At 68.9% G+C, this 55,804-nt stretch carries 51 protein-coding genes and 3 pseudogenes (1 of these 54 cut by a window edge); 20 read left to right on the top strand and 34 right to left on the bottom strand.

Going from position 1 to position 55,804, the window contains the following annotated elements; genetic code table 11:
* Both ACGFJ2_RS53970 and ACGFJ2_RS53965 read right to left on the bottom strand, forming a co-directional pair.
* Window positions 1-319: the 5' portion of a PadR family transcriptional regulator gene (locus tag ACGFJ2_RS53970; RefSeq protein WP_358184956.1), read on the bottom strand. The gene continues 17 nt to the left of window position 1, outside the view; only the first 319 of its 336 coding nucleotides appear in the window; it begins with the start codon at window positions 317-319; its stop codon lies beyond the left edge, outside the window.
* A gap of 74 nt (window positions 320-393) precedes the next feature.
* On the bottom strand, window positions 394-1,539 hold the full coding sequence (locus ACGFJ2_RS53965) for an ROK family protein (protein ID WP_358184953.1): 1,146 nt from the start codon (window positions 1,537-1,539) through the stop codon (window positions 394-396).
* A gap of 97 nt (window positions 1,540-1,636) precedes the next feature.
* Between ACGFJ2_RS53965 and ACGFJ2_RS53960 the strand changes: the two genes are divergently transcribed.
* Genes ACGFJ2_RS53960 through ACGFJ2_RS53945 form a run of 4 tightly spaced genes read left to right on the top strand, consistent with a single transcriptional unit; the run spans window position 1,637 to window position 5,998 of the window.
* Complete coding sequence (locus ACGFJ2_RS53960) at window positions 1,637-2,911, top strand: sugar ABC transporter substrate-binding protein (RefSeq protein ID WP_358184950.1); 1,275 nt, start codon at window positions 1,637-1,639, stop codon at window positions 2,909-2,911.
* 8 nt (window positions 2,912-2,919) lie between these two features.
* Window positions 2,920-3,846: a sugar ABC transporter permease gene (locus tag ACGFJ2_RS53955; RefSeq protein WP_357955114.1), complete on the top strand. Its 927-nt coding sequence runs from the start codon at window positions 2,920-2,922 to the stop codon at window positions 3,844-3,846.
* Window positions 3,839-4,678 carry a carbohydrate ABC transporter permease gene (locus ACGFJ2_RS53950; RefSeq protein WP_357955111.1) on the top strand — a complete coding sequence of 280 codons (840 nt, stop codon included), beginning with the start codon at window positions 3,839-3,841 and terminating at the stop codon, window positions 4,676-4,678. The genes ACGFJ2_RS53955 and ACGFJ2_RS53950 overlap by 8 nt, the downstream gene beginning before the upstream one ends.
* A gap of 54 nt (window positions 4,679-4,732) precedes the next feature.
* Window positions 4,733-5,998, top strand: coding sequence for an alpha-L-fucosidase (locus ACGFJ2_RS53945; protein WP_393482290.1), 1,266 nt, complete (start codon window positions 4,733-4,735; stop codon window positions 5,996-5,998).
* Between the two features lie 69 nt (window positions 5,999-6,067).
* Here the strand turns inward: ACGFJ2_RS53945 and ACGFJ2_RS53940 are convergent, their stop codons facing one another.
* Window positions 6,068-8,149 (bottom strand): S8 family serine peptidase, encoded by a 2,082-nt coding sequence (locus tag ACGFJ2_RS53940; RefSeq protein ID WP_393482287.1) that lies wholly within the window; start codon window positions 8,147-8,149, stop codon window positions 6,068-6,070.
* Window positions 8,150-8,294: 145 nt separating this feature from the next.
* A complete protein-coding gene (locus ACGFJ2_RS53935; RefSeq protein ID WP_393482284.1) occupies window positions 8,295-9,890 on the bottom strand; it encodes a phospholipase A2 in 1,596 nt (531 codons plus the stop codon).
* 558 nt (window positions 9,891-10,448) lie between these two features.
* On the opposite strand from ACGFJ2_RS53935, the gene ACGFJ2_RS53930 reads away from it, so the two are divergent.
* The 3 genes from ACGFJ2_RS53930 (at window position 10,449) to sigJ (ending at window position 13,214) form a co-directional block, all read left to right on the top strand.
* Window positions 10,449-10,988 carry a DUF1062 domain-containing protein gene (locus ACGFJ2_RS53930; RefSeq protein ID WP_393482281.1) on the top strand — a complete coding sequence of 180 codons (540 nt, stop codon included), beginning with the start codon at window positions 10,449-10,451 and terminating at the stop codon, window positions 10,986-10,988.
* A gap of 148 nt (window positions 10,989-11,136) precedes the next feature.
* Window positions 11,137-12,327: an NAD(P)/FAD-dependent oxidoreductase gene (locus ACGFJ2_RS53925; protein ID WP_393482278.1), complete on the top strand. Its 1,191-nt coding sequence runs from the start codon at window positions 11,137-11,139 to the stop codon at window positions 12,325-12,327.
* Complete coding sequence (sigJ, locus tag ACGFJ2_RS53920) at window positions 12,324-13,214, top strand: RNA polymerase sigma factor SigJ (protein ID WP_393482275.1); 891 nt, start codon at window positions 12,324-12,326, stop codon at window positions 13,212-13,214. Before ACGFJ2_RS53925 ends, sigJ begins: the two co-directional genes overlap by 4 nt.
* Window positions 13,215-13,350: 136 nt before the next feature.
* Here sigJ and ACGFJ2_RS53915 read toward each other — a convergent pair whose 3' ends face one another.
* Window positions 13,351-13,926, bottom strand: a complete 576-nt coding sequence (locus tag ACGFJ2_RS53915; protein WP_393482272.1) for a TetR family transcriptional regulator — start codon at window positions 13,924-13,926, stop codon at window positions 13,351-13,353.
* A gap of 63 nt (window positions 13,927-13,989) precedes the next feature.
* Between ACGFJ2_RS53915 and ACGFJ2_RS53910 the strand changes: the two genes are divergently transcribed.
* On the top strand, window positions 13,990-14,961 hold the full coding sequence (locus tag ACGFJ2_RS53910) for an SDR family NAD(P)-dependent oxidoreductase (protein WP_393482269.1): 972 nt from the start codon (window positions 13,990-13,992) through the stop codon (window positions 14,959-14,961).
* A gap of 26 nt (window positions 14,962-14,987) precedes the next feature.
* Here the strand turns inward: ACGFJ2_RS53910 and ACGFJ2_RS53905 are convergent, their stop codons facing one another.
* The 3 genes from ACGFJ2_RS53905 to ACGFJ2_RS53895 form a co-directional block, all read right to left on the bottom strand.
* Entirely contained in the window at window positions 14,988-16,259 is a 1,272-nt protein-coding gene (locus ACGFJ2_RS53905) for an MFS transporter (protein ID WP_393482266.1), read from the bottom strand.
* A gap of 134 nt (window positions 16,260-16,393) precedes the next feature.
* Window positions 16,394-16,804: a VOC family protein gene (locus tag ACGFJ2_RS53900; protein ID WP_357955090.1), complete on the bottom strand. Its 411-nt coding sequence runs from the start codon at window positions 16,802-16,804 to the stop codon at window positions 16,394-16,396.
* A 5-nt stretch (window positions 16,805-16,809) separates the two neighbouring features.
* Window positions 16,810-17,304, bottom strand: coding sequence for a DUF4253 domain-containing protein (locus ACGFJ2_RS53895; RefSeq protein WP_393482263.1), 495 nt, complete (start codon window positions 17,302-17,304; stop codon window positions 16,810-16,812).
* A gap of 290 nt (window positions 17,305-17,594) precedes the next feature.
* On the opposite strand from ACGFJ2_RS53895, the gene ACGFJ2_RS53890 reads away from it, so the two are divergent.
* Window positions 17,595-18,320, top strand: a complete 726-nt coding sequence (locus ACGFJ2_RS53890) for an ABC transporter ATP-binding protein (protein WP_393482260.1) — start codon at window positions 17,595-17,597, stop codon at window positions 18,318-18,320.
* The gene (locus ACGFJ2_RS53885; RefSeq protein WP_393482257.1) at window positions 18,317-19,630 is read left to right on the top strand and encodes an FtsX-like permease family protein; all 1,314 of its coding nucleotides are present in this window, start codon (window positions 18,317-18,319) and stop codon (window positions 19,628-19,630) included. The genes ACGFJ2_RS53890 and ACGFJ2_RS53885 overlap by 4 nt, the downstream gene beginning before the upstream one ends.
* A gap of 29 nt (window positions 19,631-19,659) precedes the next feature.
* Here the strand turns inward: ACGFJ2_RS53885 and ACGFJ2_RS53880 are convergent, their stop codons facing one another.
* From ACGFJ2_RS53880 to ACGFJ2_RS53865, 4 genes are all read right to left on the bottom strand, one after another.
* Entirely contained in the window at window positions 19,660-20,202 is a 543-nt protein-coding gene (locus ACGFJ2_RS53880) for an SMI1/KNR4 family protein (RefSeq protein ID WP_393482254.1), read from the bottom strand.
* A 43-nt stretch (window positions 20,203-20,245) separates the two neighbouring features.
* On the bottom strand, window positions 20,246-21,028 hold the full coding sequence (locus tag ACGFJ2_RS53875; protein WP_393482251.1) for a class I SAM-dependent methyltransferase: 783 nt from the start codon (window positions 21,026-21,028) through the stop codon (window positions 20,246-20,248).
* Between the two features lie 35 nt (window positions 21,029-21,063).
* On the bottom strand, window positions 21,064-21,546 hold the full coding sequence (locus ACGFJ2_RS53870) for a GbsR/MarR family transcriptional regulator (protein ID WP_393482248.1): 483 nt from the start codon (window positions 21,544-21,546) through the stop codon (window positions 21,064-21,066).
* An 87-nt stretch (window positions 21,547-21,633) separates the two neighbouring features.
* Window positions 21,634-22,464 (bottom strand): helix-turn-helix domain-containing protein, encoded by an 831-nt coding sequence (locus ACGFJ2_RS53865; RefSeq protein ID WP_393482246.1) that lies wholly within the window; start codon window positions 22,462-22,464, stop codon window positions 21,634-21,636.
* Window positions 22,465-22,617: 153 nt separating this feature from the next.
* Between ACGFJ2_RS53865 and ACGFJ2_RS53860 the strand changes: the two genes are divergently transcribed.
* Entirely contained in the window at window positions 22,618-23,364 is a 747-nt protein-coding gene (locus tag ACGFJ2_RS53860; RefSeq protein ID WP_393482243.1) for an NADPH-dependent F420 reductase, read from the top strand.
* Window positions 23,365-23,438: 74 nt separating this feature from the next.
* Here ACGFJ2_RS53860 and ACGFJ2_RS53855 read toward each other — a convergent pair whose 3' ends face one another.
* From ACGFJ2_RS53855 to ACGFJ2_RS53840, 4 genes are all read right to left on the bottom strand, one after another.
* The gene (locus tag ACGFJ2_RS53855; RefSeq protein ID WP_357955072.1) at window positions 23,439-23,774 is read right to left on the bottom strand and encodes a hypothetical protein; all 336 of its coding nucleotides are present in this window, start codon (window positions 23,772-23,774) and stop codon (window positions 23,439-23,441) included.
* A 110-nt stretch (window positions 23,775-23,884) separates the two neighbouring features.
* Window positions 23,885-24,376 carry a hypothetical protein gene (locus ACGFJ2_RS53850; RefSeq protein WP_393482240.1) on the bottom strand — a complete coding sequence of 164 codons (492 nt, stop codon included), beginning with the start codon at window positions 24,374-24,376 and terminating at the stop codon, window positions 23,885-23,887.
* Between the two features lie 560 nt (window positions 24,377-24,936).
* A complete protein-coding gene (locus tag ACGFJ2_RS53845; protein WP_357955068.1) occupies window positions 24,937-25,878 on the bottom strand; it encodes a site-specific integrase in 942 nt (313 codons plus the stop codon).
* 181 nt (window positions 25,879-26,059) lie between these two features.
* Window positions 26,060-26,905 (bottom strand): oxidoreductase, encoded by an 846-nt coding sequence (locus tag ACGFJ2_RS53840; RefSeq protein ID WP_393482237.1) that lies wholly within the window; start codon window positions 26,903-26,905, stop codon window positions 26,060-26,062.
* 266 nt (window positions 26,906-27,171) lie between these two features.
* Here ACGFJ2_RS53840 and ACGFJ2_RS53835 point away from each other — a divergent pair, with 266 nt between their 5' ends.
* The 3 genes from ACGFJ2_RS53835 to ACGFJ2_RS53825 are packed head-to-tail and all read left to right on the top strand — an operon-like array spanning window position 27,172 to window position 29,939.
* Window positions 27,172-28,116, top strand: a complete 945-nt coding sequence (locus ACGFJ2_RS53835; protein ID WP_357955064.1) for a helix-turn-helix transcriptional regulator — start codon at window positions 27,172-27,174, stop codon at window positions 28,114-28,116.
* Entirely contained in the window at window positions 28,113-28,970 is an 858-nt protein-coding gene (locus ACGFJ2_RS53830) for an SDR family NAD(P)-dependent oxidoreductase (protein ID WP_357955062.1), read from the top strand. The genes ACGFJ2_RS53835 and ACGFJ2_RS53830 overlap by 4 nt, the downstream gene beginning before the upstream one ends.
* A gap of 45 nt (window positions 28,971-29,015) precedes the next feature.
* Complete coding sequence (locus ACGFJ2_RS53825) at window positions 29,016-29,939, top strand: alpha/beta fold hydrolase (protein WP_393482233.1); 924 nt, start codon at window positions 29,016-29,018, stop codon at window positions 29,937-29,939.
* A 240-nt stretch (window positions 29,940-30,179) separates the two neighbouring features.
* On the opposite strand, the gene ACGFJ2_RS53820 is transcribed toward ACGFJ2_RS53825, so the two are convergent.
* The 4 genes and pseudogenes from ACGFJ2_RS53820 to ACGFJ2_RS53805 form a co-directional block, all read right to left on the bottom strand.
* Window positions 30,180-30,392 (bottom strand): hypothetical protein, encoded by a 213-nt coding sequence (locus ACGFJ2_RS53820; RefSeq protein ID WP_393482230.1) that lies wholly within the window; start codon window positions 30,390-30,392, stop codon window positions 30,180-30,182.
* A gap of 70 nt (window positions 30,393-30,462) precedes the next feature.
* Window positions 30,463-30,738: pseudogene (locus ACGFJ2_RS53815) on the bottom strand (DUF4158 domain-containing protein); the annotation flags it as partial.
* 28 nt (window positions 30,739-30,766) lie between these two features.
* Window positions 30,767-30,967 (bottom strand): annotated as a pseudogene (locus ACGFJ2_RS53810) (DUF4158 domain-containing protein); the annotation flags it as partial.
* A 197-nt stretch (window positions 30,968-31,164) separates the two neighbouring features.
* Window positions 31,165-32,454: an FAD-binding oxidoreductase gene (locus tag ACGFJ2_RS53805; protein WP_393482227.1), complete on the bottom strand. Its 1,290-nt coding sequence runs from the start codon at window positions 32,452-32,454 to the stop codon at window positions 31,165-31,167.
* Window positions 32,455-32,528: 74 nt separating this feature from the next.
* Here ACGFJ2_RS53805 and ACGFJ2_RS53800 point away from each other — a divergent pair, with 74 nt between their 5' ends.
* Window positions 32,529-33,944: a PLP-dependent aminotransferase family protein gene (locus tag ACGFJ2_RS53800; protein ID WP_357955054.1), complete on the top strand. Its 1,416-nt coding sequence runs from the start codon at window positions 32,529-32,531 to the stop codon at window positions 33,942-33,944.
* A 191-nt stretch (window positions 33,945-34,135) separates the two neighbouring features.
* Here ACGFJ2_RS53800 and rph read toward each other — a convergent pair whose 3' ends face one another.
* The 5 genes and pseudogenes from rph to ACGFJ2_RS53775 form a co-directional block, all read right to left on the bottom strand.
* Entirely contained in the window at window positions 34,136-36,784 is a 2,649-nt protein-coding gene (gene rph / locus ACGFJ2_RS53795) for a rifamycin-inactivating phosphotransferase (RefSeq protein ID WP_393482224.1), read from the bottom strand.
* Entirely contained in the window at window positions 36,781-37,413 is a 633-nt protein-coding gene (locus tag ACGFJ2_RS53790) for a helix-turn-helix domain-containing protein (RefSeq protein ID WP_358184886.1), read from the bottom strand. Before ACGFJ2_RS53790 ends, rph begins: the two co-directional genes overlap by 4 nt.
* Before the next feature lie 7 nt (window positions 37,414-37,420).
* Window positions 37,421-38,674: pseudogene (locus tag ACGFJ2_RS53785) on the bottom strand (Tn3 family transposase).
* Between the two features lie 355 nt (window positions 38,675-39,029).
* Complete coding sequence (locus tag ACGFJ2_RS53780) at window positions 39,030-39,497, bottom strand: DUF4158 domain-containing protein (protein WP_393482220.1); 468 nt, start codon at window positions 39,495-39,497, stop codon at window positions 39,030-39,032.
* A 79-nt stretch (window positions 39,498-39,576) separates the two neighbouring features.
* Window positions 39,577-40,188: a helix-turn-helix domain-containing protein gene (locus ACGFJ2_RS53775; protein WP_393482217.1), complete on the bottom strand. Its 612-nt coding sequence runs from the start codon at window positions 40,186-40,188 to the stop codon at window positions 39,577-39,579.
* A 152-nt stretch (window positions 40,189-40,340) separates the two neighbouring features.
* Between ACGFJ2_RS53775 and ACGFJ2_RS53770 the strand changes: the two genes are divergently transcribed.
* Genes ACGFJ2_RS53770 through ACGFJ2_RS53760 form a run of 3 tightly spaced genes read left to right on the top strand, consistent with a single transcriptional unit; the run spans window position 40,341 to window position 45,557 of the window.
* Window positions 40,341-41,198, top strand: coding sequence for an FG-GAP-like repeat-containing protein (locus ACGFJ2_RS53770; RefSeq protein WP_357955051.1), 858 nt, complete (start codon window positions 40,341-40,343; stop codon window positions 41,196-41,198).
* Between the two features lie 37 nt (window positions 41,199-41,235).
* Window positions 41,236-45,207, top strand: coding sequence for a hypothetical protein (locus tag ACGFJ2_RS53765; protein ID WP_393482213.1), 3,972 nt, complete (start codon window positions 41,236-41,238; stop codon window positions 45,205-45,207).
* A complete protein-coding gene (locus ACGFJ2_RS53760) occupies window positions 45,207-45,557 on the top strand; it encodes a hypothetical protein (protein ID WP_357955047.1) in 351 nt (116 codons plus the stop codon). Before ACGFJ2_RS53765 ends, ACGFJ2_RS53760 begins: the two co-directional genes overlap by 1 nt.
* A gap of 166 nt (window positions 45,558-45,723) precedes the next feature.
* Here the strand turns inward: ACGFJ2_RS53760 and ACGFJ2_RS53755 are convergent, their stop codons facing one another.
* From ACGFJ2_RS53755 to ACGFJ2_RS53730, 6 genes are all read right to left on the bottom strand, one after another.
* Window positions 45,724-46,383 carry a response regulator gene (locus tag ACGFJ2_RS53755; RefSeq protein ID WP_393482211.1) on the bottom strand — a complete coding sequence of 220 codons (660 nt, stop codon included), beginning with the start codon at window positions 46,381-46,383 and terminating at the stop codon, window positions 45,724-45,726.
* On the bottom strand, window positions 46,380-47,666 hold the full coding sequence (locus tag ACGFJ2_RS53750; protein WP_393482208.1) for a sensor histidine kinase: 1,287 nt from the start codon (window positions 47,664-47,666) through the stop codon (window positions 46,380-46,382). The genes ACGFJ2_RS53755 and ACGFJ2_RS53750 overlap by 4 nt, the downstream gene beginning before the upstream one ends.
* A 154-nt stretch (window positions 47,667-47,820) precedes the next feature.
* The gene (locus ACGFJ2_RS53745; protein WP_393482205.1) at window positions 47,821-49,503 is read right to left on the bottom strand and encodes an FAD-dependent oxidoreductase; all 1,683 of its coding nucleotides are present in this window, start codon (window positions 49,501-49,503) and stop codon (window positions 47,821-47,823) included.
* Window positions 49,504-49,844: 341 nt separating this feature from the next.
* Complete coding sequence (locus ACGFJ2_RS53740) at window positions 49,845-50,315, bottom strand: hypothetical protein (protein WP_393482202.1); 471 nt, start codon at window positions 50,313-50,315, stop codon at window positions 49,845-49,847.
* Window positions 50,316-50,370: 55 nt separating this feature from the next.
* Window positions 50,371-50,943, bottom strand: coding sequence for a TIGR03086 family metal-binding protein (locus tag ACGFJ2_RS53735; protein WP_357955036.1), 573 nt, complete (start codon window positions 50,941-50,943; stop codon window positions 50,371-50,373).
* Between the two features lie 27 nt (window positions 50,944-50,970).
* The gene (locus ACGFJ2_RS53730; protein ID WP_393482199.1) at window positions 50,971-51,843 is read right to left on the bottom strand and encodes an alpha/beta hydrolase family protein; all 873 of its coding nucleotides are present in this window, start codon (window positions 51,841-51,843) and stop codon (window positions 50,971-50,973) included.
* Between the two features lie 92 nt (window positions 51,844-51,935).
* Here ACGFJ2_RS53730 and ACGFJ2_RS53725 point away from each other — a divergent pair, with 92 nt between their 5' ends.
* On the top strand, window positions 51,936-52,508 hold the full coding sequence (locus tag ACGFJ2_RS53725; RefSeq protein WP_393482196.1) for a TetR/AcrR family transcriptional regulator: 573 nt from the start codon (window positions 51,936-51,938) through the stop codon (window positions 52,506-52,508).
* Here ACGFJ2_RS53725 and ACGFJ2_RS53720 read toward each other — a convergent pair.
* Together ACGFJ2_RS53720 and ACGFJ2_RS53715 are read right to left on the bottom strand one after the other, a co-directional pair.
* Window positions 52,474-53,415, bottom strand: a complete 942-nt coding sequence (locus ACGFJ2_RS53720; RefSeq protein ID WP_393482193.1) for an MBL fold metallo-hydrolase — start codon at window positions 53,413-53,415, stop codon at window positions 52,474-52,476. The two genes, ACGFJ2_RS53725 and ACGFJ2_RS53720, sit on opposite strands and share 35 nt — an antisense overlap.
* 70 nt (window positions 53,416-53,485) lie before the next feature.
* The gene (locus ACGFJ2_RS53715; protein WP_393482190.1) at window positions 53,486-53,836 is read right to left on the bottom strand and encodes a hypothetical protein; all 351 of its coding nucleotides are present in this window, start codon (window positions 53,834-53,836) and stop codon (window positions 53,486-53,488) included.
* A 277-nt stretch (window positions 53,837-54,113) separates the two neighbouring features.
* On the opposite strand from ACGFJ2_RS53715, the gene ACGFJ2_RS53710 reads away from it, so the two are divergent.
* The gene (locus tag ACGFJ2_RS53710) at window positions 54,114-54,713 is read left to right on the top strand and encodes a TetR/AcrR family transcriptional regulator (RefSeq protein WP_393482187.1); all 600 of its coding nucleotides are present in this window, start codon (window positions 54,114-54,116) and stop codon (window positions 54,711-54,713) included.
* A 15-nt stretch (window positions 54,714-54,728) separates the two neighbouring features.
* Here ACGFJ2_RS53710 and ACGFJ2_RS53705 read toward each other — a convergent pair whose 3' ends face one another.
* Complete coding sequence (locus ACGFJ2_RS53705) at window positions 54,729-55,526, bottom strand: SDR family NAD(P)-dependent oxidoreductase (RefSeq protein WP_393482184.1); 798 nt, start codon at window positions 55,524-55,526, stop codon at window positions 54,729-54,731.
* Window positions 55,527-55,804 lie beyond the last annotated feature (278 nt).

The following is a 55,804-nucleotide window of genomic DNA, read 5'->3' as shown; positions in this document are numbered from 1 at the left end:
CTTCGCGGAGCTGTTCGAGCCGTTCCGTGAGGAAGCTCCAGGTCCTCCAGAACTCTTCGAGGTAGGCCCGTCCCTGGGCGTTGAGGGAGTACACCTTGCGCGGCGGACCCTTCTCGGACGGGACCTTCTCCACGTCGACGAGGCCGCGCTGCTCGATCCTGACCAGCAGCGCGTAGATGGTGCCCTCGGCGATGTCGGAGAAGCCCTGCTCCCGCAGCCACGCCGTGATCTCGTAGCCGTACGCGGACCGGCTGGACAGGATCGCCAGGACGATGCCCTCCAGCGTCCCCTTGAGCATCTCCGTCGCCTGCTTGCCCATGGAACACCCTTCAACTACTCAGCAATGCTGACTACTAGTATATAGTATCGCTGAATAGCTAGGGCGCAAACTCGTCAGATGAAGAGCGTCTCCGGAGCGGCGAGCGCCAGACCGGCGGCGCCGAGCGCGTGCTGGGCGTCGCTCCACGGACGGACGATCACTTGGACGCGGTAGGCCGCGGTGACCTGACTGGTCCGCATCACGACGGAGAACCCGGGCTCCAGGCCCGGCCAGAGCACATGGTTCTCGCCGATGATCGCGATGGTGGGCGTGCCGAGCAGGTTGACGACGCCGGCGACGGCCCGCCCGAGCATGGCGCCGACCTTGGCGAGCACCCGGGCCAGCGACCGCTCACCGGCGACCCACCGTGAGCGGAGCTCCTCGATGGTGGTGGACGCCTCGGCCAGGCCCTCGCGACGAGCGGCGCGCAGGATCCCGTCGTCGCTGGTGAACGTCTCCAGGCAGCCCCGCGCCCCACAGGCGCAGCGCGGGCCGGTGGCGGCGACCGGCGTGTGGCCGAACTCGCCGGACAGCCCGCCCGGGCTGCGGTGCACCCGCCGCCGCAGGACCGCGCCGACCCCCACCCCGTCGCCGATGCCGAGCACCAGGAAGTCGTCGTGCTCAAGCCCCGCCCGATACAGGAGCTCGGCGGTGGTGCTGGCCGTGAGGTCGTTGTCGACGAGCACCGGGATCGGCAGCTCGGCGCGCAGCCGTTCACCAAGGGGAAGGTTGCTCCACCCAAAGCGGGGACAGAACCGGATATAGCCCGCATCAACGGAAGCCGGCACGGCCACGCCCACGGCCTTGAGCCTGGGGCCCATGACAGGGTCGGCCAATCGCCGGCCGATGACGGTGAGTAGCTGGGGGAGTGGGTCTGCGTGACAGTCGAAGGACGATACATCGGATGTGAGCAGTCGTCCATCTAGCCCCGCGACCACCGTGACGAGGTGGTCGGTCGCGACGCGTACGCCGATGGTCGCGGCGGCCTCCGGTACGACCTGCAGGGGGATGCGCGGCCGGCCGACCACCCCGGCCTGTGGGCTCAGAGTTCGCAGATAACCGCAGGCCAGAAGGCGTCGCGTGTGTTCGTGAACGGTCGCGTCGCCGAGCTTGAGCCGGGCCGCGATCTGACGGCGGTCCAGGGCGCCCGCAGTGCCGAGAAGCGCCAGGATCTCGACGCGGGTCAGATCGCCACGACCGGCTGTTCGGCGAGCAGTCATCGGATATTTCCTATCACGAGCTCATTGACATTACGGATTGCTACGCCCTAGTTTCGGATCAATTAACTCGGCCCCGAGCTTATTGAGTGGAGCTGCGATGGGCAGGCAGATGTATAGCGGTCGGAGATCGCTGGCGGTCGCAACAGCGGTGGTCATCGCGGGGGGACTAACGGCCGGATGCGGAGGCGGCGGCCAGGAATCGGCGGGAGGCAACAAGGCGAGCAACGGCGCGGTCACGCTCACCTGGGGGATGTGGGCGTCCGGAACCGAGGACCGAAACGCCTGGCAGAAAGTGGCCGACCAGGTCACCCAGAAGTACCCGAACATCAAGATCACGCTCGAGACCTCGCCCTTCAAGGACTACTTCACCAAGCTCGGCACCCGCCTCGCCGGTGGCAGCGCTCCGTGCGTCGTCTCGATGCAGAGCCTGCGCACGGGCGGCTACGTCAGCGGCATGCGTCCCTTGGACGACCTGATCAAGAAGAACGGCCTGGACACCGCCGACTTCGACACGTCGATCATGGCCGGGCTGGCCTCGGGCGGCAAGCAGTACGCGCTGCCGTACGACGTCGGCTCGCTGATCATCACCTATAACAAGGACATGTTCAAGGCGGCCGGCGTGCCGGAACCGAAGGTCGGCTGGAGCGTGGCCGACTTCGAGGCGGCGGCCAAGAAGCTGACCACCGGCGGCAAGTACGGCTTCGTGGGCTACCCCTCGGCCCTGGGGATGTTCTCGATGATCCTGGCCAAGACCGGCAACGCGGAGCCGATGGACGAGTCCGGCAAGCTCACCCTCACCACTGAGCAGATGAAGACCGGCTTCCAGTGGTACGCGGACCTGACCGCCAAGCAGGGAGTCTCGCCCAAGATTCCCGGCGTGGACAACAACTTCACCGAGACCCAGTTCCTCAACGGCAACGCGGCGATGTCGGTGAACGGCCCCTGGTCCGTTCTGGAGCTCAAGGCCAAGGCCAAGTTCGGTGTCGGCCTGGCCACCATCCCCGCCGGTCCTGACGGGACCAAGAGCTACACGGCCGGGTCCGGCTTCGGCATCTCCCAGTCCTGCCCGTACCCGGATGAGGCGTTCAAGGCGGTCAGCACGATGACCAGCGCCGAGGTGCTCGGGCAGCTCGGCTCGGTCGGGCGCGCCTACCCGGCGCGCAAGTCCGTACAGAACAAGTGGTACGAGAACGCTTTCGAGGGCTCCAAGCCGGTCCTCGACGCCGCCAACGCCTCCGCGAAGCCGTTCCGGACGACCAAGAACTGGGACCCGGTGGAGAAGCTGCTGGCCCAGTACGGCATCCAGGCCTTCAACGGCCAGACCACGGCGGCGGACGCACTCGACCAGGTGCAGCAGCAGTCACCGGCCTAAGGAGCGAAGTGTCCGACGACGCCATAGCCCGCCCCGCGGCGGTAGCGGGCAGACGGCGCCCCCGTCTGCGCCGCGACGGAAGGGCCGCGGCCTTCTTCGCGGCGCCCAGCATGATCGGGTTGACGGTGTTCACCCTCTTCCCGATCGTGCTGTCTCTGGTGATGGCCTTCTTCCAGTGGCCCGCGGTGGGCGAGCGAACCTTCACCGGACTGGAGAACTTCACCACGCTGTTCACCGACCCCGTCTTCCGGCGGGCGCTGTTGAACACGCTGCTGTTCGTGGTGCTCTATTTGCCGCTCAACCTCATCGTGTCGGTGGGGCTGGCGGTGTGGATGGGCCCGCGCATCAAGGGCCGCAAGGCACTGCGGGTGGTGTTCTTCCTGCCCGTGGTCACGCCGATGGTGGCCAACGCGATCGTCTGGCGGATGATCTACCAGCCGAACGGGCTGATCGACGGCTCGCTGTACGCCGCCACCGGCACGCACGCGCCGAACTTCCTCGGTGAGCCGGGCTGGGCCATGTTCGCCGTCGTCGCGATGAGCGTGTGGCAGGGGTTCGGCTACAACATGCTGGTCTTCTCGGCCGCGCTGGACGCCATCCCGCGGCACCTGCTGGAGGCGGCGCAGATCGACGGGGCGGGACCGTGGCGGCAGTTCTTCCGCATCATGCTGCCGATGATCTCCCCGGCGCTGTTCTTCGCCTCGACCATGACGCTCATCACCTCGTTCCAGGTCTTCACCCAGCCGTTCCTGATGACCGGCGGAGGGCCGGGCATGGACACCGAGACCCTCATGATGTTCGTCTTCGACAAGGGGTTCTCGATCTACCAGTACGGACTCGCGTCCGCCGGAGCCTGGATCCTGTTCGTGCTGATCCTGGGCGTGACCGCGGTGCAGTTCGCCGGCCAGCGCAGATGGGTGACCTACGATGTCTGATCACGCCATCCGCCGCGTCCGGCTGGTCATCTCACACGTCGCGCTCTACCTGGTGGCCGCCGCGTTCCTGGCGCCGCTGGTGTACATGCTGGCCACCTCGCTCAAGCCCGCCGACGAGGTGTTCCAGTCGCCACCGAGCCTGTTCGGATCGCTGATCCGGTGGGAGAACTACAAAGAGACGTTCGAGTTCCTGCCGTTCGGGAAGTTCGTCGTCAACGGACTCGCCGTCGCCATCTGCGGCACGGTCGTGGTGCTCGTGGCGTCGGCCATGTCGGCGTACGCCTTCTCGCGGCTGCGCTGGCGCGGTCGCGACGGCTTCTTCCTGGTCTTCCTGGCCACGCTGATGATCCCCCAGGAAGTGCTGGTCGTGCCGATGTTCATGCTGATGAAATGGTTCGGCTGGGTGGACTCCTTCCAGGCGCTGATCTTCCCCTGGGCCTTCACCGCCTTCGGGACGTTCATGCTGCGCCAGTTCTTCCTGACCATCCCCGAAGAGATCTCCGAGAGCGCCCGCATCGACGGCGCGGGATCGGTGCGGATCTTCTCCAGCATCATGCTGCCGCTGATCAGGCCCGCGCTCGCGGTGCTGGCGGTCTTCACGTTCATCAATTACTGGAACAGCTTCATGTGGCCGCTGATCATCATCAACACGGTGGACGAGAAGGCCACTGTCCCGCTGGGCCTGTCGCTCTTCGTCGGCCAGCAGGGCACTCAGTGGAACCTGATCATGGCGGCCTCGGTGATCTCCATGGCGCCGACCGCGGCGCTCCTGATCCTCCTGCAGAAACATCTCATTCGCGGGATCGCCACGAGCGGTCTCGGCGGCCGATGAAATCTCTTTTTCGTGAAATCTCATTTCGCCAAATCTCTTTTCGAAAGGAACGTAGTGGACCACGCCTGGTTCTCCGAATCCCGCTTCGGCATGTTCGTGCACTGGGGGCTGTACTCCCTGGCCGCCCGCCACGAGTGGGTGAAGAACCGCGAGCAGATGACCGACGAGCACTACCAGCGCTACTTCGACCACTTCGACCCCGACCTGTACGACCCCGCGGAGTGGGCACGGCTGGCCAAGGAAGCCGGCATGCGCTACGTCGTCCTCACCACCAAGCACCACGACGGCTTCTGCCTGTGGGACTCCGCGCAGACCGACTACAAGGTGACGCGCACCCCCTGGGGCAAGGACCTGATCGCGCCGCATGTGGAGGCCCTACGCGCCGAAGGGCTGAAGGTCGGCTTCTACCACTCGCTGATCGACTGGCACCACCCCGAGTTCCCCGTCGACTCCCTCCACCCGCAGCGCGAGGATGAGGAGTTCAAGGCCGCCGCCAAGGGCCGCGACATCTCCAAGTACGCCGACTACCTGCACGCCCAGGTACGCGAGCTGCTCACCGACTACGGCCAGATCGACTACCTGTTCTTCGACTTCTCCTACGCCGGCAGAACGGGCTACTGGGGCGGCAAGGGCGCCGACGACTGGCGCTCACCCGAGTTGATGGACATGGTGCGCGAGCTCCAGCCGGGGATCATCGTCAACGACCGGCTCGGCATCCCCGGTGACTTCGTCACCCCCGAGCAGTACCAGCCCGCCGCCCCGATGACCGTCGACGGCCAGGAGGTGCCGTGGGAGGCCTGCCAGACTCTCAACGGCAGCTGGGGATACGACCGGGACAACCTTGACTACAAGACCCCTGACCTGCTCGTACGCATGCTGATCGACAGCGTCGCCAAGGGCGGCAACCTGCTGCTCAACGTCGGCCCGGACGGGCGCGGCCAGATCGATCCGCGCGCCCGCCAGAGCCTCGCCGACATCGGCGAATGGATGCGGCTGAACTCCCGCTCCATCTACGGCGCCGGCCCCAGCGGCTTCACCGCGCCTCCCGACTGCCGCTACACCCAGCGCGGTAACCGGCTCTATCTGCACGTGTTCGGCTGGCCGTTCCGCCACCTGCACCTCCCAGGGCTGGGCGGGCGCGTGAAGTACGCCCAGTTCCTGCACGACGCCTCGGAGATCCGTTCGCGCGTGATCGACCCCAGCCAGACGGCCCAGAACACGGCCATCGGCGCCCTGACCCCCGACACCCTGACCCTCGACCTGCCGGTCCAGCGCCCCGACGTCGTCGTACCGGTCATCGAGCTGTTCCTCAACGACTAGCCGCGGCAGAGTCGAGTCCGGCCAGGAGCGCGTCCGCGTTCCTGGCCGAACCCCGTTCCGCGAGTACCTCTACAGGGTCAGGGTCCATCCGTTGATGAAGCCCTTGTCACCCTTGGCTAAATCCTCCGCCCGGAGTTTCCAGGTGCCGTTGGCCGCTGAGGCGCTGGCGTTCACCCAGTAACTCTCGTTGATGTTGTCGGTGCCGTCCTTGGCATCGGCGGCACGCAATGGGTACACCTTGCCGTCCGGCGCGACCAGGTCGAGCTTCAGGTCACCGCGCCAGGTGTGGTCGATCTCGACGTGGACCCGGGAGCGGGTGGGAGCGTTGCCGTTGATCCAGGCCAGGACGATGCTGGACTCGGCGACACCGGGATCGGGGATGGCGGTGTCGTCCCAGTTGCCGAAGCAGGGCAGCCGGATCGACCAGCCGTCGATGAAGCCGGTGTCGAGATATTCGACGTCCTGCACGCGCAGTTTCCAGGTGCCGCTGGCCGGCGACGCGCTGGCGTTGACCTGGTAGGTCTCGTGCAGGATGTCGGCGCTGTCGTTGGGGTCGTTGGCCTGCAGCGGGTAGACCTTGCCGTCCGGTGCGAGCAGGTCGATCTTCAGCTCGCCACGCCAGGTGTGGTGGATGTCGACGTACACCTCGGTGGTGGCGGGCGCGCTGCCGAGCAGGCCGGCGACCGCGATGGAGGACGTCACGGTGCCGTGGTCGGGGATCGCGGTGTCCTTCATGTTCTCGTAGTACGGGACGGGCCAGGCTCCGGTGTCAGGGGCCTTTCCGAGCACGGCGGCGTCGACCTGGATGCGTGGGGTGGTCACGCCGTTGTAGGCGATGGCCTTGCCGGTGGTCTTCAAGGCGGTTTCGAGCTGGGCCAGCGGGGCGTCGGGCATGGCCTGGCGCAGCACGGCCAGGGCGCCGGTGACGTGCGGGGCGGCCATCGAGGTGCCGTTCAAGGAGGCCCACTTGTTGCCGGGCACCGAGGAGATGATCGACACACCGGGGGCGAACAGGTCCAGCAGCGCGCCGCGGTTGCTGAAGGCGGCCACGCCGTCCTGGTCGGTGGTGGCGCCGACGGTGATGGCCGAGGACACGCAGGCCGGGGCGGCCACGGCGGTGCCGAAGCCGTCGTTGCCGGCCGCGACCACGGTGGCCACGCCGGCGGTGCGCAGGCTGTCGATGATCGCCTTGCGCGGGTCGCCGTCGCAGGCGGCGGTGTACTGGCCGCCGCCCAGGCTGAGGTTGGCGGCCACCAGCGGCACTCCCTCGTCCTTCAGTTCCAGCACTTTCTCCAGGCCGGCGAGCTGAGCGCTGGTGAAACTGAGCACACACGGGGCGGCGCCCGCGCCGCACAGGTCTTCGGAGGAGAACTTGCTGAACACCTGGATCGCGACGAGCTCGGCGCCGGGCGCGACGCCGGCCGGCGGAGCGCCGGTCACGCCCGTGCCGTTGCCGACCGCGATGCCGGCCACGTGGGTGCCGTGGTCGCAGTCCAGCGCCACGTCGGCGCAGGGGCCCTGGTCGGCGTCGGCGGCGCCGGGCCCTTCCTGCTCGGCGGTGCCGTCGGGGCACAGGCTGGTGGAGGAGTAGTCGGCGTCGATGGGGGAGAAGCAGGCCTCTTCCAGCACCCGGTCTTTGAGGAAGGGGTGGTTGACCGCGACGCCGGTGTCCAGCACGGCCACCACGCTGCCGGCGCCCGTCTTGCCCGCGGCCCTGGTCTTGTCGGCGCCGATCAGCGGGACGCTCTCGGCCAGCACCGGTCGCACCGGCTTGTCCTCGGTCACGCTCACCACACTGGGCAGCTTGGTCAGCCGGTCCAGCCCGGCCTGGTCGACGTGCAGGGTGACCACGGGGAAGCGGGTCAGTTGCTGGACGACCTGACCGCTGGAGGCCGCGTCCGGCAGGTCGGCGCGGGTCTTGCTGACGACGTTCACTCGGATCTTGCCCGCGGCCGCCACCCGCGCGCTGAGCTGGGGTTCGACATAGGGGGCCGCCGAAGTGCCCTGCTGAGCGGTCGAAGTGGTCTGCTGTGTGGCCGAAGCGGACGCTGCGGGAGTCGTGGGCGGGGCCTCTGCCGCGTTGGCCGGCCCGGTCGCGAGCGCCGTGGTCGCCAGCGCCGCGATGACACAGGATAAGACTCGCAATTTCATGACGTACCGCGCCTTACATGAAGGAGGTGCAGGGAGACGACGCCGGCATGAGGGGTGGCCGGACGGCGGCCGAGGCCGCCGTCCGGCGGAGGAAGGTCCCCCGGAAAGGTCAGAGCTCAGGTGTCACGTTGAGCTCGGGCGGTTATCAGGGATTGCCGTACCTCTTGACGAACTTGTAGTAGACCCAGGCCCATGCCCGGCAGTCGGGCCGCACCAGGATGAAGTAGCCACCGCACACCTTGTCGCGCATGGTGATGTAGAACCGGTTGTCCACGTCAGCCTTTGAATGGGCGTTGGAGAGGTAGTAGCGGTAATGCTTCCTCTTGTTGGCTATCAGGCCGTACCCGTAGTCGTGGGAGTCACAGGCCGGCCGGAAGTCGAAGTTGTGAGGCTTGTCCGGAGAGCTTGTGCAGTGGTCGTAGTAGATGCCCCTGACCTTGAAGCCGCTGGCGGTGCGCTTCCAGTCGGGCTTGCGCCACTTGCCGCCGTGCCAGGCCCAGGCCGAGCAGCCCGACTTGGTGTACCACATCCAGGTCGCGGCCGTGCTGCACTTCGCCGGGTAGGACTGCGGGGGGTCCACGCCCTCCGGCAGGAAGTCGCCGGCCGGCGGCTCGGTGGCGTTGGGGTCGTCGAGCCCGGCCGCGCCCGTGGTCGTCCCGCCGTTGGCCGGCGTGTCGGTGCCGGTGGCGGTCACCTGGGGAGCCGCGACGCCCGCCGGGAAGGACAGCTGCCAACCGCCGTTGGTGACGGAGTCGATCGACGACAGGCGTCCCACCGGGTCGTAGGAGTAGGTCCCCTGTACTGCGCCGACGCTGGGGTCGGTCACGGTGCGCAGCAGACCGTTCGGGTCGTAGGCGTAGCTCGCCTCGGTCTGCGGTGTCTCGGTCCCGTAGGTGACCGAGACCTCCTTGAGCCGGCCCGCGAAGTCGCCGTTGGAGGTGCTGGTGGCCGTGGTGGCCGTGGCATAGGTGAACTTGGTGACGGACGCGGGGTCTGACACGCCGGCCGGCTCCTTGACGGTGCTGACGCGGCCCTGGGTGTCGTAGGTGATCGTGGACTTGCCGAAAGCGGTGTTGCCCACGTCGGTCACCCGCCAGGGGTCGGCGCTCGGCGCGCCGGCCGGCCGGGCCCAGGTGTAGGTGGGCTGGAGGTCGGTGGCGCTGACGGGGGTGCCGTCGGCGTTGGTGAAGCCGTCGTCGCCCGCCTCCTGGGCGCCCACGTCCGACACGAGCGTCTCGATCGTCGTGGTGCGCATCGCACCGACGACCGCGTCCCACTTGGTGGTTTCGGTGATCTTGGATCCGTTGGCGGCCTGGTAGATCTGGATGCCGCCGCCGTCGGGGGTGGAGACGCTGCTCTTCAGCGGGTAGCTGGTCGACGTCCCGTCGTCGAGTTCCGTGACGACCAGGGTGCCGTTCTGGTTCTCGAGCTTCCGGTTGATCTGACCACCGGCGAACTCGGCCTGCCAGCTCGGCCCGAAGACGCCCAGCTCAGGGCGGGTCGCCGGGGCCGACTGCGGCCGGGCCAGGTCGCCACCGGCCAGAGCCACACCGTGCTTGCGGCTGATCGCGCCCGCGGACACGTCCAGCTCGGTCAGCTTGAAGGTCTGGTTGTCGGCGGAGTACTGGCCGGGGCCGATCTCCTGAACGTCGGCCGGCGGCGGGTCGGCGAGCAGGGCGGCGGAGGCCGTCGAGGTCTGCGTGGCGGCGGAGACCTCGGGGGCGAGGAAGGGGATAAGCATCGCCGTGACGGCGACTGGGAGCGCTAATCGGCGCAAGTGGTGCCTCCAGGAAAACCGAGAAAGAGATTTGATCACCTGGAGGATAAGCATGGATAAATCACTTTGACAAGAGATTGACAATTCCATAGACCGGTGTTAAATCGCCATTGAAGCCACGCCTCAGCTGCGTCTTATTTATGCGTTCACGCAGGTGGTGGGGTTGTATAGCGAAATTATGGCGAATTTATGGCGATCGTGTGGGGCCTCCGGATAATAATGACTCTGCGGCAAGGCCTGGCGGCGTATTCAGCCATTCGCGAGTGCGGAACAGCAGTAAAGCGAGTGCCGCCTGACAGAAGAGCTGTCTGCTGACGGGGTCGCGAAAACGGGTGGATCTTGTAGATGGTGGTCGCCTAGGCTGGGCTCTCACCCCTACGTGAGGACTTCGCGCGTATGACGCCGCCTGCTCTTTAGACCTGACACTTCCCTGCGCATCGGTCGCCGACGGACGCCGTCGGCTCTGTTTTCCGTGCTCTTCGTCAGGTCTTCAGAGAGATCATGTCTTCACATCCTCATATCGTGCTGCCCTGGGCCGTACGACGTACCCGCCTGCCTCTGCTCGCCCTCCGGTGCGTGGCCTGCCCTTCCGGCCGCGCCACCGTCGGCGACGGCAGGTTCCGCGTCAACGCCAACGGCAAACTTCTCGACGTCTGGCTCCTGGTCAACTGCGTTTCCTGTGACCGGACCAGCAAGCTCACCGTCCACGATCGCGTCCCGGTCCGCTCACTGCCCGCCGGCCTTCTGGCCGGTTACTCGGACAACTCGCCGTCCCTGGTCGCCGATACCCTTCTCGATCCGTTGATCGCCCGGCGCAACCGATTCGGGCTCGATTGGGACGGGTGCTGGGAACTCCACGCATCTCCCGTTCCCGAGGATCCGTGGCCCGTTCAGATCACGGTCACCTTCGACGATCCCGTGCCGGTCCGTCCCGGACGGCTCATCGCTCATGGACTGGGCATCAGCCGCAATGAGATCGCTCGCCGGGTCAAGATCGATATCCCGCTGAACCGCAGGACGAAACTGGATTTCTCCTTCGTCCTGGTGTGGCCGGTCCAGTAGGTCCAGGCGTCGGTGCGACGCTCCCGGCCAAGGCAGAACACGGCTGTGCCGTGTTCTGCCTTGGCCGGATCGACGTTCTTGGCGAACGGAGTGACGCGTGTCACGTCGCGTGCTGTCACGTCCCAGTGGCCGGCGGTGTCCTGAGGGCATGACCGAATACAACACACGCCACAAGGTCGTGGTCATCGGCGGTGGTTACGCCGGTACGCTCGCGGCCAACCGTCTGCGGACGCGCGACGACGTCGACATCACCCTGGTCAATCCACGCCCGGAGTTCGTCGAACGCATCCGGCTGCACCAGTTCGTGGCCCGTACCGGCGACGCCACGATCGACTATCGCACGCTGCTCGGCGAGGGCGTTCGCCTGGTCGTCGACAGCGTCACGCGCATCGACGCCGCCACCCGCGCCGTACGGCTGGCGTCGGGCCGTACCCTGGACTACGACTACGTCATCTACGCGGTCGGCAGCACCAGGGCCATACCGTCAGGGGTGCCTGGCGCGGCCGAATTCGCGTTCGACATCGCGGAGTTCGAGTACGCGCAGCGGCTGCGCGCCCGGCTGGAGGAGTTACCCGTCGATGCTCCGATCACCGTGGTCGGCGGCGGGTTGACCGGCATCGAGACGGCCGCCGAGCTGGCCGAGCAAGGACGCAGGGTCACACTGGTGTGCGGCCGGACCCTGGCGCCGACATTCAGCGCGTCTGGTCGCCGATACATCGCCAGATGGCTGTCGCGGCATGGTGTCGTGGTACTCGAAGGCGCCATGGTGAGCGAGGTGCGGCCGGATGCGGTCGTCGTCGCCGACGGTGGGGTGCGTACGAGCGCGCTGACCATCTGGACGGCCGGTTTCGGGGTGCCGGAGCTGGCGGCGGCCAGTGGGCTGCGCACCGACGCGCTCGGCCGGCTGCTCACTGACGAGACGCTGACCAGCCTCGACGACGACCGCGTTGTCGCGGCCGGCGACGCCGCCGCGCCGTCGGGCCGGCCGCTGCGGATGAGCGGCTACTCCGCCGGGCCGCTCGGGGCGCGGGCCGCCGACACCGTGCTGAGCCGCATCGCGGGGACCGCACCGGCGGTGATCGACCTGGCCTTCACCGGGGCGTGCGTCAGCCTCGGCCGGCGCGCCGGCATACGGCAGCTCGCCCGCAAGGACGACACCGCGATCAACGTCTACATCGGCGGCCGCATGGGTGCGGCGATCAAGGAGGTGACCTGCAAGTTCGTGGTGTCGAAGCGGATACGCGGCGAGGCCCGCAAGCCGGGTTCCATGGGCTGGCCCAAGGGCGGCCCGCGTCCCGAGCAACCGGCCTCCGCCGCGCGGGTGGTCACCTCCCCGTGAGCACCGATGAGCATGCCGAGCGGTTCACCCTGTTGCGGCCGCTGCTGTTCACGATCGTCTACGAGATCCTCGGCTCGGCGACCGAATCCGACGACGTGCTGCAGGACAGCTATCTGCGCTGGGCCACCGTGGACCTCTCGACAGTGCGCGACACCAAGTCGTATCTGGCCCAGTTGGTGACCCGTCAGGCGCTCAACGCCTTGCGAGCGAGCGCGCGCCGTCGCGAGGACTACATCGGCCCGTGGCTGCCCGAGCCACTGCTGCTCGACGAGAACGACGCCTCGACCGATGTGGTGCTCGCCGAGTCGGTGTCGATGGCGATGCTCGTACTGCTCGAAACACTCGGTCCCGATGAGCGCGCGGTGTTCGTGCTGCGCGAGGTGTTCGGCTTCGGCTACCACGACATCGCCACGGCGGTGGGCAAGTCCGTGGCGGCGGTGCGGCAGGTGGCGCACCGCGCCCGCGAGCACGTACAGGCACGCCGTCAGCGCTTCGAGCCCGTCGACGCCGCGACCAGCGCGCGGGTCACCGAGCAGTTCATGACCGCGGCGGCCACCGGTGACCTGGAAGGGCTGCTCTGGCTGCTCGCGCCGGACGTCATCTGGACCGCCGACAGCGGCGGCAAGGCCACCGCGGCGCGCCGGCCGGTGGTGGGCGCGCAGAAGGTGGCCGCGGTCCTGATGAGCCTGTTCCGCCAGGAGCGGCTGGGGGACCTGCGGATCGAGATGGTCAACTGCAACCACACGGCCGCACTGGTACTCCGCGGTGAGCGCCTGGAAGGCGTCTTCCTGATCGAGATCGCCGACGGGAAGATCACCAACTTCTACGCCATCCGCAACCCAGACAAGCTTCTCGCGGTGGCGGTTCCGCGTCAGATCAGCCGGTAGATGGACAGGTAATTTCACCAGCTCAAGCCCGCCGGATTGGATCACGTTCGGCGGCTTGAGGTCTCGCACTTCCACCGTCGTATGGCAGGCGGTGACGGGAATCGGGTGGCCCTTCGCGCGGCTTCGGCAAGCGTCTTCAGCGCAGCAGGAGATCGATGGCTACCTCCAGTCGTTCGAGGTAGGCCTCTCGTGATGCGATCTGATGCTTGATGCCGATCGATGCGCTGATCATCGTCTGCGCGACCGGGGAAGCCGCCTCTCGTCCCGACTTTATGGCGATCGCGTCTGTGATCAGTTCCTCGAAACGGCGCCGCGGGGTCTCGATGATCTCTCCGAGGAGGTCGGGATTGTCCTCGATGACCACCGCGACATCGCTCGTCAGCGGGCCGATGTAGCGGCCGGCCCACTGATCGAACGCTTCGACGAGACGCTCCAGAAGGGGTCGGCCGGTGTCGGCCAGGACGCGTTCGACCGCTGTGATGTCGCGATCCAATGCCTGGGCAACTGCGGCACGGAACAGAGTCTCCTTCGCGGAAAAGAGGAAATAGAGCCCAGGCCGGGAGATATGCGCCGCCCGCGCCACCTCCTCCATCGAGGTCTTCCGGTAACCGAATCGCGCGAACGTGACCATGGCGGAGTCCAGAACTATGGACCGACGGTCGGTATTGGCGACTGTCGACGGCGGCGGGTGACCAACCTCGGGACTGCTCATGAAGCGAGCATACGAGCGAGAAGCTAACTATACAAATATTGTCTAGTCTGTATAGTCGCCGCCATGACCACTCCCAAACTCATTTCCACGCCCTTCACCTCTTCCAGCACCGCCGCCGAGGTGCTACGGGGCGTCGATCTCACCGGCGTCCGCGCGATCGTGACCGGAGGTTCCTCTGGAATCGGGACCGAGACGGCTCGTGCGTTGACCTCTGCCGGAGCGGAAGTGACGCTCGCTGTCCGAAACACGACCGCGGGTGACGCCGTCGCCGAGACGATCGCGAAGTCGACCGGCGGGATCCGGCCCCGAGTCGTCCGGCTCGACCTCGCCGATAGGACCACCATCACGCGATTCGTCGACGCGTGGAACGGCCCGCTTCACCTGCTGATCAACAACGCGGGCGTGGTCACCGGTGGTCTCGAACGGACGCCCGAGGGCTGGGAACTGCAATTCGCGACGAACCATCTAGGCCACTTCGCCCTGGCTTCCGGCCTTCACGACGCCCTGGCCATGGGAGCGACCGACCGCGACGGAGCACGGATCGTCTCGGTCAGTTCGACAGCGCACATGCGTTCCGGCATCGACTTCGACGACCTCCACTTCGAGCGTCGCAACTACGACCCGCAGATCGCCTACGCCCAATCGAAGACGGCGAACTCTCTCTTCGCTGTCGAGGCGACCCGCCGTTGGGCATCCGACGGCATCATCACCAATACGGTGAACCCCGGCGGTGTCGCGACGGGACTGCAGCGGAACTTCACCGCGCGGCAGAAGGCGTCGCTAGATGCGGCCGAGGCCGCCGGAGTCTTCACCTACAAAACGGTCGAGCAGGGAGCCGCCACCAGCATCGTCGCGGCCGTCACCCCGGAGTTCGCTCACTCCGGAGGCCACTACCTCGACGACGCGCAGGAGGCCTACACCGTGCCGGACGACGCCGACCTCGCACAGCACCCCCACGGTGTCAAGGAATGGGCGCTCGATCCCACCACCGCCAAGCGCCTCTGGACGGTCTCGACCGATCTGCTCCGCGTCTGACCTCTCGACACTGGTGACAGGTCCGTTTACCGCACCCGATCGCGCGTGGAATGTGCGATCGACCCGGGTGCGCGCCTGAGCACAGCCAATGCCGCGATCGGGAGCAGCAGCAGTGTCAGCCCACCGGACAACACCAGCCCTCCGGTGCTCCCGGCCAGCTCGATCAGTGGTCCGCCGACGATCAGGCCGAGCGGGGCGGCCACCGTGGAGCCGGTCGTCCACAGCGTGACGACCTGCTGTTGCTCGTCGGGCTCGAGCCCCGATTGCAGGAAGCTGTACGCGACAGGCGTGAACGGCGCCCACACCAGGCCGCCCAGGCCAAAGACGATCAGCGCGAGAGTGAGATCGCCGACGAACGCCAGAGCGACCGGGCACATCGCCCACAGGCCGATGATGGCGATCAGCACATGACGCTGTGGAAGGTTGCGCAATTGATTGACGAGAGCGGCGCCGACGAATGCGCCCATGCCCAGCGCGCCCCACATGAGACCCAGAGCGGACGCGTCGGCGTTCAGCGTCCCGCGTACGTACAGGGGAAGCGCCACCTCGATCGGCATGTAGAAGAAGTTGAAGAAGAACTCGACCACCAGCAGCCGCGCGGCGACCGGTCGGCGACGCAGGATCCGCCAGCCCGATTCGCGGACTCCCGCGCGACCAGGCGCGTCACGATCTTTGGTGGCTCGGGGAACGGATATCAGGACGGCGGCCAGCAGGATCAGCGCACCACACGCGTCGAAGAAGAGCGCGACGCCCGCGCCGGTGGACGCCACGATCACTCCGCCCAGCACCGGGCCGACGATGTAGAGCGCGAACGTGGAATTCAGCCCGAGTAAGCCGTTGACCGCGAACCGCCCGCTCTCACCCACGATGGACGTCGCCAGCAGACGCCGGCTGCTGGAGCCGGCCATCCGGAACGTCGCGCCGAACAGGAGACCAACGATGAGCACGGGCAGTGAAAGTCGCTCGGTGACGGCCAAGACGCCGAGGAAGGCGAAGGTCAGCGACCGTAAGACACAGTCGGCGAGCAGGAGGGTTCGCGGCGGCACCCTCACCCGCCCCAGTCCGATGGCCAGGGCGAGGATGGTGGACAGGACGAACGGCGCCGCCTCCACCAGCCCGATGGCGATCGCCTTCGGCACACTGCCGTGGATGGACAGCGTCTGTACGGGCATGGCCACGATGATCATGCCCGTACCGGCGTTGGCCAGGAGGTCGCCCAGCAGGAGCCCGGCCATCTGGCGGTCGCGCAGCACCGCGCGGTAGGACCGGTTGGCCTCAGGGGTCGCTCCGGTGGGCATGTGGGCTGGTCTCCTCCTCAGAGTCTGAGAGTCGTCTCGAACGTCCGGTCAGTGCCGGGTCGATGATCTCACCGTTCCGGTCGGCTCAGCGAACTGCCGTCGCCGGTCGTCAGCCGGCCCGGCCCGGTCGAGGCTCAGCGCGACTCCTGGATGCGGATGAGGTTGCCCGCGGGATCGCGGAAGGCGCAGTCGCGGACGCCGTACGGCTGCTCGGTCGGCTCCTGGACGACCTCGGCGCCGCCGGCCTGCGCCCGCTCGAAGGCACCGTCCAGGTCGGCGGTGGCCAGAAGGATTCCGGCATAGGTGCCCTTGGCCATCATCTCGACGATGGTGCGGCGCTCGTCGTCGGTGACGCCGGGGTCCACGACCGGAGGCTCCAGGACGATGGACGTGCCGGGCTGGTCGGCGGGGCCGACCGTGATCCAGCGCTTCCCGTCGTATCCGACGTCATCGCGCACCTCGAAGCCGAGGATGTCGCGGTAGAAGGCCAGGGAGAGATCGGGGTCGTCGTGCGGCAGGAAGCTCGCGTGAATGGTGATACCCATAGCGGTCAGGCTAGGCACGGCTCGGTTGCCCGTGCTTCTCGATTCCTGACCGGTCCGTTCACCTGTTCCGCCATCGCTTGCCTCTGGAGCTTGAGGGTCACCGGCCGAGATGTAAAGGACCAATCGCCGGAGCCGACCAGCGCTTCGGCATAGTCCTCGAAGTCTCCGCAGCCCTGCCAGATGGTGTCCGGGGCGAACGCCTCATGCTCGGCCGCCACCTGGCGGGCGTGCTCGAGCGTGGTCGGTGGTGCGGCCACGGACAGCTCAAGCGTGCTGTAACCCACGGTCACCACACGAGCCCCGAACCGCTCTTCCCACGAACGGACCACGGCCGAGATCTCCTCCGTTTCGTTGGTGTGGTTGAGCGGCCCGGTCCATCCGCACAGCGTCAGCGTGTCCGCGCCGCGTGTGGCTGGGACCAGGCCGAGCAGCCGAGGGCGGGCCGCGCCGAGGGACTCGGCGAGCAGCGCGGCAGCCGTGTCAGGATCCCGGCCCGGCACGCCCGGCGGCGCCAGTCCGGGCCAAGGGCCGAGCGAGCCATCGGTCCAGAACCCGACCAGTACGTTCTCGGCGGTCAGCGCGTCGATGGCACCGATCGGCGCGGCATTGAGTTCGCCGTCGTGCCACGGTCGTCCGGAGCCGTCTCGGAGCTCGTCCAGCAGCAGCGGGTAAAGGCCGGTCTTGTCGCGACGAACGACGCACCCTCAGGAGGCGTGCGGCGAGCCTCAGGGACCGATCAGGGAGATACCTGATGGGCGATGATCGACGCGCTGCGGCACGCTTGCCGATCATGAGCGATCACGCGGTTCTCCTTGAGGGAGTGACCAGGACATATGGAAAAGGTGCTGCCGAGGTGGCCGCGCTGCGGCAGATCAGTGTCGGGTTCCCGCGCGGCAGTTTCACCGCGGTGATGGGCCCGTCGGGGTCGGGGAAGAGCACGCTGCTGCAGTGCGCGGCCGGGCTGGACCGGCCGGACTCGGGCGCGGTCCTGATCGCCGGGCAGGACATCACCCGCCTGGGGGAGAAGGAGCTGGCGGTGCTCCGCCGCGACCGGGTCGGCGTCATTTTCCAGGCGTTCAACCTGGTGCCCTCGCTGACTGCCTGGCAGAACGTCATCCTGCCCCGCCGCCTGGCCAGGCGGCGGCCCGACCCGTCACGCGTGCGCGAGTTGCTGCACCGGGTCGGCCTGGCCGGGCGGGAGGGGCATCGCCCGGCGCAGCTGTCCGGTGGCCAGCAGCAGCGGGTGGCGATCGCCCGCGCCCTGCTCGGCAGGCCGGAGGTGCTGTTCGCCGACGAGCCGACGGGAGCGCTGGACCGCCGCACCGGGCACGAGGTGCTGGCACTGCTGCGGGAGGCGGTCGACGAATTCGGCCAGACGGTGGTGATGGTCACCCATGATCCGGAGGCGGCGGCCCGGGCGGACCGCGTGCTGTTCCTGACCGACGGGATGATCGTCGACGTCCTGGACCGGCCCTCGGCGGACCAGATCGGCATGCGGTTGAGTGGTCGCCGGTGACACTCGTGCTGGCCTGGAACAACGTACGAACCAATCGGATGGGCTTCGCCGCTTCGTTCACGGCGGTGGCCTTGGCCGTGATGCTGGTGGGCGGTAGCGGCCTAGTGGTCGCCGGCGCGTCCACACATGACGAGTCGAACGGCGTCATGGGGTTGCTGGTGTTGTCGGCCGTGGTGTCGGGGTTCGTGTCGGTCTTCGTGGTCGCGGGCATGCTGAGTCTGCACGTGCTGAGGCAGCGCAGGACCTTGGCACTGCTGCGCTCGGTCGGCATGACGCCGCGGCAGGTGAGCCGGCTGGTCACGGCGGAGGCGCTGATGGTGGCCGTGCTGGCGAGTGCGGCGGGCTGCGCGCTGGCCGTGCCGTACGCCGTGATGATGGCGGCGTTCATGCGGATGACCGGACTGGCGCCCGGAGGCGTACCGGTGAAAGTGACGGCGGGGCCGTTCATCGTGGCGCTGGTGGTCGGGCTGGCGGTGACGCTGCTGGCGGCCCGGATCGCGGCGCGCAAGGCTGTAGGTGTGGGCCCGCTGGAGGTGCTACGGGACAGTGCGGCGCAGCGGCGGCTGCTGCCCTGGACCAGGGCCGTCATCGGAGCGGCGGCGTTGGCCGGCGGCACCGTGCTGTTGTGGCTCGTACCGCACGTCAGGCCGAAGGACGCGGCGCCGACCGCGCTGGGGGCGACGATGGTGCTGTGCGTGGCCGCATCCGCGTTGGGCCCCGTCGCGCTGCGTGGGATGGGGTGGCTGCTCGGAGCCGTGGCGGCCCGGCTCGATCCGGGTGCCGGGATGCTGGCCAGGTCCTCACTGGTCGCTCAGCCGCGCCGGGCGATGTCGGCGGCGTCTCCGGTGATGTTGACCGTGGCGCTGGCGTGCACCTTCCTGTTCGCCGTGGCGACCTCCGACGCGGCGGCGGGTGTCACCCGTACCGGTGCGTCGGCGTGGGCGGCTCCGATGCTGGTGGGGTCCGCGGTGGTCTACACCGTGATCTCGGTGCTCAACGCGACGGCCATGTCGATGGCCGAGCGGACCGAAGAGATCCGGCTGCTGCGCAGCGTGGGGACCAAGCCTCGACAGCTGGTCAGGGCGGTGTGCTGGGAGACGCTGATCGTGACGTGCGCCGGGACGCTGCTCGGAACGGGCATCGCCGCCGCCTCGCTCACCGCGCTCGGCAAGGCCGCGACCGGCGAGGCGTGGTTCGCCTACTCCCTGCCGCAGTACGCCGGGCTGGTGCTGGTCTGCGCTGTGAGCGGCCTGGCCGGAGGACTGGCCGCCACACGGAGAGCACGGCACGGGTCGCTGCTGACCCTTTGACCGGCGAGCTAAGGCCAAGTGAGTCTCACTCAGCGACACATCGCGTCGATGAGATCCGTGAACTGCGGGAACTCGGCTCGGGCGGCAGCGACGATCTGCCTGGGGGTACGGCGGCGGCCGGGTGCGTGTCGCTCGGCGATCGTTTGGAAGGCCTCATTCGGCTCGGTGGGGGAGCCGGGGTCCGTGAAGGCCTCGGCGGGGCCCAGCCCGGCGGCGAACAGCCAGAGGAGATCGCCGAGATCCCGGGCGATCACACCTGACTCACCCTCCGACCCGATGTAGACAACGGGCTGCTCGGTGATCGCGGCATCGGGCCGTACCAGCCAGAAGCCGGTGTAGTCGCCCGACCCGGTCGTGCCGAAGAAGCGGAACTCGCCGCCGTCGACCTCTTGGTTGCCGGTCCACAGGCGGAACCACCACGCCGTCCGGTCAGGCTCCTCGAAGTGATCGTATGGCTCGAAGTCGCAGCCGCGGGTCTCGTCGGTCTCCTCGTCCCACTCCCACTCGAAGCCGACCTCAGCCACCTCGGCCAGGGCAGTGGGCAACGCGAGACCTTCAGGTGTGTCCGTCACCCGGAAAGATTAAACGATCAATCGGGTCTGGTGCCCGGCGCGGTCAGAAACCGAAGCGGAACATCCGGTAGAAGTCTCTGGACGCGGGGATCATGTTCATGAGGCGGTACGTGACGCGGTAAACGCGCACGGGAATCTTCGCGTACAGCGAGGCGAAGGGGACGTCCTCGAGATACCTGAATCGCGGATTCCACCGCTCGATCTCCCGGCGGTCCCGAATCGCCGACGAGTAGGACGGATATCCCTTGCGGGCCAGCCTCTTCGACATCCGTTGTGTCAGGCGAACGACCCATGGGGCGAATCCATCGAACAGTAATTCTCCGCTGCCGAAACGGTCGGTTAATTGTTGGAGCAGCCGCTTGTTCTCGTTTTCGGTGAGGTACATCAGCAGCCCTTCGGCGATGAGCAGCACCGGATACTCCGTGGGAATCTCGTCCAGCCACCTCGTTTCGGTGACCGAGGAGCCGATGGTGCGGTACCCGTCCAGCTCCGGGTAGAGCTTGCGGCGCAGGTCGATGACATCGGGAAGGTCGACGTCGAACCAGCGGACGCCGACCGGCAGGTCGAGCCGGAACGCCCGGCTGTCCAGCCCGCAGCCCAGGTGCAGCACGACGGCGTCCGGATGCCGGCGGAGGAAGTCGGCGGTCCAATCGTCGAGTTGCCTGGCGCGCAATGCCAGCATGAACCGGTTGCCCGCCCCGCCGCGTAGCATCAATTTGCCGAAGTCGTAGTCGATACGATCCACGACCCCGGCCGCGACGTGATCCCGGAGAATCGAGTCCTTCGAACGACTTTCCCAGGCCCGGAGATACAGGGTGGCGAGCATCGTCCGCTCCACGCCGGTGAAGTCGATCTTCTCCTTCATCGCCCTCTCCTTTTTGTCGCGCGGTAGTCCTCCCACCGCCGCATGAATTCGTCGTGGACCTCGGTGGCGGAGAACTCGCAGAAGTCGCGGAGCTCTTCGAGATGATTCCGTTGTTCCGGGCGGCCCTCCCCGATCACCGACAGCCCGAACTCGGCCGCCTCCGCACCGGCTCCCATGCGATCCAGCTGGACCTGCAGCACGCGGGTGAAACCGCCGGGTGTGAGCCGGTAACGGTGCTCGCGGGTCGAGGAGGGCAGCCGCTCCACCAGGCCGCCTTCCTGCATGGGCCGGATGACGGTGCTGATCGACGGCTTGCTCACCCCGAGCGCGGCCGCCAGTTCGGTCAGCGACTGCTGCGGCGGATCACAGATCATCAGCCAGCCGTAGATCCGTCCCATCGTCCGGGGACCGCCCACCATCTCGAAGAACAGCCCGAGCCGGTCAACGAACTCGGCCTCGTCCGGGGAGATCTCGGTCACCGCATCTACCGCCTATATAGCATCGATCGTTAAGAAGAATCTTAACGAACTATACGCGCTTGGCGCCGGAGGGGACAGGCACGCGGCCTACAAGCTCCCGAGTTCTTTCAGTGCCTGCTCAGTTGCCGAGCCCGGCTCGGCGGCGTACAGGTCCAGCCCGCAGCACGACGGTTCGTCGGGCAGCGTGATGAGCTCGCGGTGCAGGGTCAGTTCGCCCACGACCGGATGGTGCAGCACGTACGTCCGGGACCGCAGCCGCGCGACCGGATGCTCGGCCCACATCCGCGCGAAGTCCGCGCTCAGTTCCCGCATGTCGCCGATGTGCGCCGCGAGTCCGGCGTCCCCGCGATGGCGCCCGAACAGAACGCGTAGATGCCCCACGTGCTCGCGCGCCGCCCGCTCCCAACCGGTGCGGTGCAGCACACGCGCGGAGGGCTCGGTGAACAGCAGGTGCGAGAGCGTGCGGCGGTTCTCGGCCAACGCGGGGAAGTCCCCGAACACCACCACGGCGAGTTGGTTCCAGCCGACGATCTGGGTGTGCCGGCCGATCACCAGCGCCGGCGTCGTCACGAACGACGCCAACAGGTGACGAAAGCCAAGAGGCACCTCCGACGGGTCTCCGGCACCCGCGCACGGCTGGGGACGCCGTGCTACCCGGTGCAGGTACGTCAGTTCGTCGGTGTCCAGGCGCAGCGCCGCGCCGACGGCGCCCAAGATCTCGTCCGAGACGCTGTCGCCTTTGCCCTGTTCCAGACGCGTGTAGTGGGCGATGCTCACGCCCGCCAGCCGGGCCAGCTCCTCACGCCTCAGGCCCGCGACCCGGCGCGCTCGGCCGTAGTCGCGCAGCCCGACGTCCTCCGGGCGCAGGCGGGCACGGCGCGACTTGAGGAACTCGCTCAGCTCGATCCGGTCGTCCACGCGACAACCCTACGTCTGGGCGTGCGGCGGGTGATCACGCCGTGAGTACGCAGGACACGGGCCTGGCCGGACGATCGCGGCGGCTCCACGCTGTCAGGCGAGCCACCCACGAGCTCCTGTCCCGGCATCCACCCGAATGAATGGAGACAAGTCATGTCCAAAACGCTCGGACTCATCGGCAGCGGAATGATCGGTTCTTCCGTTGCCCGCCTGGCCATCGCGGCCGGCCTCGAGGTTGTCCTCAGCAATTCGCGAGAGCCCGAGACCCTCGCCGATCTCGTCGCCGAGCTGGGCGGGGGTGCACGTGCGGCCACACCGGCAGAAGCGGCACGCGCCGCGGACCTGGTGGTGGCGGCCATCCCGCTGAACGCCTACGAGCGGCTCCCCGCCGAAGCGCTGGCCGGCAAGACGGTGCTGGACACGGCGAACTACTACCCCGAGCGGGACGGCCACCTGGCCGAGCTGGACGCGGGTGAACTGACCTCAAGCGCGCTGATCCAGCGCCACCTCGCGGACTCCCAGGTGGTCAAGGTGTTCAACACCATCACCCCGCACCAGTTGTTCTCCCTCGCCCGGCCGACGGGAGCGCCGGACCGCAGCGCCCTGCCCATCGCCGGCGACGACGCGGCGGCCAAGGCAGAGACCATCCGGCTGCTGGACGTCCTCGGCTATGACGGGGTGGACATCGGCCCGCTTGCCGACAGCTGGCGCAGCGAACCGAACACGCCGGTATATATCCACCCCTATCTCGGCGAGACGCCCGCCATGAACGTTGAGGCCTTCCTCCGCTGGACCGTCCAGACACCCGGCGTCGCCGTTCCCGCAGCGCAGGTCGGCAAGCTCGTCGAGATCGCGGTTCGCCAACCGGCCGGGGCGGCCAGGCTCCCGAGCGACGACTGAGTCAGCCGTCCTTCCGGCTGGTCACGTGGAGACCCGGCGAGCCGCGATCACCAGCAGGACGATCGCGCCGACCGTCAAGATGCGTTGCTGGTCAGGTCGACCGCCTGGCTCACGGGCTCGGTCGTGACCGGCTCCCATGGGAACGAGTGCCACGCGTACGTGAGCATGGCCCCCGCCGCGAGCGCCAGCCGGTGCGCGTCCGACCAGCCGGAGCGATGCGACCAGCGGGCCACCAGCGCGCCGACCGTGGCGAACACCGCCCAGGGGCTGGGCGCCTTCCCCTCGGCCATGGGGACGCTGGGACGCGGGCGCAGGCCGAGCACGACGAGCGCGGCGACCACCACGGCCGCCCTGACGTATTGGAGCGGGCCGGCGAGCAGGCCTTTGTTGGCGGCAGTGGCGGCGGTCACGCAGGCCGGGGCGACGGCGCGCTATCGCAGCGAGAGCGCGAACGCGATCACGGGACAGGCGCCACCTCATGGAGGCTCATATACGTAAGGTACTCCCGGAGATTGCCGGTCTAGTCGATGTCCTGAGCGATGAACTCGGCGTAACCGTCCGCGTCCCAATTGAAATCGGACTTGGGATTGTGGTCATGGATCTCCATCTCAAACAGCCAGCCCTCGCCGTAGGGGTCCCTGATGAGTAGCTCCGGAGTGTTGGCGAGCTCGGTGTTGACGGCGACGACTTTCGCCTCGACTGGTGCGCAGAAATCGCTCCAGTCCTCGTCAGGAGCAGCATCCCCGTCCTCCCACTCCTCGTCAGAATCAGCATTCCCCTCCTGACTCCAGCTGACCCGACCGAAGTAGTCACCCAGCTCGACGTAGCTACCTACCTCAGGCAACTGCACCTGCAGCCCTCTGTCGGGGATCTGACCTATGAAGAAGGTGGTGAAGCCGACCCTTACCCGGTCGCCAGGCGTGTCCAGCTTCCTGTTGCGCTTGAACCACTCCCCGTTGCCCCACATGTGCAGCTCACCGGCGTACAGGCGATCCTGGGGGTACTCGCTCACTTCTTCCTCCCGCAGAAAGGCAAACCGAACTCTTCTGATCTTCGCCCGGCGGCGGCTGTAGTGTCGAGGGGCCGCACCCGGGCCCAGACCACCGCCGTGGCGTGGGCGTCCAGGAGGCCGCGCGCCCCAGGTGGTCAGCACCGCGCGACGTTCGCGGAGCTTGATCTGTTCGGCGACCAGGAGGGCGATGTGGTTGCAGGCCACGCACCGCGGCCTCTGCCCACGTACGGCGAGGCCCTGCTGACACTGGGCACCGCAGTCGGCGCACACACGCTGCGTGGCGGTCGGCCGCCGCGAGCAGGTCCGCATCGTGGACGAACTCAGGGCGAGCCGGCCGTCCACCAGCGGCCGGGTGTCGGTACCGGTCGCCGCGAGCAACCGTGCCGCCGGGCCGGAGACCTATGGGTGTGCGTGACCAGCCTGGGTGAGGGCGGCTTGTTGAGGCCTTCGAGGAGGCTGAGTGCAGGAATTGGCGGTAGCGACCTGTGACTTCTTGGTCCTGTTAGTGGTCTGTGATGGGCCGGGATTCCTGTAGCTACGGCCGGCCGCCACTCGGTTGATCAGTGGGTACGGCGGAGAGGCGCCAGGGCCTCGGTGACCTTGGCGATGGCCTCGGCACCGGGTTTGACGTAGCGCATGGCGGTGCGGGGGTTTTTGTGCCGGGTCTTGCCCATGATGAGCTGCAGCGGGATCTCGGCGTCGCCGAGGTGGGTGGCCGCCGAATGGCGCAGCTGGTGCAGGTCGAGCCCGGCGTGCTTCTCCAGCAGGACGCGGGCGCGGTCATAGCCGAGCCGGGCACGGCCGGTGTGCGGGCAGATATCGGCGGCCGCCGGGCGACGGGCCGGGACGGGGCGCCGTTCGGATAGGAACAGCGGGCCGCGGGTGCGTGCGCTGCTGTCGGGGAGCCGCAGCAGGCGGGGCAGCAGGTGGGCGGTGCCGCTTTCCCAGTACACCCATTCGACGGCGCCGCCCTTGGACCGGACGGGGGCGCGCCGGTGCTCGAGGTCGAGGTCCTCGACGTTGAGCGCGAGGATCTCGGCAGCTCTGGCCGCCGTTTCATAGAGCATCCGCCACAGCGCCCGCTCGCGCAGGGGGATGTCGCGGCGCGACAGCAGCCGGTGGATGGTGGTCTTGGCGATGGCGCGGGTTTCGTCGGCGGTTTCCTTGCGGCGTTCGGCGTCGGCCGGGATCGACGGGGCGGTCCAGTGCTTTTTGGTCTGGCACCAGGTCAGCCAGGAGGTGACGGCGGCGCGGTTGCGGTTCCAGGTCGCCGGCGCGCTCGCTCCCCACAGCTCGGCGAGCGCCTGGCCGATCTCGGAGTCGGTCACCTCTGCCAGCGGGCGGTCCCGGTTGAGCAGGGCGATGACGCGGTCGATGGCCGAGGCGTAGGCGCGGTGGGTGTTGGGGTTGGCCGTGCGCGGGGTGGCGAGGAAGGCGTCGGCGGCCGCGGCGAGGGTGACGTGCTCGCCGCGCAGGGCGGTGACCTTCGGCGCGCTACTCATGCCGGCCGCCCGGCGGCGCTTGTCGCACTGGCCCGGATGATGTACCGGATAACGTGCCGGAGTCGCGCACCGCCCCGGAGAGAGGTACGCCTGGTCGCCGCACCGTCATGATCGCTTATGTACGTGATAATAGACGATTATCACGTACATCTCATATGTCGGCGCACCCCCAGCGGCTGGATCAGGCTGCGGGAGCGTCGAAGTCGGCCGTCTTGGTCAGCGCCTCGTGGGCACGGGCCTCGGCGAGCATCGACTCCCACTGCTCGATCGCCATGCTGTAAGCGGCGGCGCCCAGGAGCAGCCGCTGCGGGTGCGTGTCACCCGCGAGGGCGGTGATGATGGCCCGGGCGGCGGCATCGGGGTCGCCGGGCTCCTTGCCGGTCTCGGCGCGGAACGTGGCGCGCTGGGCGCCGACGATGTCGGCGTAGTCGGTGATCTCCTGCTCGGGCAGGGTTTCGCTGGCGGAGCGGCCGGCCCAGTCGGTGCGGAACGGGCCGGGCTCGACCAGCAGGGTGGTGATGCCCAGCGGGGCGACCTCCTGGCGCAGGGCATCGGTGAGGCCCTCGACGGCGAACTTGGTGGCCGCGTAGTAGCCGACGGCCGGGAAGGCGCGCAGGCCGCCGATGGAGGAGAAGTTCACGATGGTGCCCGAACGGCGCTTGCGCATGCCCGGCAGGACGGCGCGGATGACGTCGGAGAGCCCGAAGACGTTGATCTCGAAGATCCGGCGGATCTCCTCGTCGGTGCTCTCCTCCACGGCCGCGAAGTAGCCGATACCGGCGTTGTTGACCAGCACGTCGATGCCGCCGAACCGGTCCTCGGCCGCGGCGACCGCGGCCCGCACCTGCGCGGGGTCGGTGACATCCAGCGGCAGGCCCAGGGCCCGGTCGCCGCCGCGTTCGATGATGTCGCGGATCTGTTCGGGGCGGCGGGCGGTGACGACGGCCTGATCGCCGTGGTCGAGGACGGCGAGCGCCAGGGCGCGGCCGAACCCGGTCGAGCAGCCGGTGATGAGCCAGGTCTTCACGTGTGATCTCCCGAATGTTGACGAAGGTTCCCCCTCTTTGCGCGGACGCCACGCCCGCGACGGGGGTGCGTGCCCTGGGCCTGGCGCGGCCGGGGCAGGCGGGTCCGGCCGGTGTTCCGGGCGGGCCCGATGTCCAGTACACGACCCGGTCGCGGGGTGGTGGGGCGCGATGAGTGTCCCTGTTGTTCCTGGTCAGCGGATACATGGGACGCAGCGTCCTACGTTGCGGGCGGGTCAGGCCTCTCGGGCGGGGGCAGCATGGAGATATGGCCAGAAATGTGGAGTTGAGTGAGTTTCTGCGCCGGTGCCGTGCCCGGGTGAGTCCGGAATCGGTCGGACTGCCTGAGCGCGGCGCCTACCGGCGGGTGCCCGGCCTGCGCCGGGAGGAGGTTGCCCAGTTGGCCGGGGTGAGCACCGACTACTACACGCGGCTGGAGCAGGGCCGTCCGATCAGCCCGTCGCCGGGCGTGCTGGAGGCGATCGCCGCGGCGCTGCGCCTGGACGAGGCTGAGCGCGCTCACCTGTCGGACCTGATGCGGGCGCACACGGGCGGGGGGAAACCGTCCGGCGTGCCGATGGTGCAGCGGGTCCGGCCGGGGCTGCACCGGTTCCTGGAGTCGTTCACCGACCAGGCCGGGTTCATCCTGGGCCGGCGTGGGGACATCCTGGCCAGCAACCACCTGTGCCGGGCCCTGCTGGCCGACTTCGACGCCATGCCGTATCGGGAGCGCAACCTCACCCGCTGGATCATCCTGGACCCGGCCGCCCGCGACCTTTACCTGGACTGGGAGCGGATCGCCGCGGAGATGACGGCGATCCTGCGACTGGACGCCGGACGCCACCCCGACGACACCCGCACCGCGGAGCTGGTCGGGGAGCTGGCGATGAAGAGCGAGCACTTCCGCCGCTGGTGGGCCGACCACAAGGTGCTCACCCGCACCTTCGGCCGCAAGCGGTTCCGGCACCCGATCGTCGGGCCGCTCACCATCGACTACCAGGCCCTCGCCATACCAGGCGAGGAAGACCAGACCCTCTTCCTGTACCTGCCCGCAGACGACCAGGCCGACCAGGACGCCTGGCGGCTGCTGGCCAGCTGGGCCGCCGACCCCGCCACCGGCAGGCAGAAGGCGTCAGGCTCGGCGGCCCGGTCCGCCACCGACACCGCAGACGCCGCCACGGACACCGCACACACCGATAGGAGCACCTCATGAGCACCACCCACCACACCTCCGAACGTCCGCTGGCGCTGGTCACCGGCGCGTCGGGCGGGATCGGCTACCAGCTGGCCCTGCTGTTCGCCCGTGACGGCTACGACCTGGTGGCCACCGGCCGCAGCGACAAGATCCACCGCATCGCCGCCGACTTCGAACGGCATGGCGCCCGCGTCTTTCCCGTCCAAGCCGATCTGGCCGATCGCGAGGGCGTGCGCGCGGTCTGGCAGGCCGTGCAGGACACCGGACGGCCGTTGCGGGCGGCGGTCCTGAACGCCGGACGCAGCATCGGCGGCGCGTTCCTCGACACCGACCTGGACGACGAGCTCGACCTCATCGCCCTGAACACCACCTCGGTGGTGTCGCTGGCCAAGCCCGTGGTGCGGCACATGGCCGAGCACGGCAGAGGCCGGATCCTCATCACCTCCTCCATCTCGGCGCTCACCCCGACCCCGTACGAGACCGTGTACGGGCCGACCCGGGCCTTCACCTACTCCTTCGCCGAGTCGCTGCGCCAGGAGCTCAAGGAGCGCGCCCCCGGCGTCACCGTGACCGCGCTGCTGCCCGGCGCGACCGACAGCGACTTCCACGCCAACGCCGGGATGAGCAACACCGCTTTGGGCCCCGGCGCCAAGAAGAACAGCCGCGTCGAGGTCGCCGCACAGGGCTTCCGCGCGCTCATGGCGGGCAAGCATCATGTCGTCGGCGGGGACCTGGCCACCAAGCTCACCGCTCTGGTCAACCGGATTCTGCCCGAACCGCTCAAGGCCGCCCGCCAGGCCCGCATCACCCGCCCGCGTGACACCGGCCGCCCCGCGGCGCCGCGCCGGGAGCCCGCCGCGCCCGGCCGCTGACCGGCCCGCACGCGACCTCGCAGGTCAGGAAAGGATCACCGCGCCATGCACCAGCGCTTCGACGCGGCCGAAGAGAGTGTCCACGTCAGGCATGGCAAAGCGTGGGTCGACCAGGACGGCAACGTGCGCCTGGGCTACATCCTCGCCGTGCCGGTCGACCGCGAACCCGACAAGACGGTGCTGCTGGTGCACGGCGCCCCGCAGACCCGCTACGCCTGGCGCAAGGTCATCGGCCCGCTGGCCGAGGCCGGCTACCGGGTGATCGCTCCCGACTACCGCGGGGCGGGCGCCTCCACCAAGCCGCGCGACGGCTACGACAAATGGACCATGGCCGGCGACCTGCACAGCCTGGTCCACGACGTCCTGGCGGTGACGGGGCCGGTGTCGCTGGTTGGCCACGACCTGGGGTCGATGCTCGCGCTCAGCTACGCGCTGCGCTACCGGTCCGACGTGGTCAGCGCGACGTTCATGGAGGCTCCGCTGCCCGGCACCGACTACTACGAGCAGCGCAAGGTCGCCAAGAGCGCCTGGCATTTCGACTTCCACGCCAACCCCGACATCGCCGTCTACCTCACCCATGGGCGTGAACGCTGGTACATCAACCGGTTCTTCGACGACCTGGCCTACCAGCCCGACGCCATCGGCAACGACGATCTGGACCTCTACGCCCGCGCGTTCGAAGCGCCGGGCGCGATGCGCGCCCTGTGCGAGATCTACCGCGAACTCGACCATGACGCCGACCTCAACCGCGCCGACCTTTCCCGCCAGGGCAAGCTCGCCATCCCGGTTCTGGCCTCCGGCGGCGGCACGCAGATCCTGTCCAAGGAATACGAGCCGATGTGCCGCCAGATCGCCGAGAACGTCACCGGCCGCCTCGTCCCCGATTGTGGGCACTGGGTCGCCGAGGAGAACCCCGGCTACTTCACCACCATGTTCCTGGAGTTCGACGAGGGCGCCCGCACCCACTGACCGGAACTTAGGCAGAAAACGAGGGGGAGCCCCACCATGCCCAACAGCCGCACCGACCACCTGCAGGACCGCGTAAGCGTCATCACCGGCGCCTCCTCCGGCATCGGCGCAGCCAGCGCCCGCGCCCTGGCCGCCTGCGGCGCCCGCGTCGTCCTGGCCGCCGCAACGCCGACAAACTCAACGACCTCGTCACCAGCATCCGGGACGCCGGCGGCACCGCCACCGCCCGCGTCACCGACGTCACCCGGCCCGACGACGTCGAGGGCCTGGTGGAGTTCGCCGCCCAGGAATTCGGCCCACCCTGGCGCCGAGCCGGGCGATCTCGCTCACCCGGCGCAGTTCCTCGGCCATCACCCGGCCCGAGGCCCTCCTCGGCGGCGTACGCAGCCGCTCCAGCTCTGAACGACGCTTGCCGTCCGGCACCGCCAGCAGCCCCACCAACGCGGCACGCATTTCCTGCGATAACCGGCCCGACAACAGCCGCGTGCAGCCGCTCGTTCTCCGCCCGCCGAACCTCACCGACCAGCCGCACCAGGACCGTGATGCCCGGCAGCAGTATCCGCTCCTTGAGCAGGTGCACCCGCGCCCGGTCGAACAACGCCCGTGGTCCCTCCACCGACGCCCACACCCGCGCCGCCACGTACTGGCGCACCTCCTGCTCGCACGCACCGAAGTCGCGGTAGCCGAGCAGTTCGCGGATCTGCCACGCGTGCTCGTAGGCGGTCTTGGGCCGCTGCCCGTAGTCGGCGAAGCAGGCCGGATCCAGATCCAGCTGCTCGGCTACGAAGGCGACCGCCCCGGACGGACGGGACCGCGAGCGGGTCCTCGGTCAGGAAGACCCCGAGCATCCGCACGGTTGCCCACTGCACGGCCCACCCCAGCCGGGTGGCCGGGCGGCGTTTGTCAGCCAGCGCGTCCAGCGCCGCCCGGTCCAGTCGGAAGAACTGCTCCAGCTCGGACGCCGACGGTTCCTCGGGGAAGCGGCCGTAGCGGGCTACCTGCTCATCGGAGAGAAATTCGAATGGCATGAGCCAGGACCGTAGGACCATTCATCAGGGCAAACAGTCCTCGTCATCGAACCGAAACGAAGATCAAGTTCCTAGCGCCAATTCCTGCACTCAGCCTCCTCGAAAGCCTTGACGGTAGTGGGCGGCTTCGAGTTCGGCGGGTGGATGTCGTCGCAGGACTGGGCCGGTTGGGGCCTGGAGCAGTTGGACAAGAGGCGCTAGACGGTCGGCCGGATGTTCTGGTTGAGGTGGAAGACGTTGGCCGGGTCGTAGCTGTTCTTCAGCGCGGTCAGCCGGGCCAGCTTGGCCGGGGGGAAGGCGCGGTTGACGCTTTCGCCGTTGAGGGTGTTGACGTAGGCGCCGCCGGCGTACGGGTCGAGGGTGGCGGCGTACGCGCGGATCGTGGCGATCCGTTCGGCGTCGTCGGCGGGATCCTCCCAGCGGGTGGCGGTGACGAACTCGAACTGGGTGTCGCGGTGGCTGAAGGCGGCGTCGTCGTCCGCGACCTCGGCGATCGCGCCGCCGTACGCCTGCAGGCTGGCGCCGATGCCAGGGTTGCGGAGCAGAGCGCGGATCGCCTCGTCGGGCAGAGCCTTGAAGTAGTGGCCTTTCCAGTAGCGGCGGAACCGATGTCCTTGCACGCTGTCTTCGCGGCTCTGCAGGGTCAGGTAGGACAGCTCCTCGACGCTCTCGGCAACTATCGTGCCGAGCTCGCGGAAGGCCGCGATCAGCTCGGCACCCTCGTCCGGGTCACCCACCCAGACGAAGCCGATGGTCAGTTCCTGGCCGCTGATGCTCGCGGTGAAGGTGGCCTGGCGGGGTGCGGTAGCGTTCAGGTCGCGCCAACCTCGCAGTACGGCGAAGGCCTCTTCCCAGGCGTAGGTGAACTCGGCGACGAGGGTGCGGGTGCCGACCTGGTGCAAGCGGAACTCGAACGCGGTGACGATGCCGAAGTTGCCGCCGCCACCGCGCAGTCCCCAGAACAGCTCGGGGTTCTCGGTCGCGCTCGCTGTCACGATGTCGCCGGTGGCGGTCACGACTTCGTACGAGGCCACATTGTCGCAGGCGAGCCCGAACTGCCGGGCGAGCCAGCCCATCCCGCCGCCGAGGGTGAGGCCGCCGACGCCGGTGTGCGACACATTGCCGGCCGTGGTAGCCAGGCCGTACTCCTGCGCGGCGCGATCCAGTTCGCCGAGCAGGGCGCCGCCCTGGATCCAGGCGAGCCGCCGCTCGGGGTCGACGCGGACCTCGTTCATCGGCGTCAGGTCGATCATCATCCCGCCCTCGGGTACAGCGAGTCCGGCGATGTTGTGGCCGCCGCAGCGGACCCCGATCTCCAGGTCCCCGGCCTGGGCGAAGCGGACCGCCGCAGCGACGTCCGCGGTGGCGTGACAGCGGGCGATCACGGCCGGGTGCCGGTTGATCATCGCGTTCCAGACCGTTCGCGCCTCGTCGTACCCGGCCTCTCCCGGGTGCAGCAGCTCAAGGGTGAGAGCGGTGGTGGTCATCGTCGTACTCCTGTCGCAAGTGGTGGTGCTCACCACCCTGACAGCGAAGCGGTACTTCGATAAGGTCCAGTTCTGTGAGCCGATCCAGGACCAATTTGGGCACCGGTGAGCTGCTCGTCGAGCTCCGGCGCGACTCGTCCGTGCCGCTGCACCAGCAGTTGGAAAGCGGCATCCGGGACCGGATCCGGCAGGGGCTGCTCCGGGCCGGCGCGGTGATGCCGGCGACGCGCGCCCTCGCGACGGATCTCGGGCTGTCCAGGGGAGTGGTCGTCGAGGCCTACCAGCAGTTGGTGGCCGAGGGGTATCTGGTCAGCCGGACCGGCGGTTACACGCAGGTGGCGCCGGCGGCGGCCGGGATCCAGGTGGAGCAGAAGAGCGCCGCGGCAACCGGTGAGCCGCCCCGGATCGATTTCAAGTACAGCAAGCCGGACGTCTCCCAGTTCCCTCGCGCTGCCTGGTTGCGGTCGATCCGCAAGGTGCTCAACGAGACGCCGAACAGGAGCCTGGCCTACCTGGACGGGCGCGGCACCACCGAACTCCGTGAGGCTCTGGCCGACTACCTGAACCGGGTTCGCGGTACGTCGGCGCGGCCGGAGAACATGCTGATCTGCAACGGCTTCGCCCAAGGTTCGCGGCTGCTCCTGCAGGTGCTGGCGGCTGCCGGGTATCGCCGGCTGGCGGTCGAGGACCCGTCCGACAATGAGGTTCGCGACGTCGCGACGAAGGCGGGGCTGGAGACGGTCGGCGTACCGGTGCTGGAGACCGGGCTGGAGGTGGAGGCGCTCGAGCGGTCGCGAGCCGACGTCGTCCTGGTGACCGCTGCCCACCAGTTCCCGACCGGTGCGGTAGCTTCGGCGCAGACGCGGGCCGGGTTGGTCGCGTGGGCCACGAAGCACGATGTTCTGGTCATCGAGGACGACTACGACGCGGAGTACCGGTACGACCGCGAGCCGATCGGCGCCATCCAGGGCCTGGCGCCGGAGTCCGTGGTCTACGCCGGTACGGCGAGCAAGACGCTGGCGCCAGGGCTCCGGCTCGGCTGGCTGATCCTGCCGAGCCGTCTGGTCGAGCCGATGTCGACGGCCAAGGTGGCCGACGATCGCGGCTCGCCGGTGTTCGACCAGCTGACCTTCGCGGACTTCGTAGCGCGGGGTGAGTTCGATCGGCACCTGCGCCGGATGCGGCCGAGGTACCGGCAGTTGCGGGACACGCTCGTCGGCCGGCTGGCCGAGCGGGTGCCGGACCTCGTGCCGATCGGAGTCTCCGCGGGCCTCCATGTGATGACGTGGCTGCCACCCGATCTGACCGAGGCCGCTGTGACGAATGCGGCGCTGGAACGCGGCCTCGGGGTCTACGGCCTGGCCCCCTACTGGGTGGAGAAGGCGGGACCGGAAGGTCTGGTCTTCGGGTACGGCAACCTGACCGAACCGGCCGTCGTCGAGGGCATCGACCTGCTCGCCGATGCCATCGGCTCCCTCCGCCGTCAGTAGCCGGGCGCCTTCCCCTCGGCCGTGGGGGTGCTGGGGCGCGGGCGCAGGCCGACCACGACGAGCGCGGCGACCACCACGGCCGCCCCGATGTAGGACTCCGGCGATCACGGCGAGTGCGTCGGCGCTGGCGAGGTTGAGCAGCAGGATCAGCAGTTCGAAGTAGGATCTGGTCACGTTGGTCGAGTGTCCGTTCAATCGAGGAGCTCGACGTAGCCGGCGGTGCCGTTGATCCGGATACGTTGGCCATCACGGATCAGCCGGGTGGCGTTCTCGACGCTGACGACGGCGGGCAGGCCGTACTCGCGGGCCACGATGGCGCCGTGGGTCATCATGCCGCCGACCTCGGATACCAGGCCGGCGATGGTCACGAAGAGCGGGGTCCAGCTCGGGTCGGTGAACGCGGTGACGAGGATGTCGCCTGCTTCGGTCTGTGCCGCTTGGAGGTTGTGGATGACGCGGGCGCGGCCTTCGACGATGCCCGAGGAGACGGGTACGCCGATCAGGGCGCCGTCGGGCAGGTCACCGGCGTCGTAGCTGCCGGTGACGACCTCGCCGGTCGAGGTGATGACGCGGGGTGGGGTCAGCCGCTGAAAGAGGGTGTCGTCGCGTCGGCGCTGGTCGATCAGAGCTTGATCGGCTTGGTGAGTGTGGGCGGCCTGCCGGAACTCCTCGAAGCTGAGGTAGTCGGCGTCGCTGGGGTCGTGGATGACGCCCAGGCTGGCCAAACGCATGGCTTCGCGCCGCAGGGCGTGCTTGTAGACCAGGTGCCGTTGCATGAGGGCGTACTTGGGGTACTCGCGGAAGCCGATGAAGTTGCGGTAGAGGCTGATCATCTTGCGGGCCTGCTTGGCCTTGCGCCGGCCTCTTGAGTGTTCGAGTCGGCGGATGATCCGCTCGGCCGTGGTGTCGGCTTGCTGGAGTTTCTCCTGGAAGAGGCGGGAGTGTGAGGCGGGCGGGAAGTTGTTGATGTTGTTGAGGATGAGCGGGATCAGCATGGTGGGTTGTTCGGCCCAGCGGGTTTTGGTGATGTCGATTTCGCCTGGGCAGCGCATGCCGTACTTGTCGAGGTAGTCGTGGATCGCGGTGGCCGCGTCGGCACCGCCGTCGATCGCGGCGAGATCGTCGAAGAACGTTGTGTCGTTGGCGTGTTCGAAGTAGGTCAGGACGGCGGGATGCTTGCGGACGACGTCGGCGACGTCGAGCAGTTCGAGGCCCATCTGTGCGGTCACGTTGTTGGACAGCGACTGGGCCAGCACGTCTGTGGCATTCTCCTCGCCGGGCATGTTCTTCACGGTCTTGTGCAGCCAGTGCTGTGCGTACAGCATGATGAAGCCGATGCCGTAGTTGTCCAGCACGACCTGGCGGTATTCGATGTCCATGTCACGCACGATGAAGTCGAAGAGGTCGGCACCGGTCCTGCCGGCGATCGCCTTCGCGACCTTGGCGGCTTCCTTGGTGTTGGCCTCGATCACCTGGTTGACCAGGCCGGGATCGTTGCGACGGTAGACCGACACGGCCTGGAGCAGCCCGGACAAGATCTGACCGAGCGAGCCCCCGGTGATGCCGAACGACATGCCGCGAGACAACGTCCGCACATAGTCCTTGCGGTCCAGGATGCTCGCCAGTGCCTTCTGGATCAGCAGGTCCGCAGACCCCAGACCTTTGTAGACGAAGATCTTGGCCGCGTAGGAGGAGGACAGGTCACGAGACACGTCCATGTAGATCCGGCCACCGGCTCCCACGATGGGCTGGCTGGCGAGCTTGCGAAACCCTATCTGGAACATCGAGATGCCCAAAGGCCGCATCACGTCGGTCATCTGCTGTTGGTGGCTCATCGACATGTAGACGTGGTTCTTGCCGTCCTTTTTGCTGTCGTCCGACTGCGGAATCGGGAACAGCGTCGTGATCGCACGCGACTGCAGGACGTAGACCTTTCCGCCAGCAAGACACCACTCGATGTCTTGTGGACGACCGAAGTGCGCTTCGATGACGCGGCCGGTCTGCTCCAGTCGCAGGATCTGTTGGTCGGTCAGGGTCTGGGCGTGCTGCAGCTCAGTGTCGAGCTCCACCTGGCGGGTGCCGCCCTCGGGACGAGCGTAGATCGCGACCTGCTTGGTCGAGATCTTCTTGCTGGCGATCTCACCGGACCGGACCTTGTACAGATCGGCGTCGACCAGACCCGACACGAGTGCCTCCCCCAAGCCGAAGCCGGCCTCGATCGACACCGTCGTGCGGTCGGAGTTGACCGGATCCGCGGTGAACATGATGCCCGACGCCTCGGGGAACACCATTTCCTCTACGACAACAGACAGGTACACCTTCTGGTGGTCGAACCCGTTCTGCATGCGGTAGACCACCGCACGTTCGGTGAACAACGACGCCCAGCACCGGCTGATGTGGCGCAGGACGGCGTCCGCGCCCACGACGTTCAGATAGGTTTCCTGCTGCCCGGCGAACGACGCGTAGGGCAGATCCTCGGCCGTGGCGCTGGAGCGGACCGCGTACGGCACGCACTCCCCGCGCTCGGCGAGCCGAGCCGTGACCGCCGCTTGGATGTCTTCTGGGATCGGGGCGCTGTCGATCAGAGCCCGAATGCGCGCGGCGAGAGCGTTGACCGCGGCACGATCGTCAGCCTCGAGCCGACCCAGCTGGGCCAGCGACTCGGCCAGGCCCTCGATCCGGGCGGTCGCCGCTCGGTATGCCTCGGTCGTGACGCAAAAGCCGCCTGGGACCTCGATCCCCTCGATCCTGGATAACTCGCCGAGGTTCGCGCCCTTGCCGCCCACCAGTGGCAGCGCCGTGTTGCCGATGCCGTCGAAGTCAAGGACATGGCCGCTCATCCCGCGGTGCCTTCCTGGTCGGCTGGTACGCTCGGCCGCACCTCCGCAATACCGGGCACGGCTATCAGGCTGGAATAGACCTGTGCGGACACGCGGTGGACGCGATACAACGTCGCCAGGTCGTCGGGGTCGGCGTCGAGAGCGGCCGCGATCACCTCGTACATCGCTTCCGTGCCGACGGTGAACGCGTGCACCGCGGCCGCGAACCCGCGCACATCCTGCACACCAGCCACCGGGTTGGCGCGGAAATACCCCTCGAGCATGTCCACGCCGTTGCGGAACGTCTGTGCCCCGAACTCTGACCCGTCCAGCACTGACCGTCCCAGGTAGCGACCGAGCTCGGCGCGGCGCCGATCCAGAATCGGCTCCAGCCCCTTCGCCATCCGGGCGAGGTTCTGCTCCTTGATCTGGGCCAACTCCGCGACCACCGCCTGGTCGCAGGCCCGGCGCAACCCTTCCTTTGAGCCGAAGTGATGCCTGATCAGGCCTCCGGAGACACCGGCCGCCTTCGCGATGTCGGCCACCGACGTCGCCGCGTAGCCCTTCTCGGCGAACAAGCGCATCGCCGCCTCACGCATCCGCGCACGCGCCGTCAGGTCAACTGCCTCTGCCACCTGCTCACCCAACATAGGCACCTCACACCCATAACGCTATACGTTCATATAGGAGACTATATGAACGAATTGCGGTCGGGCAACGCGCCCGGATCTGCGAGAGAAACGCTGCCGCCCGGATCCAGTTCGCCGCGGTCAAAAACCCCGACAGCGACACTGCCGACGACGACTTCGACCGCCGGGCCCAGTCAGCCGCGGACAAGAACGAGGCCCGCGACAACCGCGTCTCCGGCCGGGTGAACGGGAAGCTGCCGTGGAAGTTGATGTGCTCCCAGATCAACGGGGACAGCCGGGCCCGGATCTCCGGTCCGATCACCAAGTTCCCGTCTGCCTGCAGGGCTTTCACGGCGGCGTCGATGTAGAGGCTGTTCCAGTAGATGATCGCGTTGAGACCCAGACCGAGCGCGCCGAGCTGGTCTCCCATGCCCTTCGCATAGCCCTGGCGGAGCTGGCCGAGGTTGCCGAAGAAGACCCGGCGGGCCAGGCCGTTACGGCCCTCGCCGATGTTGAGCTGGGCGCCCATCATCCACCGGTAGTCCTCCAGGTGGGCGACGTGCAGCAGGTGGATCGACTTGAAGACGCGGCCGTAGTGCGCGAACGCCGCTCCCAGACCGGTGAGACGGCCATCGGCCGACAGCATCCGCAGCAGATCGTAGGCGCGCACCTGGTTCGTCACCAGTGACCCGGCCACATGCAGCATGTCGGCCCAGTGGTGCCGGATGACCCGTACGTTGATCTTGCGCAGGCCCAGATCGTTGAGGTGCAGGTAGCCGTTGTCGGCCTTGGCGACCGGCTGGCCGGCCAAGCCGACGTCGACCATGTCGAGCCGCCACATCTAGGCGTCGCCGATGTCGGCGATCCTGGGGACGAACTGGTAGCCGCAGATCGCGAACAGGCCGAACACGATGTCGCTGTAGGAGGCGGTGTCGGTGGTGACGATGTCGGGCTGCTCGATGGCGTCCAGGCGGTGCAGACTGTCCAGGATGAACAGCGAGTCCCGCATCGTCCCCGGCACCACCAAGCCGGCGGACGCCGCGGCGATGCTCTCGTGGTGGAAGTATCCCTTCTCCACCCCGAGCAGGCGGCTCAGCGTGAGCGCCTTGGCCACGGGGATGAACCCGACGTTGCAGGACCGTGCGACCAGCACGCCGGCCTGACAGATGTCCAGATCGGGGCGCCGCGCCTCCGATCCCGACAGGTGCGGCATCACCTCGAAGTACCCGGTGTGGCCATTGACCTCCAGCAGCAGCTCGGGGTAATCGATGCGCGGCAGCATCGCCTGCACGGCGTCGTGCACCCTGGTAGCCGTCCGGCAGCGGCAACGCCGCCAGCTTCTCCAGGTTCAACCGGCCACCCTTGGCCGCGACCTGCTTGTAGGCGGCGTCCAGGTCCTCGGCGAGATCCTGCAGATGCCGGGTCGGGTCCGTCTCCAGGCCGAGCGCGATCAAGACGCTGTCGCGGTGCACCCGCCACACCGGCTGCGGGATCAGCTTGCCGCGCGGATCGCCCCATCGGTCGGCGCCGACCGCGTACACATAGCGCCCATGCAGGGCTTCCAGCAGGCAGAAGGTGTAGGCGGCGCGATCCAGAGAGCCGTCTGGCAGGTTCGGGTTGTGATACACCAGCCGCCGCTACGACCCGCTCACCAATCCGTCGTGCTCGCGAATGTGCTCGACTCCGGGATGCCGGACCGTCGCCAGCAGTGTGGCAGAGCGTCGCATCGCCTCCAACTGCTTGATCTTCGGGGCCTTGGCGGTCATCCCGTACGCGGCGAGCTCGGCCATCCCCGGCAGCACCACCTTGTTGTCGATCAGCCACACCACAGCCCGATCGAACAACTCCCGCCGCGAGACCCGGAAGTGGCGCACCCGCGATCCCATCAGCAACCCGGCCTGGACCTCGACGAACTCCTGGTACTCCAGCAGTTCCCGGATCTCGCCCTGATGGTCCCACTTGGTCTGGGTCCGCTCCGGATACAGCTTGATGCATGACGGGTCCGCCACACCGATCTGCTCGGCCACATAGTCCACCGCCACATGCGGAACATCCCGCGGATCAAGCAGGAACGTGCCGAGCATCCGCACGGTGCCCCGAGCCATGCTAAGCGCACCCGTGCTGACCTGGGGAAAGTTCTTAGCGTTGTTCTCTGAGGAAATAGTCCCAGCACCCCGTGTCGTGCTAGCCGACGTGCGGGGGCGGTGGCGGAAGGGTTAGGGCGGCGCGGACCGCGGCCTTCAGTCGTTCCCGGCTGTCGGCGCCGATCTCGGGCAGGCCGTCCGCGGACGGCGCGGTCAACGTCCGGCGGAACATCGCCGTCGGCATATCGATCACACACAGCGTCATCACCTCGACGCCCGCCCTGTCGGCCCGGTCCCACAGCGCCCGCGCCAGCCCGGACAGCAACATCATCAGCCGCTTGTCCAGGGCGAACATCGCCTCGGCCAGTTCCTGCGGAACCTGGGGACCGAGCAGCTGGTCACGTCGCGTCGTCATCAGCAGCCGCGCCGATATGGGCCGCCGGTCGGCGAACACCGCGGGCGCGCTCGCCGCCGCCACCACCGCCTCGACCGCCGCCTCCTGGCCGTCGCCCCGCGCCGCGTCGACGAGCTCGATCTGCAGATTCAGAAGTTCTTCCGCCGCCCTCAGCCACAGCCGCCCGAGCAGCACCGGCAGCGACCCGAACGCGTGGTAGATCGCCCCGTTCGACACCCCGGAGGCCGCCGCCAGCCCGCGCACCGTCAAGGCCTCCGGACCGCCGTCGACCACCAGTCGCTCGGCGACATCCAGCAAGTGATCCAGGTCATGAACCCGAGGGCGAGGCACGCCAACCAGAATAACAGAGCACGTGCTCTGCAACTGTGTATCTTGGAGACATTCTCGCGGGCAGAGCGAGTACGCCACCCGCGAGGTCGACCCCTCCTAGCCATACGAGGTCACATCGAATGTCCAAACCCGTAAACCGGGCGTTAGCCCGTGCCAGAACCCTGGCAGCGCTGGTCCTGTTCACCGTGCTGGGCTCGTTGCTCACCGCGCCCGCCGCGTCCGCCGCGGCGGGTGCGCCCATGCTGCCCCTGTTCGTACGCAGGGCGAGCGACGGCCACCTGCTCGCCTATGAGCCCAAGAGCACCGGCGGCCTCGAGACCGCCGTCGATCTCGGCGGCGGCTTCTCCGCGGCGACCGCGATCCTGCGCGCCAACACCTCTGAGAACGGCACCAGGAACGACCTGTTCTTCCGCCTGGGCGGCGAGCTCTACTACACCGCCGAGCGCGGCACCTCCACCATGCCCGTCGCCTCGAACATGGACGGCTACAACCTGATCATGACCCCGGGCAACATGGGTAGCAGCGCCGCGCCCGAGATCATCGCACGTGACACGGCCGGCGCCCTGTGGCTCTACCCGGGCCGCACCGACGGCGGTCTCGCGGCCCGCGTCCAGGCCGGGACCGCCGGCTGGAACGGCATGGACGCCCTGGCGGGCTACGGCGACTACACCGGCGACGGCAAGAACGACCTGCTGGCCAGGACCACCGCCGGCACCCTCTACATCTATCCGGGGACCGGCGGCATCACCGCCGACCAGATCCTGGGCGCCCGCATCAGCGCGGGCACCGGCTGGGACGCCTACACCGCCCTGGTCTCCACCGGCGACAACAACGGGGACGGCAAAGCCGACCTGATCGCCCGCGACTCCGCCGGCGCACTGTGGCTCTTCAAGGGCACCGGCGTCTCCTCGGCTCCCTTCGCCGCCAAAGAAAAGATCGGCAACGCGGGCTGGAACGCCTTCAACGCCTTCTTCTGAGCACCTCCATCCCCGTACCAGCGGCTGAAAGCTGACCATGCACACCACCACTGCTTCATCGCGCCGTACCCGGCGCCCTCTTTTAGGACGGCTGCGCGCCACCGCCGCGGCCCTCACCTCCGTCGGCGTCGTCATCGCCGGCGTGCAGTTCGCGCCGCTGCCCGGCGCCGGCCCGGCGCTCGCCTTCGCCGACGCCGCCTTCGCTGACGCCGCCGAGTACGACCTCGCGCACGCCGCGTCGGTCCGCGCGGCCCAGTGCCTGCTCACCGCCGTACAGCGCAAGGGCGGCCAGGACCTGAAGGCCGTCGCCCGCGCCGGGCTGGGCGGCACGGACGACGTCCTGCTGCGCAACGCCGCCCCCGACTACGAGACCACCCCGTCGACCCCGCTGCACACCGCCTACGAGCAGGACGAAGAGCGGGCCTCGGTCAAGCTGAACGAGCTTCAGGACCGGCACACCGTCTGGGAGGAGTCGCTCAACGTCCCGCCCCCGAGTGGCTACACGGACGCCGCGTTCCAGTGGATCGAGCAGAAGGACAACCCGTTCAGCAAGGTAGGCCTGACCTCTTGGGTCGACGGCCAGTACTGGACGGAAGAGGAGGACTTCTACGCCGACCAGACCCCGCTGGCCGCCAAGGAGTCCGTGGACGCGGTCAACGCGATCGCCAAGGAGCGTTACCCCGCAGACGGCGAGGACGACAAGGGGCGGGACGCGTGGAAGGACATGTCCTTCCTGCACCCCATGTACGCCGACGACGCGCGGGCTTTCCTGGAGCGCGGCGGCTTCCCGACCAGCGCGCCCGATCCGGACAGCATGGAGTTCCGGGTCGACGTCGAGAACCTCAAGGCCCGCTACGCCTCCTGCGCCACCGACAACCCGCCAGACCCGCACGAGGTGCTGACCGCTGAGTTCGCCAAGGCCTCGGCGGAGTGGCAGCAGGAGGTCGACGGCCAGCGCGCCCAGCGTGACAGCATCCTTGCCGAGGAGGCCCAGGCCGCCGCCGACCTCCAGGTCGCCGCCCATGCCCTGGGCGAGGCGCTGGGCCAGTCGATCATCGGTGTCCGGCTGGCCGACTGGCAGGCCTACTGGCTCAAGCAACCCTCCGGAACCCCGTCCTATCCGAGCGCGGCGGTGTTCGCCAAGGTCAAGAACGACATCGTCAAGGCCCAGGCGATGGCGCTGGGCCGGGTGTTCGTCGCCTCGCGGGCCGCGCAGTCGGCGCAGCGGCACGCCGCCGCGGCCGTGGCCGCCCAGCAGGCCGCGTACGCCATCGCCGACGCCGCCAGCCTGCCCCGAGGCCGCGGCCTGCTCTACGGCCAGCAGGCCGTCCAGGTGACCAGGGCTTCGGCCGCCGCCACGCAGGCCGTGGCCAAGGCCACCGAGACCGCCGCCAACGCCACCCGCGCCTCGGCCGCCGACAGCAAGACGCTGATGGCGCTGGCCGAGACGCAGGCGCACGCCTCACGGGCGGAGTTCCGGCGGATGGCCGCCCAGGAGGCCGCCGCGCAGGCCAAGGCCGCCGCCGAAGGCGCCGCCACGCAGGCCGCACTCGCGGCCGAGAACGCGACCAAGGCCAAGAACGCCCAGGCCAGGGCCGAGGACGCCGAGCAGACGGCCAAGAACGCCGCCGCCGACGCCAAAGCCAAGCGGGAGATCGCCGAGACCGAGCGCGACAACGCCGAGCGGCAGAAGAACATCGCCGCCCAGCAGCGGACCAACGCCGCCAACGCCGAGGCCAGAGCCCAAACCGAACGCACCAACGCCGCCAACGCGCTCAGCGCCGCCCAAGGTGCCGGTAACACGGCCGCCGAGAAGAGGGAAAGGGCGGAGCAGGCCGAGCGCACGGCGGCCGCGGCCCGTACCACCGCCCTGGAGGCCGAGAGCACCCGGGACACCCTGCAGGCCAAGGCCTCCGCCCGCGAGGCGTACGCCGCCGCCGCCGAGGGCACCGATGCCGCCGACGGCGCCAGGACCGCCGCTACGCAGGCGCGTTCCGCGGCGGACCGGGCGACCACCGCCGCGACCAACGCCCGCGCCGCCGCCGACCAGGCCACCGCGGCCGCGGCCGCCGCCCGCGAGGCGGCCACGCGCGCCGAGGCCTCCGCCGCCCGCGCCCGATCCGCCTCCGACGCGGCCCAGCGCGACGTGGCGATCACCAACGAGGCCGTCAAGAAGGCCCACGCCGCGGCGGCCGACGCCATCGCGGCCTCGTGGGCCGCGGGAATCAACGCCCGCGAGGCCAAGGCCTACGCCGACACCGCCGTGGCGAACGCGGTCAAGGCCAGGACCGACGCCCTCGCTGCCCGCAAGGAGGCCGACGCCGCGCACGTCAGCGCGGTCCGCACCGCGGGGTTCGCCTACGCCACCGCCCAGGCGGCCGTGGCCACCCGCGACTCGGCCGCCCAGGTCATCAAGCCGGCCAACGACGCCATCGAGCTCGGCTCCCCGTACAAGGAGACCGACGCCTCGGCCGGCCTGGCCGTACTGACCGCCCAGGCGTCCAAGACGCTCGCCGCCCAGCAGGCCGCCGTCGCCCAGGCCAAGTCCACCCAGGCGAACAAGGCCGCCAAGGAGGCCGCGCTCCTGGCCGAGCAGGCCGACGCCGACGCCAAGGCCGCCGCTGTCGCGGCATCCGAAGCCGCGCAGTCCGCGGCCAAGGCCGTGGCCTCGCTCGCCCAGGCGCAGGCCTCGGCGGCGGAGGCGGCGGCCGCGGCCAAGGCAGCGGTGAAGGCCGAGGCCAACACCGTCGAGTACGACCGCAGGGCCACCGCCGACGCCGCGGCCGCCGCCTCGGCGGCCACCGCAGCCGAAGGGTACGCCAGCGACGCCCGCGACTCGGCCGACGCGGCCGAACTGGACGCCGCTTCGGCCCGCGCCGCCGCCAGCGCGGCGGAGAGCGACGCCGCCACCGCCCGCGACGTCGCCTCCAAGGCGGAAGCCGACGCGACGGCCGCGGAGGAAGCCGCCAAGAACGCGCGGCAGAGCGCTGAGGAGGCGCAAGCCGCGGCGATCAGGGCCGAGGCGGAGGCGCGCAAGCAGACCAAGGAAAGGCAGCGGATCGCCACCTGGGAGGGCGGCTTCGCGCTGACGGAGGTGGCGACCGACCTGACCGTCGACTCCTGGAGCGGGTCGTGCACCACCGGCTGGGGCGGTGACGGGACCTGCGACATCGACATCCCGCTGCACATCCACGGGACGGTGTACTACAGCGTCATCACGTGCCAGATGACGAGTGCGTCCGACGCGGACTGCGTCCGCGACAACCTGGTCGCCAAGGACGTCGACTTCATCGAGCACCGCACGCTGCACATGGACGTGCGGAAGGTGATCCAGGAGTCGTTCAACAACCTGGTGCACATCGTGCTCGGCGACGTCATCGATTGCGCCAACTTCAAGGCCTCAGGCTGCGCCTGGGTCGCCGGCGAGATCCTGGGCCCGCTGGTCATCGGCAAGATCGCCAAGAGCGTGGTCGCCTTCCGGAACTCCGTGCGCACGGGAGTCGGTGTCGAGGAGGCGGTGGCGGGCCTGGAGGCCGAAACGGGCCTCGAACAGGGGACGGTGCGCGGGCTCGAAGCGCAGGCGGTGGCCGATCTCGAGGCGCTCGAGGGCGCAAAGGTCACGCTCGACAGCCTCAGAGCCCAGCTGGTGGAGTTGGTGCGCCGCAGGTCGCTGGGGTGGGACATGGCGCAACAGAGATTCAGGAAACCCGAGATGCAAACTGCACTCCGCATCGAGCAAGCGCGCGGGGTGCGGCTCTCCCGGTCGAGCGGCGCGAGCGAGGACTGGTTCGACCAGTACGGGCGGTCCTATGATGCGGTGGGCAGCGGACTTACCGCAGAGCGCTTCGCGGAGCAATGGCCGGGCCTGCAGGCCCAGATTCAGTCGCACGTGGGGAAGGCGCAATTCGTGCCAGTCGACGTCTCTCTGTTCACGCCCGCCCAGATCGAAACGGTGAAGGCCTTCATTGAACCGCTGGGCCGCAACGTCTTCATCGTGGGTGGTCCCTGATGGCGAGCGACATCTTCGTCTCCGACGAGTACGCGTGGACCGCGTCGTCCGGGCCGTTCGAATGGGTGGTCGCGTTCCTGCTGGAATCCATCGAGGACGCGGCCACCAAGGAACAGCTCGAACTGGTCCTCAGCGCCCCCCTTGGCGCCGTCGACCTGCGAAGGCTGCCGGAGGCCGGGCGCGCGCAGATCATGCGAGCCCTGCGCGAGCGACTGGCCCCCGCGGCCGAGTCGGGCCTGGGGCTCACGCTGCCTGAGCCCGCCCGGCGTTTCCTCATCGGCCACGTCAAAGTCCTGGCTCTCATGGCCGAAGATGTGGCGAAATCCACCGACAGGAAGGGAACGACCTGAGCTCTGCCGCCTCCGGGCGGATGAACTGAGACCGGCGGCCACCCACATGGGCAGGTGAACCTTCCGGGCCACCCGGACAGGTCCGCCTCGTCTGGGCCGCGCCGGTGTGCGCTGGAGCGCGCACCGGCGTGTGCCCTCCTGGCAGCTGTGCCACACCGCTACCGCCTCAGGGTTGTTCCGGTGCTCGGGGGACGAGCAGTCCTCGGTTGAACGCCTCGGTGACGGCGGCGGCGCGGTCGCCGACGCCAAGCTTGCCGTAGATGTTCAGCAGGTGGGATTTGACCGTGGCCTCCGTAATGAACAGCTGCGCCGCCGCCTCCCGGTTCGTGCCACCGGCCGCCACCAGCTGGAGCACTTCGAGCTCCCGCTGGCTGAGCGGCCCCGAGGCGGAGGAGCGTACCCGGCTCATGAGCAGAGCCGCCGCCGACGGCGCGAGAACCGCCTCACCCCGAGCCGTCGCCCGGACCGCCCGCAGGAGCTCGTCACGGGGAGCGTCCTTGAGCAGGTAGCCGGTGGCACCCGCCTCGATCGCGGGCAGCACGTGGCTGTCGGTGTCATATGTGGTGAGCACCAGCACGCGCACCCCAGTCCCGCCCCCGGCCAGCGCTCTTGTCGCGCTCACGCCGTCCATGCCAGGCATCCGCAGATCCATGAGGACCACATCCGGCCGTAGCGTCTCGGCGAGCCGGACCGCCTCGACTCCATCGGCGGCCTCCCCGACCACCTCGAAGTCCGGATCGCGGGCGAACATGCTGCTCAAGCCATCTCGGACCACCGGATGATCGTCGACGACCAGCAGTCTGATCACGCTATCCGGGCGGCTCATGACTCGGCCCACTCGGCGGGGACGCGGGCCGAGATCCCCGTGCCGGCACCTGGCTCCGACTCCACCTGCAGCGTGCCTGACAGGCCCTCGATCCGCTGCCGCATCGCGATCAGCCCAAACCCAAGGTGAGCCGTACGCGGACCATCGCCACCGCCATCCCTGAGCCGCGCCGGACCGAACCCGCCACCGCTGTCCTTCAGGCGGCCCGCGTCGAAGCCTCCACCGCCATCTCCGGGCCGGGCTGGTCCGGAGCCGCCGCCGTCGCTGTCCCTGAGGTGGGCCGGATCGAAGCCGACACCGTCGTCGCGCACGTCCAGAGCGACCTCGTGTTCCATGTACGACAGTGTCACCCCCGCCCGGGTCGCCCGCGCGTGCTTGGCCACGTTCGTCAGCGCCTCCTGCGCGGTTCTGAGCAGCGCGACCTCGGCCTCCGGGCGCATCGGCCGCGCCGTGCCGGTCGTCGTGACCTGGACCGGGATCTCGTGCAGTGCCGACCAGCGTCTGGCCACGCTCGCCAGCGCCTCGCCCAGCCGCGCGGTCCGCAGCGGCTCAGGACGCAGCGCGTCCACCGATCGCCGCGCCTCGGACAGGCTCTCCCCGGCCAGCCTGGTCGCGGCTTCGATGTGCCGGCGCCATTCCGCCGGGTCGTCGCCGGCGTGCTCGGCCGCGTGCAGTTGGGTGATGATGCCGGTGAGACCCTGCGCCAGCGTGTCGTGAATCTCCCGCGCCATCCGCCGCCGCTCGTCGTGCACGCCGGCCTGCCTGGCCTGCGCCAGTAACTGCTCGTGCAGGGCCGCGTTCTCTGTCAGCGTCGTCTCCAGCCTGCGGTTCGCTTCGCGCGCCTCTTCCAGCGCCCGCTTGCGCTCGTCGTTCTGCTGGGCACTACGCCGAGCGAACCAGGCGAAGCCACACATAGGGATCACATTCGCAGCCATGACAGCCACATACGTGATCAGCCCCACGGGTGTGGTCTTGTCCACGTCGTACGCCTGCGCCGTGCCCGCCACCATCGCCACCGCCGCGACGCCGGCCGGTTGCCACGGCCAGCGCAGCACCCGGAAGGCGTAGATGTATCCGACAGGGGTGAAAAACCCGAACCACGGGTCCCTGACCACCAGAATCGCCGTGAGCAGGATCAGCACGGTGAAGAACACGGCCATCACCGGCACACGCTCGCGCCAGGCGGGACGGAACGTGAAGACCCCCAGCATCCACGCCGCCAGCAGCGCGCACAGGACCAGATCGACGAGCGGGGACGCGCCCGCCGACCGCTTGATGGCCAAGGTGACACCAGCCAGAAGCGTCAGCAAGGCATACGGGCCGACGGTCACCGGTACGGGCCACCGTGTCGCTGGATCGCACATCCGCGGCCTCCACATCCGTCGCTGGCCCCCGAGCGGGGAATCTAACCTCCACATCGGCACGTCCCTACGCGGCTCAGCCCGCCTGAGGAGGCTCGATGGCCAGGGCGTGCCGGAAGACGTTGCGCGGGTCCCACCGGGCCTTCACCCGTTGGAGGCGTGGGTAGTTGTCCTTGTAGTAGAGCGTGTGCGCGGGCACACCTGAGGTGTTCCACGCCGGGTCGGCCAGGTCGGCGTCCGGGTAGTTGATGTAGGAACCGTCGTTGACCTCGCCGGGCACGGGCACACCGCCGGTCTCGGCGTACACGTCGTGGTAGAAGCCGCGGACCCAGGCGAGGTTGGCCTTGTCGTCCTTTTCGTCTTCCCAGATCGTCTGGTAGACCGCCTTCATGACCACGTCTCGCTGGGCGATCGAGGTGGCCCCTGGCGCTACCGCACGGACCTGGCCGCCGTAGCCGATGAGCAGCATGCCGGCGTTGGAGCCGCCGGTGGAGTTGGTCAGGTTGCGATGGACGGCCGCGAGTTGGGTCTCGGTGAATGATCGTCGCAGGTAGCCGGCCTTGATCTTGTATCGCCGGATGATCACGTCACCCGGCTCGCCGCTGCCCGGCCAGGTCATCCGGTGCAACCAGGGCATCGTCCGCCGGATGTCGAGCGCCGGTGTGAGGTCGAGGCCGGCGGTCACCGCGGACACGAAGCCGGTCACCATGCTGTCGGCGTTGGGGAGGTCCGCGTCGATCTGCGCGACCAGCATGACGGTTCCGCCGGCGCGGTGCGACAGCTGGAGGATCCCGTACAGCCCGGCGTGCGGAGAGCCGGGCGCGCTGTTGCGCTCATGCCAGGTCCCGAAGTTACGCAGCAGCCCGGTAAGTGCCTTTTCGGTCATATGCTCCCAGGACCAGATGACCACGTGCTGCAGCATCCGCTGCGGCGCCGCCGGCAGCAGCTGGGACGGGTCGGTGCCGACGACGCCGGGGGAGCGCAGCCAGTAGCGGGTGACCACGCCGAAGTTGCCGCCGCCACCACCGGTGTGCGCCCACCACAGGTCGCGGTGCGGGTCGTCCGGCTCGCGGGTGGCGACCACCGCGCGGGCGGTGCCGTCGCGGTCGACCACCACGACCTCCACGCCGTACAGGTGATCCACCACCGAGCCGTAGCGCCTGGACAGCGGTCCGTATCCGCCGCCCGCGAAGTGCCCACCGGCACCCACCTCCGGGCAACTGCCCCCAGGGATCGTCACGCCCCAGCCTTTGAGCAGCGTCCGGTACACCTGACCGAGGTTGGCTCCGGGTTGCACGGCGAACGCCCGACGGTCGGCGTCATAGCCGACCGCGTCCATCGGCGAGAGGTCCAGCAGCACCCGGACCGCCGGATCGGCGGTGAAGTTCTCGAAGCAGTGCCCGCCGCTGCGCACCGCGACCCGTCGGCCGGACCGCACCGCCTCCGACACCGCGCGCACCACCTGATCGGTCGACCCGACCACGCGGATCTCCTCCGGCCGGCCGACGAACCGGAAGTTGTTGCCACGCAACAGGTTGTCGTAGCGAAAGTCCCCCGGACGTACTGTCACCGGCCCGAATATCGCCGCTTCCGCTTCCGCCGCAGCAGGCCCCGCCGCGCCCGATTGCGCCAACGCCGCCTCGGCACCCCACGTGCCCGCCGCGGTGATCGCCGCGGCACCCGCACCGGCGAGCAGTCCACGACGACTCACCGCTGCGGCGCCCGGCAGGCTCGTACGCCCGTCGCCCACTTCTGACATGTGACTCGCCCCTTTCCGATTGGAGGTCGTCAGCCTCTCAAGCAGGCGGCACGGCACACATCAACCCGTGGCATGAATCAGCGGCTCAACTCTCCGCCCCTCCGAACGGCTGATCTGCCCCACCCATCGGCTGACCGGCAGCGGATTGCTTCAGTCCCTGTGACCACGAGGTCGGACGCGCGCGGCCACGGGGTGGGGCGCCCTTCGGGCAGGAGGTCGGGCGCGCGGCCGTGGGTGGGCGCCGACTGTGGTCATGAGGTCGGGCGAGAGAGCTCGGCGCCCTCCCAGAGGTCGGTCGTGGCCTGCCGATACCGCTGGGCGATTCGGCCTGCGAACCCGCCTCACCTCTTCGCGTAGGTGACCTCGAAGTCAGGCTTCCAGGTTTCGCCGTCGCTGGAGGCGTCCCATCGTCCGGTGACAAGGCGGGCGTCGCCACGGATCGTTGCCTCGAAGCGCTGGTGAAAGCCCGGCCCTGCCTGCCCCCGCATCTCCCAGTGACCGTCCTCGAAGCTCATCTGGTAGATCCTGCAGACTCCCCGCGCATCGGCGTACAGCATGGCGAAGGCCCCACTGTGGTCGTCGAGACCGATGGCGGCATCGATCGGAAACGGCGAGCTCTCCTGCCATTCCGGGGCGATCGCCTGAGGGGGGTCGACGCGCATGATGAGGAATCCCCGGCTGTCGTGCCAGGTGAACATCGCCGTGCACCGGCCCATCGGCTGCCCGTCGATCGATGCCTCCATGTCCCACTCCCCGACGAGCACTTCCAGGCTCTGCAACCGCTGGTTGGCTGTGTGTCGCGCTGCTGTCACGGCTACCTCCCGTTGACGTGTGGTCGGAAGGGTAGACCGGCCGCGTGCCGCGAACTCATCGCCGGCGGCGGGCTGGGACGTCGCGGCCGAGGAAGGCCAGTAGTTGCCGGTGTGCGGGGGCGTCGGCGGGGGCGGGGACCGAGGGGCCGAACATGCCAGGGCGGCGGAAGGCGTCGAAGTCCATGCCGTGCATGATCGTGAGCAGCTCGCCGCACGACCGTTCGTCGACGAGATGCTCCTGATCGGTGGCGAGCGCCAGGTCGACGCCGTGGACGAGGACTTCGGTGAGGTGGATGAGGGCGGCCATCGGCCCCGGTACGGCCCCGAACCCCAAACGTACGGTGGTGTCGAGGGCGGCCGGGCGATGCCAGGCGGCGCGGTCGAGGTCGGCCGCGGTGGCGAAGGCGGCCCGCGGGTCGGTGCCGAGCCAGTCATCCTCGTGCTCGCCGCCCGCGTCGGTCGCGGTGAGCTCGGCGGCGAAGACGCGCATGCCGCCGACCATGTGGTTGAGCTCTGTACGCACGTCCCAGCCGGCGCAGGGGGTGGGAGCGTGGAGCCGGCTGTCGGTGATGCCTTTGACGATGGCGGCGGTCATGTCGAGAGCGCGGTCGATCATGGCGATGGTCATGTCGTTCTCCAGGAAGGGAGCGGGGGATCAGGCGATCTTCTCGGCGATGCCGTCGCGCAGGTGGTAGTCCAGGTAGGCGGCGCCGAACGCGCGCGGGGTTTCGCTACCCATGGCGTACATGCCGTGCTCGACGGCCCAGCGCAGCATGGGCGCGGCGGCCATGGACGCCGTCATGATGGCGTCCAGCTCCGGATCGTGCTCGGCACGCAGACGGCGCTCGGCCTCGGCGCGGGCAAAGGGGAGGGGCGCGGTGGAGATGTCACTCAGGTCATAGACCCCGTCCAAGGCGATGAGCGCGGCGACGCGCTGGTCGAAGGCAGCGGCTCGGGGCGCGAGCAGGCCGCCCATGCTGCAACCGAGCAGCGCGGCGCGGGTGCCGTCGACTTCGGGGCGGGTCAGGGCGTAGTCCAGTACGGGGCCGACCACGTTCTCCCAGTCGGGACGGAACATCAGGCTCTGATGGTGGCGGGTGCCCGGCTGACCGGGGCCGTCGAAGGTCAGCACGGTGTAGCCGCGTTCGACGGCCGCGGCCGCGGCCGCGCCGAAGAAGTGCATCTCCTCTACCGTGCCGTCGAACCCGTTGTGCATGACCACGGTCGGCCTGGCCGTGGCGGAGTCGTCGGCACGGTACAGGTAGCCGGGCAGGACGGTGCCCTCGTACGGGATCTCCACCGGCTGGATGACCGGGGCGAACAGCGCCGCCGCCTGGCGCCCTTCGGTGGCCGCCCGGTCGGCGGTGGCCGGCCACTCGTCGTGCCAGCTGTCGTAGTCACCGGCGGTGATCCGCTGACAGGTGATCACGACCTCGCCGAAGTCGGCGCCGCCGTAGGCGATGTGCCCGAAGGTGCGCAGGGTCTCGTACCAGAACTGAGGGTTGTCGGGAAAGAACAGCGGGGGCATGGCCGCTCCTAAAGCAGCAGACGACTGCGTTAGGGGGACTTTAGGGCGCCATCACTCGCAAAAGCAAGTCGTGACTGCGTTAAGCTGCGGGCATGGTGGAACAGCAGCCGACACGCCGGCCCGGCGGGCGCAGCGCCCGCGTACGAGCCGCAGTGCACCACGCGGTCACCGATCTGATCGCCGAACGCGGCCACGGCAACTTCACCGTCGGTGACGTCGCCACCCGCGCCGGAGTGGCCGACACCAGCGTCTATCGCCGCTGGGGCACCCTGGAGGCCCTGCTCACGGACGTGGCGATCACCTGGCTCACCATCACCTCGCCCATACCGGATACCGGCAGTTTGGAAGGCGACCTGCGCGCGTACGCGGCCGGCGTCGCGCGCGACGTGACCGGGCCCGACGGGCTGGCGGTGCTGCGCCTGGTCATCGCCTTGTCCACCGGGGGAGAGGCCGGCGTACAGGCAAGAGACGCGTTCGTGGCCGAACGCGGACGCCAACTGCAGGGCATGCTGGACCGCGCCCGAGACCGCGGCGAACGTCCGCCCGAGGGCCTGGACATCCTCGACCACCTCTTGGCCCCGATGTACGTCCGCGTCCTGTTCGGCACGGGCCCGCTCACCCCCGACTACGTCAACGCCCTGGTCGACCGCCTTCTGGCCGACTAGGTGAACGCTCCCCTGCTGGCGGGACGGGCACCAGCCGGTAGGCCGGGCCGTCGGCGATCACGCGGCCCGCGGTCGGCGGGGGGAAGTGGGTGCCCAGCACGAGGGCGCCGGTGCCGGCGAGCGAGGCGAGCAGGGCGCGGCGGGTGGCCGTGGCCTGCTCGGGGTCGATGTCGACACAGCTGCCGATGTCGGGGTACAGCAGTTGGACGGGGTGGTGCACGCAGTCGCCGGTGATCAGCGCAGTCTCGTCGCCGCTGGTCAGCCGGACCGCGACGTGACCCGGGGTGTGACCCGGCGTGGAAACCAGGTGCACGCCGGGGGCGACCTCGGCCGGGACGGGTACCAGGTCGAGCAGCCCCGCCTCTTCGATCGGACGCACGGAGTCGCGGAACATCTGCCGCCGCGCCTCGTCCATGTCGTATCCGGCCCAGAAGTCCCTCTCCGCGCGAGAGGTCAGGTAACGGGCGCGGGGGAAGGTCGGCACCCATTCGCCACCCTCCGCCCGGGTGTTCCAACCGACATGATCGGTGTGCAGGTGGGTCAGGATCACCATGTCGACGGACTCGGGCGGGAAGCCCGCGGCCACGAGGCGATCGAGGTAGCCGGTCCGGAGGTCGTGCCACGCCGGGTTCGCCCGCGTCTTGCCGTTGCCGATCCCGGTGTCCACCAGGATGCGCAGCCCGTCGGCCGAGATCGCGAAGCTCTGGCTGACCAGGCGCAGGACGCCGTCCCGGTCGGCGAAGTCGGGCCGCAGCCAGGCGTGCCGCGCGACGACGTCCGCGGTGGCGCCGGGCAGCAGCCAGGGGCCGGTCTGGGGAGGCAAGACGATCTCGTCCACCCGGTGGATCGTGATGTCGCCCACGGTCCAGGAGATCGCGCCGGGCGTGCCGGTAGATGGTGACCGCATGTTCGTTACTTCCCCATATTCGTCAGGGAAGCGCCGGAGCGGGGCCTCGGGCCCTGGTAGGGCCCGAGGTTCAACTGTTCGCGAATACCAATCCACGTGGCAAGGCGGACGCGAGTTGTTCGAGTTGCCTGATGGCCGTGGTCAGGTCATCGGCGATGGGATGGACGAGCACATGATCGGCGCCGGCGTCGAGTTGCGCTTGAACGCGCGCGGCGACGGCCTCCGGGGTGCCCCAAGCGACCAGCGCGTCGACCAGCCGATCGCTTCCCCCGTCGGCGATGTCCTGCCGGCTGTAGCCGAGACGTAACCAGTTGCGCGTGTACGGCGACTCGGGGCCGGTCCTGCCTCGGTACCGTCGAGCGATGGCACGGGCTTGCTCGGGATCGGGTTCGATGATGAACGCCTGCTCGGGGATGAGCAACTTATCGCTCCCCAGAGCCTCACGGACAAGTGCGGTGTGTTCGACCGGGGCCGAAGTTCAATGCGCCTCACGGCGTGGCGCCAGCTCTCGACCGGAGTGCCGTGCACGTGGGGCCCGCCAAGCCACACTCCCACGCGTCCCAGCTTCGCCTTCACTTCTGTGATCACCACCGAAACCTCCGCGCACCCGACGACTGATATCCGGGGACTGTCTCCGGTAAGCGTGATGCTATCCGGAGATAGTCCCCGGTACAATCGCTTCGGCCGAAAGGGGAGCTATGAGCGACACGAGGGCACCGCGTGCGATGCGGGCAGACGCGCAGCGCAATCGGGCTCGGTTGCTCGCCGCGGCGAGCGCGGCGTTCGCTCGCGCGGGCGTGGAGGCATCGCTCGATGACATCGCCCGCGACGCCGACGTGGGTTCGGGCACTCTTTACCGCCACTTCCCCACCCGCGAGGCGCTGGTGGAGGCCGTCCTCGACAACCGCTACCAGGCCCTCGCCACCGCGGCCACCGAGCTACAGGCCGAGCGCTCGCCGCACGAAGCGCTCGCGGCCTGGTTGAAGCTCTTCGTCGACCACCTCATGACGTATCGAGGGCTGGCGGCAACCGTCACCACGGCGCTCCACAACGAGACGCCGCCATCGGACTCGGCCTGCCATGCCATGCGCGCCGCGGCATACGAACTCGTGGCAACGGCCCAGCGCGACGGCGCTGTCCGGGATGACATCGACGCCTCGACGATCCTGCGCCTCGCCGCCGGTGTCGCCTGGGCCCACGAGCAGGCGCCCGCCGACCGGGCCGGTATCGGGCAAATGCTGGCGGTCCTCATGGACGGACTGCTTCGCGACAGCCGCGTTCCGCGGGCGGTTAGCTGATCCCCGGGGAATGCGTCATGCCGTGGCGATCGGGCCGAGGTAGGTGCCGCCCGAGACGTCGATGGTCTGGCCGGTCACCCATCGGCTCTGCGGGCCCGCCAGGAAGCCGACGACGTCCGCAACGTCCTCGGGCTCGCCGAGCCGGCCGAGCGCGGTGATCGCTTCGATCGCGGCGACCGCCTCGGGGATGGTGTTGTAGCCCGCGGTCATGTCGGTACGCACCGCGCCGGGCGCGACCGTGTTCACCGTGATGCCGCGCCTGCCGAGCTCATTGGCCAGGGACGGGGCCATCGACTCCAGTGCCGCCTTGCTGACGTTGTAGGCGATCTGCGTGGAGACCGCGAAGCGGCTGGCCACCGAGCCCATGTTGATGATGCGGCCGCCGTCGTTCAGCAGCGGCAGCGCGCGCTGGATCACGAAGAACGGTGTGCTGACGTTGATCGTGAGCAGCCTGCCGAACTCCTCCGGTGTGACCTGCGCGATCGGGTTGACCGAGCCGATGCCCGCGTTGTTGACCAGGATGTCCAGGCCGCCGCCCGCCGGTCCCTCGGCCAGACCGCTGCTGGCCAGCCCCTCGGCCAGGCTCTCGAACAGGCGGTCCACCGCGCCATCGTCGCCGAACCGGGCCTGCACGGCGAACGCCCGGCCGCCTGCCTGCTCGATCCGCGCCACTGTCTGCTTGGCCGCGTCGTCGTTGTCGCCGTAGTGAACGGCGACCAGGGCGCCCTCGGCGGCCAGTCGCAGCGCGACCGCCCGGCCGATTCCCCGGGATCCTCCGGTCACCAGCGCGGTCTTGCCGGTCAGACTGTTCATCTCTGCTCCTCGTTCAGCGGCCGGCCCTCGGCGGATCCGGCGATGGCTCAACAGTGGCGGCAGTGGCTCACCGCACGCTCACCGACGGCTCACCGGGTGAGCAGCGCTCCGGATTGGGTGGGACCAGGTAATGCTGAGCGGTCCCACCCGACGATCCGGCCTAGAACTCTATGTCTCCGCCGACGGGGGCGGCAGGGGTCTTCTCGGGCTTCTCGGCGATGACCGCCTCGGTGGTGAGGAAGAGCGCCGCGATGGAAGCGGCGTTCTGCAGCGCCGAG

The sequence above is a fragment of the Nonomuraea sp. NPDC049028 genome (assembly GCF_043197735.1).
GTDB lineage: Bacteria > Actinomycetota > Actinomycetes > Streptosporangiales > Streptosporangiaceae > Nonomuraea.
This window is presented reverse-complemented; position numbering and strand designations above follow the sequence as displayed.

Bases quoted from the DNA above. Each gene is read 5' to 3' on its own strand.
- ACGFJ2_RS53830 (WP_357955062.1), top strand. From the start codon at position 28,113: ATGAGCACCACCCACCACACCTCCGAACGTCCGCTGGCGCTGGTCACC.
- ACGFJ2_RS53765 (WP_393482213.1), top strand. From the start codon at position 41,236: ATGCACACCACCACTGCTTCATCGCGCCGTACCCGGCGCCCTCTTTTA.
- ACGFJ2_RS53940 (WP_393482287.1), bottom strand. From the start codon at position 8,149: ATGAAATTGCGAGTCTTATCCTGTGTCATCGCGGCGCTGGCGACCACG.
- ACGFJ2_RS53755 (WP_393482211.1), bottom strand. From the start codon at position 46,383: ATGAGCCGCCCGGATAGCGTGATCAGACTGCTGGTCGTCGACGATCAT.
- ACGFJ2_RS53875 (WP_393482251.1), bottom strand. From the start codon at position 21,028: ATGCTCGCCACCCTGTATCTCCGGGCCTGGGAAAGTCGTTCGAAGGAC.
- ACGFJ2_RS53760 (WP_357955047.1), top strand. From the start codon at position 45,207: ATGGCGAGCGACATCTTCGTCTCCGACGAGTACGCGTGGACCGCGTCG.
- ACGFJ2_RS53745 (WP_393482205.1), bottom strand. From the start codon at position 49,503: ATGTCAGAAGTGGGCGACGGGCGTACGAGCCTGCCGGGCGCCGCAGCG.
- ACGFJ2_RS53910 (WP_393482269.1), top strand. From the start codon at position 13,990: ATGACCACTCCCAAACTCATTTCCACGCCCTTCACCTCTTCCAGCACC.
- ACGFJ2_RS53845 (WP_357955068.1), bottom strand. From the start codon at position 25,878: ATGAGTAGCGCGCCGAAGGTCACCGCCCTGCGCGGCGAGCACGTCACC.
- ACGFJ2_RS53905 (WP_393482266.1), bottom strand. From the start codon at position 16,259: ATGCCCACCGGAGCGACCCCTGAGGCCAACCGGTCCTACCGCGCGGTG.
- ACGFJ2_RS53790 (WP_358184886.1), bottom strand. From the start codon at position 37,413: ATGTTGGGTGAGCAGGTGGCAGAGGCAGTTGACCTGACGGCGCGTGCG.
- ACGFJ2_RS53705 (WP_393482184.1), bottom strand. From the start codon at position 55,526: ATGAACAGTCTGACCGGCAAGACCGCGCTGGTGACCGGAGGATCCCGG.
- ACGFJ2_RS53780 (WP_393482220.1), bottom strand. From the start codon at position 39,497: ATGGCTCGGGGCACCGTGCGGATGCTCGGCACGTTCCTGCTTGATCCG.
- ACGFJ2_RS53735 (WP_357955036.1), bottom strand. From the start codon at position 50,943: ATGACCATCGCCATGATCGACCGCGCTCTCGACATGACCGCCGCCATC.
- ACGFJ2_RS53725 (WP_393482196.1), top strand. From the start codon at position 51,936: ATGGTGGAACAGCAGCCGACACGCCGGCCCGGCGGGCGCAGCGCCCGC.
- ACGFJ2_RS53770 (WP_357955051.1), top strand. From the start codon at position 40,341: ATGTCCAAACCCGTAAACCGGGCGTTAGCCCGTGCCAGAACCCTGGCA.
- ACGFJ2_RS53960 (WP_358184950.1), top strand. From the start codon at position 1,637: ATGGGCAGGCAGATGTATAGCGGTCGGAGATCGCTGGCGGTCGCAACA.
- ACGFJ2_RS53860 (WP_393482243.1), top strand. From the start codon at position 22,618: ATGTCCAAAACGCTCGGACTCATCGGCAGCGGAATGATCGGTTCTTCC.
- rph (WP_393482224.1), bottom strand. From the start codon at position 36,784: ATGAGCGGCCATGTCCTTGACTTCGACGGCATCGGCAACACGGCGCTG.
- ACGFJ2_RS53890 (WP_393482260.1), top strand. From the start codon at position 17,595: ATGAGCGATCACGCGGTTCTCCTTGAGGGAGTGACCAGGACATATGGA.
- ACGFJ2_RS53935 (WP_393482284.1), bottom strand. From the start codon at position 9,890: ATGCTTATCCCCTTCCTCGCCCCCGAGGTCTCCGCCGCCACGCAGACC.
- ACGFJ2_RS53730 (WP_393482199.1), bottom strand. From the start codon at position 51,843: ATGCCCCCGCTGTTCTTTCCCGACAACCCTCAGTTCTGGTACGAGACC.
- ACGFJ2_RS53820 (WP_393482230.1), bottom strand. From the start codon at position 30,392: ATGCGTGCCGCGTTGGTGGGGCTGCTGGCGGTGCCGGACGGCAAGCGT.
- ACGFJ2_RS53805 (WP_393482227.1), bottom strand. From the start codon at position 32,454: ATGACCACCACCGCTCTCACCCTTGAGCTGCTGCACCCGGGAGAGGCC.
- ACGFJ2_RS53710 (WP_393482187.1), top strand. From the start codon at position 54,114: ATGAGCGACACGAGGGCACCGCGTGCGATGCGGGCAGACGCGCAGCGC.
- ACGFJ2_RS53915 (WP_393482272.1), bottom strand. From the start codon at position 13,926: ATGAGCAGTCCCGAGGTTGGTCACCCGCCGCCGTCGACAGTCGCCAAT.
- ACGFJ2_RS53825 (WP_393482233.1), top strand. From the start codon at position 29,016: ATGCACCAGCGCTTCGACGCGGCCGAAGAGAGTGTCCACGTCAGGCAT.
- ACGFJ2_RS53720 (WP_393482193.1), bottom strand. From the start codon at position 53,415: ATGCGGTCACCATCTACCGGCACGCCCGGCGCGATCTCCTGGACCGTG.
- ACGFJ2_RS53835 (WP_357955064.1), top strand. From the start codon at position 27,172: ATGGCCAGAAATGTGGAGTTGAGTGAGTTTCTGCGCCGGTGCCGTGCC.
- ACGFJ2_RS53965 (WP_358184953.1), bottom strand. From the start codon at position 1,539: ATGACTGCTCGCCGAACAGCCGGTCGTGGCGATCTGACCCGCGTCGAG.
- ACGFJ2_RS53900 (WP_357955090.1), bottom strand. From the start codon at position 16,804: ATGGGTATCACCATTCACGCGAGCTTCCTGCCGCACGACGACCCCGAT.
- ACGFJ2_RS53925 (WP_393482278.1), top strand. From the start codon at position 11,137: ATGACCGAATACAACACACGCCACAAGGTCGTGGTCATCGGCGGTGGT.
- ACGFJ2_RS53950 (WP_357955111.1), top strand. From the start codon at position 3,839: ATGTCTGATCACGCCATCCGCCGCGTCCGGCTGGTCATCTCACACGTC.